The organism is Nitrosospira lacus (assembly GCF_000355765.4).
GTDB classification, from domain to species: domain Bacteria; phylum Pseudomonadota; class Gammaproteobacteria; order Burkholderiales; family Nitrosomonadaceae; genus Nitrosospira; species Nitrosospira lacus.
Map to the genome: position 1 here is coordinate 2,476,210 of NZ_CP021106.3, position 57,671 is coordinate 2,533,880.

Consider the following 57,671-nt stretch of genomic DNA (forward strand, 5'->3'; position numbering starts at 1 on the left):
GGCGGCAAAACATGGTTATTTCAGGCTTGCTGCTCAGCGGCTATGGTGCACCTGATAAAGACGAATCGGTAGAGGATGTAATGACACGACTTGTCCTGATTGCATTTTTGTTTTTCGCCGGACCCGCTATCACCGCCGATATTCCCCCGGTTGACGTGCCCGACACGATGGGGGAACGGGTAAAAGCCTGTATTGCCTGTCACGGTCCGGAGGACAAAGAGGGCCGGGATGCGTATTATCCCCGTATCGCGGGCAAGCCTGAGGGCTATCTGTTCAATCAGTTGCGCAATTTCCGGGACGGCCGGCGTCATTACCGGCCCATGGGGTTGCTGCTGGAAAATTTGCCCGATCAATACTTGCGGGAGATGGCTGCCTATTTCGCTTCGCTGAAGCAGGCTTTTCCCCCACCCGAGCCGCTGACCTCCTCGCCCGCCGAAATAAAGCTGGCTCGAAGCCTTGTGACCCTGGGAGATCCCGCACGAAAAATACCCGCCTGCGTTGAATGTCATGGCAAGGATCTAATGGGAACCGCGCCTTTCATCCCTGGCCTGCTGGGTCTGCCACGCGTCTACATTATCGCCCAGTTCGGCAACTGGCAGAATGGCGGCCTGATGCGAGGGCAGACACCCGACTGCATGTCGGAGATTGCAAAACAGCTTACTACCGATGAGGCAAGCGCCATCGCAGCGTGGCTGGCCGCGCAACCGGTCTCCGAAACCGTTTTGAAGCACGAAGGCCCGGTGGCAGCCCTTCCCGGCAAACTCGCCAAGCGCTGCGGCAGCATCGTCCTGCACTCCGGGGGACCGCGATGAAACCTGTTGTCATCGCTGCCGCGCTTGCCGGACTCATAGGTCTTGGCCTGTTCCTGGCGCCGATGAATCGGCCACCAGTGAACGAATCATCGGCGTCAAGGACTGAGGACCCCGCCAAACGACAGGCAAAAGGTGCTTACCTCGCGCAAGCCGGTAATTGCATGGGGTGCCATACCGCCCAGGATGGCAGGCCTTACGCAGGAGGGCATATCCTTGCCACGTCAATCGGAACATTCATCACACCTAACATCACGCCCGATCCGGAAACCGGTATCGGACAATGGACCGAACAGGATTTCTGGCGCGCACTGCATGACGGCAAGGCACGCGACGGCAGCCCCTTATACCCGGCTTTTCCCTACACGGATTACACAAAGGTGACACGCGAGGATGCCGATGCGATCTTCGCCTATCTTCAATCACTTCCCCCCGTCTCTCAACGCAATCCACCGAGCCGGATCAATTTCCCCTTCAACCTGCGTCCCCTCCTGTACGTCTGGCGCGCCCTTTACTTCGAGCAAGGCGTTTATCGGCCCGAGGCCGCAAAGAACGATGAATGGAACCGTGGCGCCTATCTCGTGCAAGGGCTCGGACATTGCAATGCTTGCCACACGGCGCGGAATCCGCTGGGTGCAAGCCAGGGCAATGTACTGGGAGGAGGGCAACTCATGGGTTCGAACTGGTATGCACCCTCCCTGACGTCCCTCCAGGAGGGCAGCGCCTCGGACTGGCCGATGGATGATATCGTTCAACTACTCACGACAGGCTTGTCATCCCGGGCAGCCGCAACAGGGCCGATGGCCGACGTCGTCAGCCAAAGCCTCCAATATCTGACGCCGGATGATGCGCGCGCCATGGCTACCTATCTCAAATCATTACCTGGAAGCGCTCCACATTCCAGGGGAACAGCCCCCGAGCTTACCGATGAGGTGGATAGGCAGTTTCGGCGGGGCGGCGAGATTTACGAGAAATATTGTCAGGATTGCCATGGCAGCTTCGGGCAAGGCGCGCCCGGCGTTTATCCTGCGCTGGCAGGCAACCGTGGCGTCACCCTCGCCTCCCCGATTAACGCGATTCGCAGCATACTCAACGGCGGCTATGCGCCCGTCACGGAAAGCAGCCCACGCCCCTACGGCATGCCGCCGTTTGCGCAAATCCTGCCCGATGAAGATATCGCGCTGGTCTTATCGTATATCCGTAATGCATGGGGCAATCGTGGCAGCCTGGTAACGGCGGTTCAGGTCGACCGGAGCAGGAAAGGTGCGCAGTAAACCGGGGACCGATGATGACCGGGCACAGATGCCGCGCTGACAGCATTTGGACTTATGCTGGATACACCATTGCCCGAGCCTCCGACAAACGCGCCCTCAGAACTAGTATCTCCCATTAACAACACAACCCCGCTTAATCAGCAAGCCAGTGCGGCAAAATGACGCATGTGGCATATTGCCGCACCATGGAATTGACAGACATCAGCCCTGTCTAATTCTCGTCCTGACTCATTCAGCGGACAATGGAAGCCTGTTTTCTGCATCGATCCGCAAAAACCCGCAGGGCTATTCATATGACGATTCATTACCTGCTGCCTTTAGCCGGAATTCTTTTCTCCGTATGCAATTTATACCCCATACAGGTATTGACATATATACCCCCATAAGGTATACAGTAAAACTACTGGGAAATCAGGGAGCGCCCAAAAAACTTAATCAACTTTCGTATAACCCAAGGAGAGCATAAATGAACACATTACAAGTTTCCACGCTTTTAATAGGTGCCGCACTGACGGGGGCATCCTTGTTTGCCGTAGCACATACCGAAGAATATTTCGATTCCGTCGAATCGCCCCACGGCGGGCAAATGCGCATGTCCGGGCCTTATCATCTGGAGCTTGTCGCCAGGGATAAGGAAATCGTGCTTTACGTGATGGATCATGCCAACAGCAAGCTTAATACCAAGGGCGGCTCGGGTAAAGCGTCTATTCAAACCGGCAAGGATAAGGCCAGAATCCCGGTCAAACTGGACCAAGCGGGTGATAATATTCTCAAAGGGACTGGCGATTTTTCTATCAAGCCTGAGACAGTAATCACCGTATTCATTGAGCTTCCGGGGCGGGAAGCGTACTCAGCCAGTTTTACCCCGCTTAAACCCAAGACCAAGCTTGCCATGAAAACCAAAGCTACCAAGCCACAAGCGGATAGCGGCAATGCACATCATCATACGCACCATTGACCAGACCCTGATTGAATTGATAATCCCGCATAAAACCCGTCATCATTCCTGACGGGTTTTATGTTTAGCTATACCGCCTCTCCTTTCACCAGGGAAAGCTGGGTATCAGCCAGCAGATTGCAAAGCAAGCGCTGGTAGGAGGTATCTCCCCTCAGTACAGCGCGGGCATCAATGACGAGACGCAAACGACCGCTTTGCAATCTCAATAGTTTCAGATAATTTGGGAAAGAATGATGTGCGGGTACAGCGATGCCGGCACCCGGGCATTCCGGGGGATAACCGACCCACTCCGGCACCAGTCCGGACTGGCGCAGAGTGGTCTCCGATTCCTCGAACACATATGCGGTAATGCCGATAGCGTCACTCTTCCAGCGATTGATCGGCATTAGAAGCGGTGCCTTCTGAGAAATCGACTTCACGGCTTTCGCGTAAACACGTCTGGGTTCGGGTTCCATCACAAAACTCCTCTGTAAGCAATTCAAGACTCGCCACCCACTCCGGCACTATTCCCGCCACCGGAAACACATCGCCGGCAAGTACCGTATCATTCATCTTACAGATTTTAGTCATATTGAAAATTGTACTGAAGTACATCTATGGAGCCCCTGAATCCGGGCTGTTTCGCAAGTGGAATAATGGGCCAAAAAAATCCGGGAGGAGTTTTAAATGTAACGATATTTGCTATTGCGCAACCGTTGCTTATTGAAGCAAATATATTTGTCATAACGACTCATCGACCTGGAGCCATCATGCAGGACCACACCCTCCCCCCGAAAAAATTTTGCAGACCGGCATGGCTTTCTGGGCATCGAAAATGTTGCTCAGCGCTGTGGAGATGGCGAGCTGTCGCAGGGTCCCGCCAGCCTGGATTCACTCAGCTAGCGGCTCCGTTGGCATCTCCGCGGCGCATGATTTCCTTGATGCGCTGGTGGCGCGCGGCTTCCTCAAACGTGAGAGCGGAAGCTACCGCAACATGCCTGAGACCAGTCTTTTCTTGATCGGAATAAGCCATCCTATTTGAGTGCGGCAATTTGCCGCATTCCTGCGCCGGCCGAAATGAATTATTCTCGCGCTCCAGATTATTGCGAGAGAATATTGTGCGCTGGATTCGACATATTGCGGTTATAAAGCAAAAACCCGGCTTTCTTGTACTGGTAAGTCTGCTTTGCGCATCTTCTGTCTGGGCAACCAGTGAATTTGAGCCGCCGGTTAAAGATACAACCAGATCTGCACCCCCAGCGAAAAAAAAACCGGCTGCCACCGCTCCCTCACCCGGAATCCTCAAGAATACGGAAGTAACGCCTGCTACCGCCGGGAAAGCACCTACTGATGAGTCTGCGATTAAATTGCCGGAAATGACGATAGGAGGGAAAGTCAAACCCATCTCCAAGCAAACCGAAGGGGAAAGATACAGACTGCCCCAGACTACGGAGACCATTACCCGGGAAAAAATGGACGCCACCATCAATATGATGCAGGCGGAGGATGCCATCAAATACATGCCATCCGTACAGGTACGGAATCGCTATATCGGGGATACCAACGCACCGGTAGGAACGCGCACCTCAGGCACATCCGCCAGCGCGCGCAACCTGATTTATGCCGACGGTATCCTGCTGTCTTCCTTGCTCGGCAATAACAATACAAACACGGGTTCGCCTCGCTGGAATACCGTGTCGCCTGGAGAAATCGAACGCATCGATATCATGTACGGCCCATTTTCAGCCGCTTATCCCGGCAATTCCATGGGTGGCGTGATCAACATCACCACGCGTATGCCGGAAAAATTCGAAGCGGGCGTGGATGTGCAACAATCATTCCAGACTTTTAATCTCTATGGCACCAAAGATACCTTTCATAACCAGCGGTACTCCGGATACTTTGGCCACCGCTACAAGGACTTATCGTTTCGCTTCGACTATAGCCATCTCGATGCCCATAGTCAGCCCATAATTTTTACGACTCCCCTCCAGTCCGCCGGCACCACATCACCTGCCGGGACAGAAGTGACCGGCGCTATCCCGGGCCAAAACCCTACACTTGCCCCTAACTACGTGCTGGGTGCCGGAAACTTAAATCATACCGTGCAAGACAACTTCAAGTGGAAACTGGCCTACGATTTCACGCCGACCATAAGATTCGCTTACACCTTCGGGATGTGGCAAAACAACGCAAGCGCCAGCGCTCAAAGTTATCTGAGAGATGCATCAGGCAATATCGTGAACAGCGGCGCGGTCAATATCGATGGTAGACGATTCAATCTCGATACTATCAGCTCCGGCCTGCCCGCCTTTGCCGCGAATCGGACCGATCAAACAACTTGGTCGCACGGTCTGAATCTCCGATCCAACACCGGCGGGAAATTTGACTGGGAACTGGTGGGCAGCGTGATCGATTTGAGCACGGACACCGTTCGACAGCCAACGGTTAACCCCATCCTTGCAGCCGCCAATGGTCCGGGCAGGACCGCCAGCCTGACCGGTTCCGGTTGGCATACGTTCGATGCCAAAGGCATTTGGCGGCCCCGTATTGACTTTCTGGGACTAGGTTATCATGAGATCAGCTTTGGTTTTCACCATGACCTGTATACACTGAAAAACCCGGTATACAACACGAATAATTGGCAGACGGGTGGCGCCACAGGCATCTTTTCAAACTCGATTGGAAAAACCCGGACCGAAGGTTATTGGGTGCAAGACGCTTGGGATTTCCTTCCAAACTGGAACTTCACGGTCGGTGGCCGTCTTGAAAATTGGCACGCTTATGATGGCGTGAACACGACCACTGTAAATACCTCCACGGGTCCTCCTGTACTCAGGACGATCAATCAGGCTGACAAAAGCGCAGTCAATTTTTCACCCAAGGCAAAATTGACCTGGGCTCCCATGGAGCAGGTGAGGATCGGTGCAGCCATCGGTCAAGCTTACCGCTACCCCACGGCGTCGGAATTGTTTCAAACAACGACCGCGGCCGGTATAACATCTAACGCGAATCCCAATCTCAAGCCTGAAGACGCCCTCTCTTCCGAACTCTCCGCCGAATATTTTCCAGAAAAAGGAAGACTGCGTCTCAGCCTGTTCCAGGAACGAGTAAAGAATGCCATTTTTACTCAGGTCGGAACCGTTAATGGAACTCAGACAAGCTTTATTTCCAATGTGGGCGAAGTCGATACTTATGGTGTGGAGTTTTCCGGGGAAAAAACGGATGCCTTGATCAGGGGTTTGGACATCCTGGGGAATTTCACCTGGGCGGACTCAAGAATCCACGAAAACCGCGCTGCGGATGAAGCAGCGGCGCTGCTGGGTCCGACCCCAGCCAATCCAAATGCCGCCGTTCCCTCGACCGGAAAACGTCAACCCCGGGTTCCCGTATGGCGATCCAACGTCGTAGTTTCCTATCGCGCAACCGACAAGTTCAGCGCCTCGGTGATGCTCCGATACAGCAGCCGCCAGTTCGGTCAATTGAATAATACCGACACCAATGGTTTTTCATATACAGGACTTACCAGCTACACTGTCGTTGATTTACGCGCAAATTACAGGCTCAGCAAGCAAGTGATGATCAGCGCTGGTATCGACAACGTTAACAACGAAAAATACTGGGTCTTTCACCCCATGCCGCAACGGACTTACTTCACCCAGATAAGATTTAATTATTAGAAGTAACGGTATTGTCAAATTGACGGGTTTGCCGCCTGCCAGAAAACCGTGCCTATTGATCCGGCTCTAAGTACTGGCACATCAGGTGCGCAGCGTAACCCGATAATTCAAGAATCCAGACGTTGTGCTAATGGGATATATCCTGCATGACGGAGATCAATCCACGAAAAAAGCTCATTTGGAAAGTATGTGAGTTACTCCCACAGGCGGCACACGTATCGTCTACGAGACGATAATTGCTCACAAGATGCCTTCAGGCTAATGACCCGCTGCTGATCGAAACGCCGGGAGGCTTTTACCACCCGAGCGCTGGAGTCTGGTATAGCCGAACGCGGTTATACGGGAACCATATTTCAACGATCTCCATCACTTTTGTCGTTATCCCTAGGAGGACGGGGCTCTACGGATGACTTTTTTTGAGTCCAGAGTGTACTTCAGTCCAATAGGAAATACGCCCGAAATCCGTAAGATGCGGGATAAGTAACTTTTATCCACGTCGACCCCACAGGGAAAAAAATGAGCAAACTATCCGGACCGACCAGCATCTTGGCACTTGTCCTCGCCACCGCATCATCTGCGCAGGCATTACCCATATATTCCACGGCGAATTTCTCGGGCGAGGTCACCAATGTGACCAAGTTTGGCAGTGACTTGGGACTGCAAAAAACAAATACATGCAGCGGTTGTCCTGAAGGCTTTGTTGGCGGCCATTTACTGTTCGACGCGAATCTCACGCCTGGAGCGGGCAGCGGAATCATAAGCGTACCGCTGGCGTCGGTCGCCGGAGCCTCGAACGATCTGATCTTCGATATCATCCTCGGTGGTAATCCACTGGAATTCTATTTCGGTGATGCGAATACCCAGGATGGACCCGCTATCCAGTTTAAAAACGGCGTGTTCAACGGCTTGGATTTTGTGCGAGACTTTTCGCTCAACGGGCATTCCTTTGAGCTCAGCATGCAGGGAAAGAACTGGGACATAAAAACATTGAATAGTAATGGCGTTTATTCGCAGCTCGCCGCCTCTGGCCATTTAAATATCGGCAACGCCGGTCTGACCCATCAGCAAGTGTTCATGCCAACACCCGAGCCATCCGCGGCGTTACCCGCAAGTGTTCCCGAGCCCGCCACGCTGGCGCTTCTCGGTCTCGGATTCCTGGGTCTCGCCGCCGTACATCGGCGTCGGCGGGAGCTTGTCCGATATTGAGACAGCCCGGCCCATAGCGCGGGATATTGTCATTTCCAGAATGCTAAACCCGCTGCGGCGGGTTTTTTCTTGAGGCCCGGCATCGCGAGCTTTCGAAATTCCAACATACTCATAGCGGCACTCTTCCTCAGATGCGTGAGTACCGTAGTGGGTTATCACAAGCTGCAGCACTACCAACGCAGATGACTTGAATTGAAAGCGCTGTTTGGGTTACCCTCCAAAAGGGTAAAAGAAGGTGGAGGGTATCGGATTTAAAGCAAAGATGTCTGGGTTCGACCCCATCCACACCGTTTCGAGCCATAGCTTTTGCGCTTATGACCCCATGAAAAAAATTTCGCGGAACGATCCATGCCCCTGCAACAGTGGCAGGAAATACAAGCACTGCTGCCAGCAATTCGAGGAAACCTCAACCACTCTGACGGTAGCGACGCGCTTGGTCAATAGGCGCGCCAAGGGGTTGCCTGATCCATCTATTCCTGAATATTTCCAGACCGCGATTGGATATCACCAGGCGGGAAATTTGCCCTGGGCGGAGGCTATCTATCGACAGATACTTCAGGCAGCGCCGGACCATCCTGGCGCGCTGCACTTCCTGGGACTTATTGCAAGGCAAATGGGCAAGAATGAGATCGCCATCGAACTTATCGGCAAGGCGCTTGCGTTCAAACCGGACTATGCGGAGGCACATAGCAACCTGGGAAACGCACTCAAGGATCAGGGCAGGCTGGAGGAAGCGGTTGCCAGTTACCGCAAAGCGCTCTCGCTTGCGCCGGGTTTCGCAGAAGTGTACGCCAATTTGGGGAATGCGCTCAAGGGACAGGGCAAGCTGGATGAGGCCATTGCCAGCTATCGCAAAGCGCTTACGCTCAAACCGGATTTTGCCGAAATACATTGCCTCCTGGGGAATGCGCTGAACGAACAGGGCACGCCGGATGAGGCCATTGCCAGCTATCGCAGCGCACTCACGCACAAGACTGATTTTGCCGAGGCATACTGCAACCTGGGGAATGTGTTGAACACACAAGGCAGGCTGAACGAAGCAATCATCAGTTTTAGCAAGGCGCTCCAGCTAAAACCGCATTTTGCCGAGGCGCACAGCAACTTGGGAAATGCGCTCAGGGAGCAAGGCAAGCTGGATGAATCAATCGCCAGTTATCGCAACGCGCTTTCCCACAGGCCGGATTATGCGGAGGCATGCAGCAATTTGGGCAATGCGCTCAGGGAGCAAGGCAAGCTGGACGAAGCGATCACGAGTTACCAGCGCGCGTTACAAATCAGGGAAAGCCCGGAAATCAAGAGCGGATTCGCGCAATGCATAAAAAACATCTACTTTACGCATGAAATTCCCGATATCCGCTTCCTTGTTGCCAGAGCCATATCCGAACCGTGGGAGCGGCCAGCCGACCTTGCGAACCCGGCCATATCGCTGGTCAAGCTGCATCCGGGCATCAAGGAATGCATAACCCGGGCCACTAGCGCATGGCCAGCCGAATTATCGCAGCATGAGCTGCTGGGCCCGCCTGGTGCATTCGCCTTCGCTTCGATTTGCGATGACGTGCTGCTTCATCGTTTGCTGGAAAATACGACGGTCTGCGATATGGAACTGGAACGTTTTCTCACCATGGCAAGAAATGCCCTGCTTGACGAAGCGATCAGCGAAAAAAAATGCCCTGTAGCGGAAGAAAGAATTCTGGCTTTTTATTGCGCATTGGCGCGGCAGTGCTTCATCAATGAATACATATTTGACTGTTCCGGCAAAGAATCCACCTGCGCTCAACTTCTACGGGAACGCGTTGCCGCGGCGCTGGCGGCCGGGTCACGTGTCCCCGTATTATGGCTGGTGGCGGTAGCCGCCTACTTTCCGCTGATTGCCTTGCCATTCATTGAAAGCCTGTTGGATCAATCCTGGCCTGATGCCGTCGCCGGATTGTTGGTCCAACAAGCGCGCGAACCCCTGGAAGAGCGGCAATATCGCGACCTCATCCCGCGCTTGACCCCCATCACGGACGAGACATCCCGTCTGGTGCAGAAGCAATACGAAGAAAATCCTTATCCGAGATGGGTCAAATCGGCACCGGGCGACAGAGCCATCTCGATCGATGCCTATCTGCGCGAACGGCTTCCTTTTTCGCAGTTCAAGCCAATGAACCCGGTTGACAAAATCGGGAACAAGAAGAATGAAACACTCGACATTCTAATAGCTGGATGTGGGACCGGTCAGCATTCGATTGCAACAGCTCAGCGATATCAGAACGCCAAAGTTCTTGCTGTCGACCTGAGCTTGACGAGCCTCTGCTATGCCAAAAGAAAAACCCGGGAAGCCGGCCTGGGAAACATCGAGTATGCACAGGCCGACATCATGGCTCTCGGCTCGACTGAAAGAAGGTTTGACATCATAGAATCGGTGGGTGTACTGCACCATCTTGCAGACCCGATAGCAGGATGGCGTCAATTACTTTCGTTATTACGGCCCGGTGGATTCATGCGTTTGGGCTTCTACAGCGAGTATGCGCGTCAGAATGAAACTGCTGCACAAAATTTCGTTATCGGCCACGGGTATCGGCCGGTCCCGGAAGACATTCGCCGATGCCGTCAGGACTTGATGTCGATGGAGAATGCCGCTCGATTCAAGCAAATTTTGTCGGCCAGAGATTTTTATGGAATGAGCGAATGTCGCGATCTGCTGTTTCATGTTCAGGAGCATCGCTACACGCTACCCCAGCTCAAAAAAAGTCTCAAAGAACTGAATCTGGTCTTCGTCGGATTTTCCCTCGATCCCGGCGTCATCAACCAATATGCGGTACGCTTTCCCGCCGATCAATCGCATACTGATCTCGATAGCTGGCACCTGTTCGAGACTGCGAACCCGGATACCTTTACTGGCATGTACCAGTTCTGGGTACAAAGGCACGGTTAACAAAACCTGACCCGGATACCGCGCCAGGCCGGCGAATATTATCGTGAACAGCGTGGATAACGACATTTAGTCAATAAAGGTTAAATCCAGCGGGTACCGCCAGTCCTCGGGGACGAAATATCCAAGCTAAGGAATCTCTGAATGAGCCTCCGATTTTGTCATCGGATTTTTGGCCGTCACAACCTGACGCAACCGCGCGGCGGCGATACCCGCCATCGCAATCAAACCCATGCCCAGCAGCGCCAACCCGGTGATCGGGTCGTCAAACAGCAGAATGCCATACAACAAGGACCAGCCGATGCCTAGGTATTGCAGGCTGGCATTGACAAGCGTGCCGCCGATCCTATAGGCACGCGTCATCATCAACTGCGCCAGCGTCGCCAATACGCCCACCGCGAACAGTACTCCAAGGCCGTGCAAGGTATGGGCATGCCATCCACTAATAAATGACGTCTCCAGGGCGCCTGCGCAAATGCTGCCCACCGAGAAATAAAATACGATGCGCACCTCCGGCTCACCCGCCCTGCCAAGCGCGGTCACCTGCAAATAGGCCATGGCAGCAAGCAAACCCGATAGCAACCCCATCAGCCCGCCCCATAATTGATGACGCTCCATGGTAGGTTGAAGGATGCAGATCACACCCACAAATCCCACAAGCACGGTGCATACCAGGCGTGTGTCGACGCGGCTGGCGCCGATGAGAACCGAACCGCCAACGAGCAACAGCGCCATCCAAATCGGGGACATGTAATTTAGTGTCACCGCGGTGGCAAGGGGCAGTTCGCCTATCGCGTAAAACCAGAGGCCAAGCGCACTGACGCCGGTCAGGCTCCTCCAGGCATGCATCGCCGGCAGGCGAGTGCGAAGCGTTTCGCCTGACGCACGCGTGATCAGCGCAATCATCGCAGCGCCAACGATACCCCGATAGAACACGATCTCACCCGTACCGTAGTTGGCCGACGCAAACTTGACACACATGCCCATGGTCGCGAAAAACAAGGTTGCGCCGATCATCAGGGCTGGCGCCGATAATTTTTCTTTTGTGTTTGAAATGGCGTTAATCGGCAATCAGGAAACCCTCAAGATAAAAGTACGTATCCCCGCTTTTCACGAAACTCTTGCCCACGCTGCCCAAATCCCCAGGGTCCCGCATACCTGTAAGATATTACAGCTATCCATGCTTCCTAATCCCTAGTTAAATAGCCTTCCAAGTAAAATGATCTGCGTGGAGGTAGAGTGAAGCCTGATAAGGGGGAGGACCATGCGCGCTTTATTGTCGCGGCGAGGAGTGCGCTGCGAGCGGCTGAAGAAGCATTTGGGCCAGACCATCCCAAGGTAGCCACTGGACAAAATAATCTGGCCGTGCGATGTTACGCCGAGGGAAAATATGCCGAAGCCGAAACACTTCTTCAGGAAGCCCTGCGGTTTTGGGAACGGACACATGGCGCACATGATCTCGATTTAGCCGCATGCCTGAACAATCTGGCGGAGGTTCGCCATGCTCAGGGGCACCTGAGGGTGGCAGCCGCCCTTCTGGAACGCGCATTGGCAATTTGCGAAAAAGCGCTGGGGCCGGCTCACCCCGATGTTGCCACGAGCCTCCACAATCTGGCATCGCTTTACTCTGATCAGGCGCGGTATATGCGAGCCGAGCAACTTCTCCAGCGCGCGCTGGAGATTTCTGAGAAGATATCCGGTCCGAATCATCCCGATGTGGCAACCTGTCTGAACAATTTGGCGGAAGTATACCGCGCGCAGGGACAGCATGAGACGGCAGCGGCACTTCTCGCACGTGCATTGGCGATTGACGAGCAGATCCTGGGCCCGGATCATCCCGATGTAGCAACGAATCTGAATAACCTGGCATTGCTGCACCTCGCCCAGAGGCAGTATGCCGAGGCCGAGCCCCTCCTCCAGCGTGCCTTGGCCATTTCAAAAAAGACGCTGGGTCCAAATCATCCCGATATGGCCACCAGCCTGCACAACCTCGCGGCGCTCTATCGCGGTCAAGAGCAGTATGCTCAGGCCGAGCGGCTCTATAAGCGCGCGCTGAAAATAAATGAAAACAATTTTGGTCCGAATCACCCCGCTGTAGCCATAAGCCTGAAAAGCCTGGCGGCTCTATACCGTGATACCCACCAGCCAAGCCAGGCAAAACCGCTGGAAAAACGTGCATCAAGAATATGGGCAATGCGCCGATAAATTCTTAGGTTCGGACCAGTGCAGCGCAACCAGGTAACTCAATCCGGTGATCCTATCTCACTCACTCCCATCCGTAAGACGGACAACACAAATTTGGATTCCAGAAGCGCTCCATATAAAATTGCGCTCATGATCACAATCCCCCAATTTATTGATTTCTCCGCCCCATCCGTTGATGTAGCGCGATCCCTGATAGGCACGATCTTGCTTGTCGATGGAGTCGGAGGCCGGATTGTCGAGACAGAAGCCTATGATCACGAAGATCCCGCCTCGCACAGCTTTGGCGGCCCGACTAAACGCAACAGGGTAATGTTCGGTCCGCCCTGTCGAGCCTATATATATCGCTCATACGGCATCCACTGGTGTCTCAATTTCGTTTGCCGCGCGGATGGACATGGTGCCGGCGTATTAATCCGCGCGATCGAACCGCTTGCAGGGCTGGAGGTCATGCGCGCAAGACGTGGGCTTGACCATCCACGCCTGCTTTGTTCCGGACCGGGGCGCGTCTGCCAGGCACTCGGCATCACCGATGCGCATAGTGGCATGCAGATAGATACGCCACCATTCCAGCTCCTGCCTTTAGCGGAAGAGATTTCCATCATCACAGGTCCGCGCATTGGTATTTCAAAAGCGAAAGATATACCTTGGCGATTCGGACTTTCCGGATCTCGCTTCCTGAGCCGTCCATTTCGTTGAGTGGGATCAAGAAAAAGAATTCCAAGCCGGTTATATCAAAAGCTTCTGATCCCTACCCTCGTTCCATGTCCGGACAGCGCCATAAATCCGCAAAACCTGCATAAGCGGTATCGCCAGCGCTAGCCCGTTCCACGATCATCCGGATTGCCATAACGCCGTATGGCCTCTCTCTCCAGCTCATTGAGGCCACTGAGATAAAGTTTCGCCATGATATTTTGCTTATGAGATTTTACTGTGGCGTCAGCGAGCTTAAGCTCATAGGCAATCTGCTTTGTCGTCTTCCACTTCGCCACAAGCCGCAGGATCTCTTCCTCGCGCGCGGTCAAAGGATCAACCTCGGGATCCGGCCTTACAGGCAGCCCTCCGTCCAGATATATACTGCCATCCATGACTGTATCGATCGCCGATTTGATTTTTTCTATGCCTGAACCCTTCAGCAGATAACCACGAGCACCGGCCCGTAATGCCCGCCGCACGAACTCCACATACTTTTCATCGCTATATATCAGAACGATCAGGTTTTCAAATTGAGTTCTGAACTCGGCGGTCAAATCGATGCCATCGATGTCGGACTGTAGACGAATATCCATTATCACCAAATCAATTCCCAGATTTTGTATATGACGGCGCGCTTCATCTGTGTTTCTGGCCGTGGCAACCACCTTGAACGCGGGCACGATGTCAAGAAACTGACATAACCCGTGAATGACAATGGGTTGATCCTCCACAATCATTATCTTGACAATTGATTCAGTGGACATGGGAGCGGATATCTAACCGAGAGGAATGGTGGCGAGCACCGTTGTGCCGCCGGAAGACGACATGATGCTAAATCTCCCACCAACCGCTTCCAGCCTTAGTTCCATGTTGCGCAGGCCAAAACCGCGATTTGAATCATCATGAATACGATTCACATCAAATCCCCTGCCATCATCGCGGATAGTTAGCCTGACACAGTGCGTGTCGCGCTCCAGACACATCGTCACATTGCGGGCGGAAGCGTGTCGCACGACATTGTGCAAGGCCGTTTGCGCAACCCGGAACAAGACTGTTCTGGCGGCAATGGCCAATTCCCCGGCTTCTTCCGCAGCGGAAAGCTTGATCCGGGTCGAATCGCATCTCATGTTGAGCACAAGCCGGGCTAGCGCCTCCACCAATCCAAGGCGCTCGAGATCGATAGGAATAATATCGTGTATGATCCGGTCAAGCTCTTCCAAGGTATCTTTCGCCAATTCCGTCGCTTCCTTGAAGATGATTTGCGATGCTACCAATTGCCGGGTCATTCCTTGCAGCTTGGCGAGGCCAATTTCAATCTTCATCTTGATGACCACAAGCATGGGTTTAACGCCATCATGCAGCTCCCTGGCTATTCTGGAGCGTTCTTCTTCCTGTGCATTGATGATACCCTGCGCCAACCCGCGAAGCTTCATTTCCGCCACACCAAGCTTGGTATCCGCTTCATCGCGCCGTCTGATATTCAGCATCAAACCCCAGACTATCGCCGTTAAGCTAAGGGTTGCAATAGCGCCGATCCAGAGCATTGTGTTGAAGATGTTGAGAGAAACCTGCGCATCGATTTTGGCCAATACATCATCGACATCATCCAGATATACCCCTGTGCCCAATACCCAGTCCCAGTTTTTCAGCACTACGACATATGCGCGCTTGCGTTCAGAAACGTTGTTGTGACTTGACGGTTTTTTCCACATATAGTCTTCAAAACCGCCACCTTGGCGTGCACGTGTAACCAGCTTCTGGATTGCCGGATTACCGTTGGCATCTTTTAAATCCCACAGATTCCGGCCAATCAGTTCGGGCTGGCGCGGATGCATTAGTACTTCCCCCTGGAGATTGAACAGAAAGAAATAACCATCAGGCCCGTAATTCAGGTTTGCCAGGATACGCTTGGCTTCGTTTATCGTGTCAGCATCGCTCCGGCCTGAATCATAAAGGTGAGCTATGGATTGTTCAGCCAAGGCAATGTAATTCCTTAGTTCGGCGTCTTTACTGTCCTTGTAGGAGCGCTCGATCGATGCGCGCTGCAACTGCCCCAATAGCGTTGCCCGACAATACACGGTGACGGCAATTGCAAAAAGCGCCAGCATGAGCGGCACAATCGCATACAAGATGATTTTATTTCGTAGTCTCATGGTATATCAGTATACGACGCCATTCATTGCGCACCTCATCCAAAGGATTAGTTCGGTTCATCCTTAATGGGATGCATCGCACCCTGAATTGCTCAATACTTTCTCCCAACAGATATTGGAATGCGGCGAGGATATTCTTTAACCGGAATAGAAATGCGGCAAAAGTTTAACGCCGCATACCGATCCGTGGAACATAGGATTGCACAGGATTACCGGTAAATTTTTACTGACATAACCTTGGGAGAAACGGTATGGATGATATTCACGAGGATACAACGATAAAAGCGGCAATTCTCTTGGACCCGCTGGGAGTCAAACCAAAAACAAACTCATTCAGCGAGACGGTCATAAGCTGGTTGATTATTGGCTGTATTACAGGCGTTCCGGTATTTTATGCGATTCAATCCTTAACACGAAGCCCGAACGCCTGGTTTTTTATCAGTATCATGCCTGCCGCTTATCTATTTTGGAGCAATTGGATAGGGATGAGGCGGCAAGAACGGCGCGCCGCCTTCATTGATGTCTATCAGTTTCCTGCTTCAGTCAAAGAACAAGTCGGGAAATGTTATCCGCACCTATCGGATGATCAATTGCTGTTAATCATGCAGGGACTCCGGCAATACTTCCAGTTATGCAATAAGGCCGCTCGTGAAACTGTTTCGATGCCGTCGCGGGTTGTGGATGTCGCGTGGCATGAATTCATATTATTCACGCGAGACTACGAGGAATTTTGCCAACATGGAATAGGCCGCTTCCTGCACCACACGCCGGCTGCTGGAATGACCTCCACGATCGGAATTGGGAATGGCATGAAAAAAGCATGGCTTCTGGCTTGTGAGTGGGAGGGAATAGATCAGAAGGCACCCTCCCGGCTACCATTTCTGTTTGCAATCGACGCTGCACTGAATATTCCGGATGGCTTTATGCACTCGCTGGATAATGACTATGCCGCCAATGGAAACGCCGGTTGCGGCGGAGGAGGCTGCGGCGGGTGCGGGGGCGGTTGCTAAAGCGTTCAGTTCAAGACCGGCGAAGTCAGCATGCCGAAGCGCGGCTGGCAGGCGTATTGAAGGGCGATCAAAAGGTATTCGTGGATGAAAGTTGGAATTCGCCAGTAAAATACTTATTAACGGGATTACCATCGCAATTGCAGCGATAACTCATCAGTCCGCTCGGTCAGCTCGCTATCCGAATCACGAAATAATTCTTGCACAGAAAAAATTTTAAATCCTGGGAGAAGGAATGAGTCATTTAACCACTAAACTTGGCTGGCTCGCATTCGCCGTCCTTGGCGCCTTCGCATTCGCATATATCGCATTGCATCACGGCGAATCCATCGGCGCAATATGGATCGTGATCGCCACGGTCTGCGTTTATACGATTGCTTATCGTTTTTACAGCCAGTTCATTGCCAGGCGAGTGCTGAGGCTGGATGTCACCCGCATGACCCCCGCTTACAAATTCAATGACGGTCTGGATTATGTACCGACCAACAGATATGTATTGTTCGGGCATCATTTTGCCGCCATTGCGGGCGCCGGACCGCTCGTCGGACCGATACTGGCCGCGCAGATGGGCTACATGCCTGGCATGCTTTGGCTGTTGGCCGGCGTCGTGTTCGCCGGCGCGGTACAGGATTTCATTGTGCTGTTTGTTTCCACCCGGCGCGATGGCCGTTCGCTGGGCGATCTGATCAAGTCGGAACTGGGGCAGATACCCGGCATGATCGCCCTGTTCGGCACATTCTTCATCATGCTGATCCTGCTGGCAGTACTGGCGCTGATCGTGGTCAAGGCGCTGGCGGAATCACCCTGGGGCACCTTCACCGTAGCTGCAACCATTCCGATTGCCTTGTTCATGGGGGTTTACGCGCGCTTTATCCGGCCTGGCGCGATTGGTGAGGTTTCGCTGATTGGCTTTGTTTTACTGATGCTGTCGATCGTCGCGGGGCAGTATGTACAGGAGATACCCTCAATGGCCGCCATATTCACCCTGACCGGAGAGCAGCTCACCTGGATGCTGATTGCCTATGGCTTCATTGCGTCCGTGCTGCCGGTCTGGCTGTTGCTGGCGCCACGCGACTACCTGTCCACGTTCCTGAAGATCGGCACTATCGTCGGCTTGGCAATCGGTGTCATCTTCATTTCGCCGGAACTCAAGATGCCGGCATTTACACAGTTTGTGGATGGCTCCGGCCCAGTCTGGTCGGGCAGCCTGTTTCCCTTCCTGTTCATTACCATCGCCTGCGGCGCGGTATCCGGTTTTCACTCGCTCATTTCCTCCGGCACCACGCCCAAGATGATCCGGAACGAAAGCGATGCCCGCTTCATCGGCTACGGGGCCATGCTGATGGAATCATTTGTCGCCATCATGGCCCTGGTTGCCGCCTCCACCATCGAACCCGGGGTGTACTTTGCCATGAACAGCCCGGCCGCGATCATCGGCACCACGGCGGAATCGGCCACACAAGCCATCTCGCAATGGGGTTTTTATGTCACCCCCGAGATGATTACCCAGACCGCGCGGGATGTGGGGGAGCACACCATCATTTCCCGTACCGGCGGTGCGCCGACGCTGGCGGTGGGCATGGCGCAAATCCTGTCGGATGTGATGGGCGGCCGGACAATGATGGCGTTCTGGTATCACTTCGCCATCCTGTTCGAGGCGCTTTTCATCCTGACGGCGGTCGACGCAGGCACACGTGCCGGGCGCTTCATGCTGCAAGACTTGCTGGGTACATTCATTCCATCGATGAAACGTACCGATTCGGTGATTGCCAGCCTGATCGCCACTGCGATTTGTGTCGCGGGCTGGGGCTATTTTCTGTATCAGGGTGTGGTCGATCCGCTGGGGGGAATCAATACCTTGTGGCCGTTGTTTGGCATCTCCAACCAGATGCTGGCCGGTATTGCGCTGATTCTCTGCACATGTGTGCTGTTCAAGATGAAGCATGACCGTTTCGCCTGGGTCACGATCATACCCGCCGCCTGGGTGCTGGTCTGCACCTTGACCGCCGCCTGGCAGAAGATCTTCGATGCCAATCCGCGTATCGGTTTTCTGGCGCATGCGAGAAAATACAAGGAGGCGCTCGCGGATGGCACACTTTTGGCGCCAGCCAAATCCGTGGAACAGATGCAACAGGTGATTGTTAACGATTACGTCAATGCATCACTGGCGGGGCTGTTCATGCTGGTGTTGATCAGCATGCTGGGATTCGGTATCCGCACGGTGGTGCGCGCACGCAGTACCGCCCGGCCCACAGCCAAGGAGGCACCGTTCGAGCTATTGCCGATCGAAGCGGCACCCGGAACTTGAGGTGCCCATCCATGCTAACTAGAAGAATTACCGGCATTACCAGGGCGGCGCGCTATCTCGGGCAGAGCATGCGACTGATGGTGGGCGTGCCCGAATACAGTACTTATGTCAATCACATGAAAACCGCGCATCCGGATCAGCCGGTCATGTCTTATCAGGAGTTCTTCCGGGAGCGTCAGGAAGCGCGGTATGGCGGCAAGGTCAGTAGATGTTGCTAAGAACTCTTAAATAGTCATCCCTAAAAACCCTGTCTTTAGCAAAACAGCCATCATTAATCGAGGACTATTTGCGTCGCGCTTCTGCATAAGAGGTTGCAAACCTCTGCCGTGACCCCATTGGGTGTGAATGCGCGGGCCAGATTCAAACAGCCGCTTGCCTGGCGGAGTCCTGTGCACGTTGCATTGACGCAACCGTCAACTTGTGCTTGGACTCGACGTCACGTATCACTCTGCCAGGATAAGTCTTGAGCCGCTTCGTTCCGTCTCATGAATTCCCCGATCAGGGGAAAATATCCCGATTCTAGTGAATTTCGTCAAACCGTGCATACCCTATGTCTTAATATTTATGCGGGTTAAATAGGGGTATTTCAGGGGCGACGGGGGTAAGGCTCCCATAATGGCGAGCTGCCACTTTATCGTGTTGATTGGCGCACTCGCGTATTGCGTCTTCATACTCCACAAATACATCCCGCTTCCCTGTCTCCTTTCCGGTCTCCCGCATTGCCCCCAGCAATGCATGCGCACCCAGTCGCGCGGATTCTATCGCCAGTTCGATTCCCATGCCGCTGAGGGGATCAGGCGCATAAGCCGCGTCGCCGACGGCAATCCAGCCGCTCCCAGCCGCCTTGCCGAATCCACGTACACCAGCCACGCGCCCGGTTATATGCGGGTTAAGTTCGGCTCCCGGACCACCGAGTAGAGGAGCAAGCAGCCGCGTACCCCGAAGCTCTCCAAAAAAAAATTCCCGCAGGGATGCGCGCCGCCGCTTGATCTCATCCCGGCTGGTGCAAAAGCCGGCAAAATGACCGCCATCCCCGCTGGGTAACGCATACCACCAGCCGTTATCCCTGGCCTCGATGTAGAGCGCATGATCCGGTACATCGCAGAGCGGACTTAATGGCGCCATCAGCGCAATCCGGGATGATTCGCCCCGCGGTGACGTATCGAAAAAGCGTGCCGCCGCACGGCCGGTCGCAAGAACCAGAAAACGGGCACATACCGGAATGCATTCGGCTTCCCCCGAGCGCAGGAAAAGCTGCCATTGGTCGTTGCGGCGTTCGATATTCGTAACTTTGGTGTCCGCAATGACCGACACACCCGCAGCAGCAGCCAGATCGCGCAACGCTTGATCAAAAAGTATGCGCTCCACCGCGACACCGGGACCCCATGGATTAAACATCGCGCTTAATGCAACCGGTTCGGAAGTACCCCACAGCGAGATTGTTTCATGGACTTCCACGCCTCCTGTTCCGGCATTATCCTGCCGGAAAAAGCCGGGGCAATATTGTTCAATCATGCGCCGCGCGCGGCCGGACACGAGCTCGATACCGCCTGTGCTGTAGCCGTCCCAATGCACCAGGCATACGCGCGCGCCTCCATGCGCGAGCGCAAGCGCACATATTCCACCAGCCGGCCCGCCTCCGGCGACAATGGCCTCAATGTTCTGGCTACCTCCGGACATGGATCGGAATAATAAATGAATTATTAAGCAAACAGTAAGCTACCATAATCATAGCCATCATATCTTGGGATAGGGATTGGCACGCTGGCTGAGGCCTATTCTCCCCTAATATGATTTCATACGAAAGAAACCTGATACGGCCGCTTATAGTTTGGTAAATTATCCTGAATTTAAGATAATCAGGCATCCATGACCCAATCAGAGACCGACCCGGATACCGAGCGATGGCAAGCATTGCTTGAATATCATGAACGCAGCAAGCACCGCATCAATCGATATGCACCCGGTCCTGGTACACTCGATTGGGCAAGCCAACCAAATCCATTCCGGGAATTTCGCGATGCGCCGCGGGTCAAGCTTCCTTTGGCGGTGGATACCCTTGGCACCCGATACAACGACATACGCCGCGGTCAATTGCCAGCTCCAGGCAATTTCAATGTCAACAACCTTGCAATTCTCTTCGAACTCTCGCTCGGTCTCTCGGCATGGAAGTCATATGCCGGCAGCAGATGGGCGCTGCGTTGCAATCCTTCGAGCGGAAACCTGCATCCTACGGAGGGCTATATGCTATGCCCGCCCCTGGAAGGCTTACCGGCAGGTGTCTATCACTACTTGAGCCGCGATCATGTGCTTGAACAACGTACCGTAGTCGATAGTCCAGGATGGGCAGAGGCCTTTGCGGGTGGTGGCATCCTGATTGGCCTGACTTCGATCTGCTGGCGGGAAGCATGGAAGTATGGCATGCGTGCCTGGCGGTATTGCCAGCACGACTGCGGTCATGCCATCGCCGCAGTGAGCTACGCGGCGGCGGCCCTTGGATGGCAGACCCGGCTGGTTTTTTCAGCGGGGGACAATGAGATAGCTGCTTTGCTGGGACTGCACCATCCTATGGATACCGGGTCTGCCACCGCATCCGCCGAACCGGAAGCAGCCGATGCCCTGCTCTGGATCGGTGATCCTGATATGCAGCCTGATCTGGGACATCTGCTGCAAGCCTTGCCGAAAAATGGGAATCATGCCGAATGGTATGGATATGCCAATCTATTGAGCAGAGTCCATGTGCCATGGCCGGAAATCGATTCGATTCATCGTGCAACACACAAGGCTCATACTCCACCTGTACATGAATCGCGTTACTCTGCGCAGCCCTGCCCTGCCCATATCCCGCCAAAAGGCGAGCCTGCCGCCGACCTGGGTTTCTCCCGGATTGCGCGGCAACGCCGTAGCGCGACATCCTTCGACGGCACCACGCATATTGCCGCTTCAGCTTTTTTCAACATGCTGGAGTGCCTGGGGCCAAGCTGTTCGGGGCCGCCATGGAATTCGCTGGCGTCATCCCAGGGCATGGTGCACCCAGTCTTTTTGGTACACCGGGTGATTGACCTCAAACCGGGACTTTATATATTCCTGAGAGATCCGGCGATCCAGCAGGACATGAAGCGAGCCATGCGCGCCGACTGGCTGTGGCAGAAAACCGGCCCGGACCATCTGCCCCTCTATAGGCTGCTCGTTCACGATCTGCGCGATGTCGCAAAGTCGATCTGCTGTCACCAGAGCATCGCGGCCGACTCATGTTTTGCACTAGGAATGCTGACACGGTTCTCAATCGCGGCGAATGAACCCTGGCGTTACCGTCACCTTTTCTGGGAGTGCGGCATGCTCGGTCAGGTGCTTTATCTCGAAGCCGAAGCAGCCGGCATACGCGCCACTGGCATCGGCTGTTTTTTCGATGATGAAATGCACGCGCTGCTTGGAATCGAAAACCACTGCTGGCAGAGCCTGTATCACTTCACGGTGGGCGGGCCAATTGAAGACCCCCGCCTGATGACCCTGCCTCCATACGATACCCGAAACTGACTCCCGTCCCGGCCTCGTGTACCGTGCGGAAAAGCAAACCGTGACGCTCCCCCTGACCCAGGCTCATCTCGATGAGACCTGGGATGGCAGTCAATTTATCTTGCCACGAAAGGCGTTGTCAGCGCAAAATCGCGCTCACCCGGGATAAAGACGTTACAACTATGTTCCACCCCCTCATGGTTCACCTGGATGGAGGCGACAACTGCCCTATCCGTCTCCCTCGCGATAGGAATTTGCAATGTCTCCGGATTCAACTTGTAGCCCACCGGCAAAATCCTGCGAATATCGGCACCCTCGAACTTGGAAACGGCACCTCTTGTCAGATAGGAATGCGACACCTGAGGTTGTAAAGAACCGGTCTTTGTCCAATTGACATTCAGCATGATCTCTTTATTCTGTGGCGTGGCCCAGCATGTAAGGCCTTCGCGCTTTTGCATGCATGCGGACCACGCGTTTGCCACAGACCGGGGAACGACTTTCTGCATCAGAAACTCGGCCGCCCTGGATGAGTCTGCCAGCGAATTCTTCGAACAATACGCACTCTTCCACTGATTGAATCGATCTTCACTCAATGAACCATCGGGGGAATGCCTGCCTGGGCTTGGGCCGCTTTCGCTTTGACTAAAAAGTCCATAAGAAAAACCAAATGAGTTATCGGGACCGGATTGCTGTGCGCGATTTATTGCTTGCCGGGCATGTTGAAACTTTGATGAACAAAGTTGCGCATACATCGCCTGATCTCTAAATCGGGCATTACTCCTGGCATAGTCATTGTAAAATCCCTCCGCAAGAATCCTTCGGCAGGAATCCACAACAAATGCGCCGGCAGGTGGAATGTGCAGAAGAGGCAGAGCACATACAACGGCGATAATCGGGCTGATTATATGCCTTGCCCTGTATCCAGGAACCGCATCCTTTCTGTTCTTCATCATCCTCCTCCGCAATAGGCTATAAAGTATAAGATGCGGCCGCATAATAATTCAAACATTTTGCTCGCCCCGTCTTGTGCGGACGTTTTGCGGGCTTAAGGGGGATAATTATCAACTGGACCATAAATCGATCAACACCCTGAAAATACCGGGCTTATCGTGAAACCCGATGCTAAAGTTTTCTCATTCCGCAGCCGTTAAATGAGGAATCGTCCCTCGTGGCTGATCGTTTTGCTCTATACCGCCTTTTCCTTACTTTGGCTGGTAGTCGCCGGCTATCTGATTTCTCTCACCGTTGACGATCCAATCCTGCGGAGTCGTGCCTACATAGCGAAAGAACTGGCTCTTGTTGTAATGAGCAGCGGTCTGTTTTATCTCCTGCTCAAGCGGGAGCGGGTGCGGGTGCGGGCAAACCCCGCCGGCCTGATGGATGCAAACCTGGATTCAGGTCATTTCTGGTCGAATCGATTACTGCTCATGTTTGCCGCTCTGGCGATGGTGGCCCCCTTGATAAGTATCGGCATCATCAAGGTATATGGTCCGGAAATAGAACGCAAAGCCTACGCTGATCTACAAACGATCGTTGACCTCAAGGCGGAACAGGTCGAGCTTTGGTTGACGGAGCGGCACAGTGATGCGGAAGCCATAGCGGTGAGCCAGGCGCTTATTGAGCGGGTCGCGAATATGCGCCACAAAATGGATCCGCACCTGCACCAGCTCATCCGCAACCGGCTGGAGGCTGTTCAGAAAGCCTATAGCTACGAGTCTGTGCTGCTGATGAACACGGAAGGCCGCCCTCTACTGACGCTAGGCGAACAATATGAACTCCCGGCCGTTACCCAGGCGTTGCTGCCCGCCGCGTTGCGGACAAAACAGATACAGAGCAGCGATCTGTTCCTGGACGAAAACGGAATAGCCCGGCTGGATATTGTAGTGCCGCTGGTTCCCGAGGCAATCAGCCAGCAAGCTGTAGCCGTTGTGGTTTTGCGCGCGAATCTCGAGCGATTCCTGCTCCCTCTTGTCGGAAAATGGCCGGTTAACAGCCTCAGCGCGGAAACCCTGCTGGTACGCCGGCAAGGGAAAACCATTACTTATCTTAATAGCAGGCGCCACCAGGAAGGCCTTGGCCAGCGGGCCACCGCTTCCAGCCACTCGGTGATCGCCAGCAAAGACCTGCCGGCGGCCGCTGCCGCGCGCGAGCAGCACGGTGGCACGGCTTATGGAATCGACTACCGCGGGGAAGCGGTCCTGGCCGCGTACCGGCCTATGACAGGCACCGGCTGGCACCTGATATCCAAGATCGACCGCAGCGAAGTGCTGACATATCTCTGGACCCTGGTTTACTGGGTCGGCATAATCATTTTACTGGCCATTGCCGCGGTAAGTGGAGCGGTATGGCTGTTATGGCGCCAGCAGCGGCGCGCTCACCAGCTGGCGTTGCTCGTCCATACCGCGGAGCAGGACAAGCTTCTCAAGTATTTTTATGAGTTGCCATTCATCGGCATGGCAATTATCTCCCCCGATAGCAAGCGCTGGCTGCGGTTCAACGACCGGTTATGCGAGATTCTCGGTTATTCGCGCGAAGAACTTGCCGTCAAGAACTGGGTAGAGATGACGCACCCCGAGGATATCGAAAAAGATCTCATTGAATTCGAGAAAGTCAAACGCGGGGAATCGGAAGGTTACACGAGGAACAAGCGCTACATCCGCGAGGATGGCTCGATTGTCCTTGCGAACATAAATGTCAAATGCGTGCGCAGGAACGATGGCAAGGTGGATTACTTCGTCGCCATGTTCCGCGACATCACCGAGCAAGAGCGCCGGAAATCTGAAGCCCTGGCGGTACAGAACCAGCTGCAAGCCACACTGGACGCCATACCCGACCTGCTGTTCGAGCTCGATCTGAATGGACGCTGTCACGACTATCATTCCGCACGCACCGATTTGCCGGCCGCGCCTGTTGAAGATCTGCTCGGGAAAAAAATTTCTGACATCCTTCCCTCCAGCGCAGTGGATATTATTGTATCGGCATTGCTGGAAGCCCGGGAAAAGGGCCTGTCGTCCGGCAAACAACTGGAACTGGAATTTGCCCAAGGCAAGCTGTGGTTTGAGCTTTCGGTTTCCCGCAAGCATGTTGATCCCGGTCACGACCCGCGTTTCATTGTCCTGGCGCGCGATATCACCGAACGCAAGGCGTCGGAACGGCGTATCCTGAATCTCGCACACTACGACTCGCTCACCGGGCTTCCCAACCGCGCACTACTCGCAGACCGCATGCGGGTTGCGATAAAGCACGCCGAACGGCAATCCACCCGTCTCGCTGTATTGTTCGTCGACCTTGATCGATTCAAGCCGATCAATGATTCGCTGGGACATGATATTGGTGATCAATTGTTGAAGGCGGCTGCGCAACGCATGCAAACGTCAGTGCGCAGCGTTGACACTGTAAGCCGAGTGGGTGGCGACGAGTTTGTTGTTCTCTTGAGCCAAATCGGGGCGACGGAGGATGCCGCGCGTGTGGCCGATAAGCTTATCACAGGTCTATCGCAGCCGTATGGAGTCGAGGGACATGAACTGCAGGTGACTGCGAGTGTCGGGATCTGCATCTATCCGGATAACGGGACGCAGCCGAATGTCCTGCTCCGCAACGCGGACGCCTCGATGTACAGCGCCAAGGAAGCGGGTCGGAACCGGTATCAGTTCTATTCCGACGACATGACAGCGCGGGCAATAGAACGTCTCAGTCTTGAACACGATCTGCGCGGAGCCGCCCAGCGCGGAGAAATTTTTATGGTGTATCAGCCCCAGATCGAACTTGCAACCAACCGCATCATCGGTGCGGAGGTACTGATGCGCTGGCGGCACCCGACGCAGGGATTGATCGCACCGGCGCGCTTTATCCCTATCGCGGAAGACAGCGGACTGATTCTCGTGATCGGGGAATGGATACTGGTTGATGCTTGCCGGCAAGCGCAACAGTGGCGCGACCGTGGCCTCCTTGATGCAAGCATCTCAGTGAATGTTTCGGCGATCCAGTTTCGCCAAAACGACTTCGTGAGAGTCGTGCAGCGCGCAATTAATGTATCTGGCATATCCCCAGACCACTTGGAACTCGAACTCACCGAAAGCGTGGTAATGCAGGGTATCCACTCAACGGAGCAGAAGTTGCAGGAATTGGAGGCCTTGGGGGTAAAGGTGGCAATCGACGATTTTGGTACCGGCTACTCAAGTCTCTCATATTTGCGGCAGTTCACAGTGGACCGTCTCAAGATCGATCAGTCCTTTGTGCGTGACCTGCCGGGAAATATCGATGCTGAAGCCATCGCAGCCGCCATTGTGGCGATGGGACTCAGCCTCGGCTTGCGTATCATCGCCGAAGGTGTGGAGACTGAAGCGCAGGCGGAATTTCTACAGAGGATTCTATGCAAGGAAGGTCAGGGCTATCTGTATGCCCGCCCCATGGAAGCGAAGGAGTTTGAAGCATGGGTTGCGGCATGGAAACAACGCATACAAAACAAATCCTGATCGCCTTGGCCCGGAACATGCCAATCACCGCAAACCACCATCCCATCATGCGGGGGAACTGGTGAAATATTCGGGGCTATTCCTACTTTTCCGTACTACTATTAGTGCCCTCTTTTTTGATGGGACTCTGCACCTTATAGCCCTCCTCCTTCATTTTGTATCCGCCATATGCACCCGCCCCGCCCACAGCGAGCAACCAGCAGCCCGATAGCGCTGGCACCACGAGTAACAATATTCCTATACGAAGCAGTTTCATTATTTTCATTTGTACCTCCTGAACAATTTGGCAAAAAAATGGCACCGGTGACCCTTATATCGAGGCGCGGGTATCACGCCCAGGACAAGCAAGAACATATTCATATCATAGCCCAGCGTAAATTAAAAGTGGATGTGCATTCCAATAGAGGAACCGGAACAGCACGCGTAAGAACCGCCAACTAATATTCTCCATGCATATTGCCATCCCGCTCCCGCTGGCAAATCCAAGAATTTACCCAGTATCCTGACCGGATATCGCCATCATCGTCAATTTATTACAACTTCGGAAACGCGGTATTTGAATGAACCCCGCAATACAAAGCGGCACCGCCCGCTTCGAAGCCACGCTGATCAACGCAAAATTGCTCAAGAGCACGCGTCTGACGGGAGTGGCGGTAATCGAGGGATTCTGCATAGTGGTTTATCTTGCCGCTGATTTTAATTTCGAGCAACTCACCGCAGTCAGAAAAATCATTCTGTGCGGGCTGACCGCTGCTGTCTTATTTCTAATATGGCGGGTGGCAGGCGGAATTCCATTATAATCGGCATCACCACAACGGCGGAGAACTCTGGTTTGTTTACATTACCTGATTTTTTTAACCACCGAAAAAGGAATACCATGTCCCGTATCATATTGGTTTCATCCTTCCTCCTTTTTAGCACTGCCGCATCCGCCGCACCTGAAAGCTATACCCTTAATCCGGAGCACACCTATCCCCACTTCGCTGTCAGCCACATGGGGTTTTCCACCACTCATGGACGTTTCAACAAAACCAGCGGCAAATTCATGCTCGATCAAGCCGCCAAAACCGGGACGCTCGAGCTGACTATCGAGACCGCTTCAATTGACACCGGTTTACCCAAACGGGACGATCATCTACGCTCCGCGGATTTTTTCAACACTGCGGAATTTCCCAAAGCAATCTACAAATCCACCGCCGTGAGATTCAAGGACGACAAACCCGCGTCGGTTGAAGGAAATCTCACGTTACTGGGTGTCACCAAACCCGTGACGCTCACCATCACCGCGTTTAGATGCGGCATAAATCCCATAGACAAAAGGACAATGTGCGGCGCGGATGCCACGGCGAATTTGAAACGATCGGATTTCGGCATGATCTATTCCCTCCCGGGCGTCGGTGACGACATCAAACTTACGATCGAAGCGGAAGCGTACAAAGATTGAGCCTATAAGCGAGCTCTCCGTATCACTCCGTAATGACTTACTCGGAGGTTCGTTGCAGGTTTTTCGGGTTCCTTCAGCGCGGGCTGATCAAAAACTCCAGCTGCTCCGTTCAGTCTGCTTGGTTTAACTGAACCTTTCCAGGGGATTTCAAATTTGCGAACATTCGCTTCGCAGAATTGCTTCCCGTCCTGTTTCACTGCGATAATTCGCCGTGCTCCAAAATATTGCTTTACATACCGGCGCATGTTGCGTCAATATTTTTATTCGGACTCATTGGATACATGAATGGATAAATGTGTGAGCGGATAAGGGGTATATAAGCTTGCGCATCATGCTGAAATAGCTTCTTATCTGTATTCTGTCCATGCCGGTACGCCAATCTTCGTACCTTCGCACCAGCCAGGGAGCGGAATATGAAATGGGAAGACCACCGTCAAAGTGACAACGTCGAGGATCGCCGAGGCTCCGGTATGGGAGGTTTTGGCATGGGTGGGCGTCGCATCGGAATCGGCACCATTGTTGTGGCACTATTGGGCGGTTGGATATTTGGCATTGATCCGCTCACCATGCTTAGCGTCATGTCCGGTGGAGGCGGCATGATTCAGGAACAGGGCCCCGCGCCCGCGCCACCGCCCGGTGATACGCCCGCAGCCTTTGTTTCCACGGTACTGGCCGACACCGAGGACGTCTGGACAAGCGTGATGCAACAGGGTGGCGGCGCCTATCGCGCGCCCAGGCTTGTGCTGTTTCGTGGAGCCGTCATGACTTCCTGCGGGCAGGGGAGCGCAGCGATGGGGCCATTCTATTGTCCGGAGGATCAGAGAATCTATATCGACCTTGATTTCTTTGACATGCTGGCGAACCGGCTGGGAGCGGGCGGCGACTTCGCACAGGCTTATGTAATCGCGCACGAGGTCGGGCACCACGTTCAGAATCTTCTTGGCATTTCGGGGAGAGTGAACTCAATGCGCGGGCGCCTGCCTGGAAAACAGGCCAATGCATTGTCGGTTCGCGTCGAACTGCAAGCCGACTGTTATGCGGGAGTATGGACACATCATTCCCAGAGATCAAAGGGATGGCTGGAACAAGGCGATATCGAGGAGGCCCTGAATGCCGCTGCCCAGATTGGTGACGACACATTGCAGCGGAGGGCACAGGGCACCACAGTGCCCGAAAGTTTTACCCATGGCACAGGTAGCCAGCGTGTCGACTGGTTCAAGCGCGGTCTTCAAAGCGGAGATATCGCGCAATGCAATACGCTGGAAGCGAGTCGGTTGTAGTTCTGTTGGAAAGCACCGCCGTCTGAAAAAGCCGATTCCGCTTCATAATTTCAAGATTTCCATACGGAGCGCAATATGAAGGTATCCGAGCTGAAAGATGAATTGCTCGACTATTGGGTAGCAAAGGCAAACGACCTGGCAGATGTGCACGTGATCGATTCGCATTGCCTCATTCATCACGTCCGCTGGGAACCATCGGTTGACTGGTCTCAAGGCGGGCCGATTATAGAAAGGGAAGGAATAAACCTCAGTCATAGCCTGGAACCGGACTCAGAGCACTGCACCGCTTATATGAGATCGGGCAGACACCGGCAAAAAGGATTAACCCCCCTGATTGCCGCCATGCGCTGCTACGTCGACTCGAAATTTGGTGAGGAAGTCACCGATTAAATCCCTGTGATATTTGGGGAGCGGGAATTCGTGCGTTATGGACCACACGCGCCAGGAGCGATAGGAGATGGTCAAGGCAAAGCTTAAGGAACATCCTCGCGAAGCAATGTCGGCAACGCGAGTTCTGGCCGCGCAAGCCTTCTCGCGCGCGGCCGGAGCCCCGCTCGTTCATGGAAACAGCATCCGCCTTCTGAAGGATGGAGGCGAAAACTATTCCGCATGGCTTGATGCGATTGACTCAGCCGAAGAAGCCGTCTATTTCGAGAACTATATTATCTACGACGATAAAATCGGCCAGCGGTTTGCCGACGCATTTATTGCCAAGGCGAAAGAAGGGGTCAGGGTAAGAGTGCTTTACGACTGGATGGGATCGTTCCCGCAAGCATCCGGCGGCTTCTGGCGGCGCTTGAGCGAGGGAGGAGTGGAGATCCGATGTTTCAATCCACCGCGCCTGGATAGTCCGCTGGGCTGGGTGAGCCGGCTCCACCGGAAATCCCTTTGTGTGGATAATCGTGTCGCATTTATCAGCGGGTTATGCGTGGGCCAAATGTGGGCGGGTTATCCGGAACGCAAGATACCGCCCTGGCGAGACACGGGCGTCGAGGTATGCGGCCCGGTGGTGGCCGACGTGGTACAGGCATTTTTTCGTGCCTGGGCCGAAACCGGACCGGAATTACCAGCGGACGAACTGCCGGACCGGGACTCGATCCCCGCAGCTGGTTTAGTTGATTTAAGGGTGCTGGCCAGCATCACGGCAACAGCGGGACTGTACCGCCTCGAACAATTGATCACGGTTCTGGCACAAAAAACACTCTGGCTTACCGATGCCTATTTCGTCGGCACCACAAGCTACGTGCAAGCGCTGAGAGGCGCGGCAATGGATGACGTGGATGTCCGGCTACTGGTTCCGGGATCGAACGGCGACCTGAGATTCCTGCGGCCGGTCTCGCGTGCCGGTTACCGTCCACTGCTGGAAGCCGGAGTACGCGTATTCGAATGGAATGGATCGATGCTGCATGCCAAAACAGCCGTGGCCGATGGCCGCTGGTCGCGCGTGGGATCAAGCAATCTCAATATCGCCAGTTGGCTCGGCAATTGGGAATTGGATGTGGCGGTGGAAAACCCTGGGTTCGCGCACGAGATGGAGCAAATGTATTTAAGAGATCTGGACAATGCGACAGAGATCGTGCTCGGTAAAAAGAACCGTGTCCGGCCGGTAGCGATACCTCAATCACCTGCGCTTCCTCCTGTCTTGAGCGGTGGCCTGGGTAGACGCAGGAGCGGCAGCGCGAGTCAATTGACAGCAGGCGCCATCCGCGTCAGCAACACTGTCGGGGCCGCCCTCACCAACCGGCTCGTCCTCGGCGCGGCCGAGGCGAAAATCATGATGTCCGGCGGCGTTATACTGTTAGGCATGGCTGCGCTCGCATCGGTGGAGCCGTTGCTGGTGACAGTCCCTTTTGTGCTGTTCGCCAGCTGGATTGGTATTGCGCTGCTGATCCAGGCCTACCATTTGCATAAAAGTACGGACAATGGCACGGCATCCGATAGCGTCGATGACAGAATCGAGCCATTCATATCGCACGACGAACCCTCTGATGAATCGCTACTTGAGCCACCCGGCGGGCAAGCCAGGAACCGGCACTCCCCCAAGGCATTCTTCGGCAAATCCCGCAACTACAAATCGGTTGACTAGCGCAGCATAACCCGGCAATTTGATCGATAATCGACTCAAACGAAATTAATCAATCAGTAAGCACGCCGCTATCTTTAGGAGAAAATCCGATGGGAATATTTCACCGGGACACTGACTCTGCCCGTCAAGCCGCTGCCACCTCTTCCGTCCGGAAAACGGTTCAGAGGCCGCTTACCCTGATCATGACCATCCGCTCACCCGAGGATTTCCAGGCGCTCAATGCGCGTATCCTCGAAATCCAGGCCGCTCCACCGGAAAATAACCCCATCTGGATTGCTCTCGATAAACTCAGGATCGTGCATTTCGCACGTTTTGTATTTCTCGAAAATAACACCAAACTCGCCATCATCACGACGTACGATGGGTCATTCGAAGACTACCTCAATGAATTCATCGACGAGATCGGCGATGTTTTCAATGCACTTCTCCAACACATGGAGGGCGCGCCTCCATTGCCTGTTCAACAGAATCGCGCTGCCTTCGGGAACTACGTCAAGGCCAATGACCTGGGGAGCATTGAACCCTTCTACAGCGCCTATCCCCAGGCAACGGTACTGGACATCCAGGCGGCACTTGACGAGGTGTAACCATTCCCCGCAATAGAATCGTCAGAAATTTGAATTCATCCCATGACTGACTTGCCGCATGCAGACATCCAGGGTTTTATCCTTCGCACGTACGCGATGCCGGTACTGCGCGTATTTGCCTTGAAGGTTGCGCAAGCGGAAGCCGCAAGACAGTTTCTTGGCAAACTGGTGAATGGCGAGAGTGAGCCCCAGCTCGCCACCGCCACCGACTGGACGGTCAAGCCATCATACTGCCTGAATGTCGGGCTCACCTATAACGGCCTGGTTGCGCTTGAGCTTCCAGCTTCGTCACTTGCCTCATTCCCGGATGAATTCGCGGCCGGGGCGGCCGCCCGTGCCGAGCGGGTGGGTGATACCGGAGACAGCAGCCCTGTGCACTGGAAAAGCCAGCTCGCCAGCGCTGACCTCCATATCCTCCTATTCCTCTTCGCCGAAACGGAAGGCGTTCTGGAACGAATTACCGGCCAGCTTCGCACGGGTTATTCCAGCCGCGGGGCAGTGGCCGAACTCTCGGTGCACGAAGGCCGGAGCCTGCCGGGCAACGCGGCACACTTCGGCTACCGGGATGGCTTCGCCCAGCCCACCATAGACGGCGGCCTTCCACCGCTCATGCCGGATGTGCTGCCGAAAGCGCCGGCCGGAGAATTCCTGCTTGGATATCCCAGCCAGTACTCGGACTTCACCTATCCGGTGCCGACGCCCGCGGCATTGGGCCGGAATGGCAGCTTCATGGCATTTCGCATTCTGGCGCAGGACTGTCATGGCTTCGAGCAGTTTCTGACGGAAGCCGCCCATCAAACCGGATTTGACCGGGAATTGATAGCTGCCAAACTCTGCGGCCGCTGGCGTAATGGCGTTCCGCTTTCTCTTTCGCCTGATTCAGCGGACGAACGCATTCTTCTGGAGCAACGCAACAGCTTCGACTATGTGCCCAGCGATAGTATGCCCGATGCCTATGATGATCGCCGCGGCTATCGCTGTCCGCTGGGCTCGCATATCCGCCGCATGAATCCACGCAGCTCGATGGTGGCGGGAAACAGCGGTCTCAAGCACCGAATTATCCGCCGCGGCCTGCCATACGGCCCTCCCTACGACCCCGCCAATCCTGGCGATGGCATCGAACGTGGGCTGCTTGGCCTGTTCATCGGCGTAAGCCTTAAGGATCAGTTCGAGTTTCTGATGTCCGACTGGGGCAACAAGGGAAGCTTCGCACCCGGCCTGCGCGATACCCGGGACCCGCTCATTGGGGATAATTCAATGCCGGACGCAACTTTCCTGATCCCTGTCAAAGGCCGGAAGCGCCCCATCCAGCTTACCGGTCTTTCGAGTTTCGTTACCTGCCATGGCGCGGCCTATTGCTTTCTCCCCAGCGCTACCGCAATTCGCCATATTTCCAACTCATCCGCCACGTCCGCCACATCAGGCGTCACCACCCCTCATATCACAGATCACCGCTCAGGGAATTGATATGGCGCCAAAAATGGATCCGATTCCGTCGCTCCGTCCAACCCAGCCTGCCGCGGGAGGGGGCTCGCAAAGAAATGAAACCAGGCGAGCAAATTCGCGGCAAGGTGTGCCATTTTCCATTTTGTATATTCGGGACGCTGTCTGCCCTTATATTCCATTACGAACCACCCGGTACCCGTATCTTTAGCCGCTCATCCGTTCATCATGGAAAAATAACCGAAAAAGGAGCATCAAATGACGCGAATCCAATCCACGCTCAAGGCAATGGTCACGATATTGTTCTGCGCGCCGCTTTGCACACCGGTGCAAGCGGAACTTGTCGGCGAAGTGGATACCGCCTTCCGGTGGCTGGGCAGGGATGACCGGGTAGTCATCGAGGCATACGACGATCCCAAGGTACGTGGAATAACATGCTATGTGTCCCGCGCAAGGACAGGCGGAGTAAAAGGTACCGTAGGCCTGGCAGAAGACAGGGCGGAAGCTTCCATCGCCTGCCGCCAGGTGACTGAAATGCTCCATTTTACCGAAAAACTCCCCCGGCAGGAGGACGTGTTCACTGAACGCATGTCCATTTTGTTCAAACGCCTGCATATCGTCCGCGTGGTCGACTCCAAGCGCAATACCCTCATCTATCTGACCTATTCCGACAAACTGATAGATGGAAATCCGCAAAACAGCGTTACCGCTGTTCCCGTGGCGCATGCGACACCCATCCCGATTAAATAAATCCGGAAAACAAGCTGCCCAACCTGTCACATAGCAGGTGGCGATATCGCTGCGCTTGCGTCGCACGATCACTCCTTTTTGCCTTTTTTTGCCCTCTTTTCAGGAATAAACCGCAAACAGCTAGGTCCATGGCATTTGAATTTCGAGTAAATACTTTAAGAAATGAGAATCGTTAACTTACGTACGCTACCGTACGGACTCATCCTTAAGAAGGAAATAAAATTGTTTGTCAATGCGAACAAGCACGGAAGCAGGAATGAGCACACCCGTTGACAGCTCATTGTCATTTACAATTTATCAACCCGAGGAGGTACACAAATGCACAAAATTCTTCGCAAATCGCGATTCGCTCTGGCTGCTGTCGCGTTAATCGCCGGCATCTTCGCAGGAAGTGCGGGAATAGCGACAGCGGGTGAAATCAAGGTCAATCTGAGCGGTGACCAGGAAGTACCCCCAGTAAAAACTGGTGCAAGCGGCAGCGGCACGATAACGGTTGACGATGACAAGTCTGTCAAGGGCAAGATCACCACTTCCGATATCAAGGCTACCGGCGTGCATATTCATGAAGGTGCATCCGGCAAGACCGGTTCGGATATCATTACGCTCAAGAAGACTGGCGACAATGAGTGGTCCGTCCCGCCCGGTGCAAAATTGACGGATGCACAATACGACGCCTTCAAGGCTGGGGGTCTTTACATTAACGTTCACAGCGACATCAATAAAGCCGGCGAAATACGCGGTCAATTGAAACGCTAACCGGACCTTGTCAATGCGGTACCCCGTCAAGCGACGGGGTACCGGTTTTGGCTCCAATTGCTCCCCCAACAGCGCCCGCCCATGAGGAAATATTTTCGAACTTGGCCAGACCTTCTGGCCCAGCATCCACCTGAAAAACCTGCGGAAGATCCCCCTCGCCCGGTTGATCCGGATAAACCTGTTGATCCACGACCTTTCGATCCGGATCCGTCTCCCGGTGCTCCGATCGTTGACCCTGCGGACGAACCCCTGCTCCAATATTAATACTACCTGCGGCATCCGCTTCAAGCGGATGCCTCGTGCTGGTGACGCCCTATCAGTGCATTCCCTCCCGGCTCCTGTCGACCTGAGCCTTTGTTACCAGACTCGCGCCGTTACCCCATGCGTTCCGTATATACGACAAGACCAGCGCGACCTCATCGTCGCGCAACACCTGTGCAAACGGCGGCATGCCATAGGGGCGCGGATTACCCGTGGTGGATGGCGGATAACCTCCGTTGAGGACGCTGCGAATCGCATTAATGGGAGGTGTCATGGTAACGCCCCGATTGCCGGCCAGGGGCGGATAAATGCCCGGAGCACCCTGGCCGGAAGTTCCGTGGCAATCCTGGCAATGCTTTTCGTAGATTTTGGCGCCCTGCCGAAACCATTGCCGCACCTGCTCGGTTAGCGGGGGAGAACCAGCTTGGGCACGCGGAGCGCTCTCGGGCAATGATTTCAGATAGACGGCCATCGCACGCGCATCCTCCCTGGTCAGGTACTGAAGGCCATGCCTGACGACATCGGCCATGGGGCCGGACGTAGTCGCCCGCAGGGAAGTACCCGTCGTAAGCAACTGCGCAATCTCCTCGATCGGCCAGTCAGCGGAGCCCGCTTCCATGCGCGCGGTTAAGGATGGCGCATACCAGTTCGAACCCATGATCTGCCCGCCTCCCAAAGCATCCTCTCCAGTCGTGGCCCCCAGCGGATTACGTTCCGCGTGGCAAGCGTTGCAATGGCCGAGTCCCTGTACCAGGTAAGCGCCACGGTTCCACTCCCTGCTTTTTGAGGATTCCGGCTGATAAACCCCCGGCTTGAAGTAGACGGCACGCCATAGGCTCAACAGCGGCTGGAAGTTGTAGGGGAAATCGATCTTGCCCGGCGGGTTATTTTGCGCAACAGGTACGAGCGCTTTAAGATGGGCGAAAATGGCATCCGAGTCCTCGCGCGTGATTTTCGTATACTCGGTATAGGGGAAGGCGGGATATAAAGGCCGGCCATCGCGCGATTTGCCGGCATGCAACGCTTTCCAGAAATCCTCTTCATTCCAGTGTCCGATTCCTGTTGCCTTGTCCGGCGTAATATTAGGCGAGACAAAGGTGCCAAAGGGTGTAGACAGCCGGCGCCCCCCCGCATAAGGGCGGCCGCCCCGGTCCGTGTGGCAGCCCATGCAATTGGCCGCCTGTGCGAGGTAAGCTCCTCGCGCCTGGCGCTGTCCGGAAGGTGCTGCCGCTGTGTTCGGGATCAACGTTTCCACTTCTCCTTGTTGCATGGTGCTGCCGCAGCGCCGGAACATCTCAGCGGAAAGGGCGGCAGCAGGGCCCGTATTCTCGGGAACAGGCCGGGCAGCCAGCCATGCTGCCAAGGCGTTGGTTTCATGGGTGGTAAGTTGCTTTGCGATGTCGGACATACAGTCCGCCGCCTGTCCACGCAACATGCCGCCGCTTTGCCAGGCACCGAACTGGGCAATCATGTAGACACGCGGCAAACCCAGTAAACCGGGAATAAATGGCGCCGTACCCATCAGTTCCTTCCCATGGCATTCGACGCACGCGGGGATTTTCCGCGCAGGGTCTCCCTGGTTGACAAGTCTCAGGGCCAGCTTGACTTCATCAGCTGAGGAGACCGTGCGCTCCGGCGGCGGGAAAGGTTGTTTGAGCGCTGAAAAATAGGCTGCCATATCCAGCAAATACTGATCCGAAACATTGGCAAGCAGCAAGGCCATGGGCCGGTAATAACGCTTGCCATCCCTGAAATTGCGCAGCTGATTGAAGAGATAGCCCTTGGGCTTGCCTGCGATACGAGGGTAATACCCATCCCTTCCCGCCTTGTTTTCCGCACCGTGGCAGGCGACACACGCCTTTACCCGTTCCTCCATTGTATCGGGCACGTCCAGCGGAGCAGCAGCGATGGAAAATCCGGTAGCGCATATCAGTATTACCAAAACGAGTGATCTCATCAGTTCGCCATTTATTCTTGTACGGAGTGATTTGATGAGACTATGCAAGCCCCCTGAAGTTGCAGCAAAGACCCGTGATAGCATGCGCCTCGACAGAACTCCTGACGGTGCGTGCAATCGAATGGCCGCGCCGCGTAACACCTTCCATATTATCCTGAATCCCGCAATTAGCCGGGGCGGGGTATGCGGTTTTCGATGATGGACGTAGCGGGCACGGCAAATCATTTTAAAAAGATGTTAATGACGGGAATTTTTACAGTTGTCTCATGAAGAGTAACCAAGGATCAAGAAAGAGTTCGTGTAAATGACTGTTATCCAATAATGTTTAATTTAACAACAATTTTCTGGCACGAGTTATGCATGCAACCAAAACAGGGGACAGTACTCCCCTGCAAGAGGGTCAACCCGGGGCGGTGATCCCGCACCGGGTTTTTTCGTGACTTGTAAAGATAAAACCATAACCCAACCGAAATTTTGAAATGCGTAAAATTATTGGTTTTACCGGATCGCATGTGCTCTACTTTCTGGCTGACTGTCTGGACCTTGTAATGGATAAAACGTGTTCCCGGCGGTTTTTTCCTCTCTACAGGAAATTGCTGGTACGCTCGGCGGATGTGGAAAATTGGGGAGGTGGCGGCGGCGCCTGGGGCATGCTTTGGGCAAAACTGAGATAACCAATACCGTTTTGCAGATCGACGAGAAAGCGTGCAGCATACCTTTGTCTTCTCATGAGATCGGATTGGAACCCTGCAATCCATCGCGTCCGTGAGGCTGGCTGAAATCGAGAATTGGGCCCACGGGCACAATGCCATTAGGATTTATAGTGGGGTGGCTGCGGTAGTAGTGCTCCTTGATGTGCCGCATATTCACCGTCGCGGCGATGCCAGGCCATTGATACAGCTCACGGGTCAAACCCCAGAGGTTCGGGTAGTCCACCAGCCGCCGGAGATTGCACTTGAAGTGACCATGGTAAACCGCGTCAAAACGAAGCAAGGTTGTGAATAACCGCCAGTCGGCTTCGGTAATACGGTCACCCAGCAGATAGCGCTGCCGTGAAAGACGCTGCTCAAGCTCATCCAGGAACTCGAACAACGCCGCCGCAGCATTCTCATAGACTTGCTGCTGGGTGGCAAAGCCCGCCCTGTACACCCCATTGTTGATGGTGTCATAGATACGCGCGTTGATTTCATCGATCTGCGGCAACAGGGCCGCGGGCGCATAATCCCCTTCCGCCGCGCCTATGCCATCAAAGGCCTGATTCAGCATGCGGATAATCTCGCTCGATTCATTGCTGACAATCGTATCGCGCTGCAAATCCCACAGCACCGGAACGGTCACCCTGCCCGTATAATCGGCAGCGGCGCGCAGATAGATTTCATAGAGATATTGAGCCTGTTGTACGGGGTCTGCCACCACGTCCGGCGCCTGTTCAAACGTCCAGCCATGATCACCCATATAGGGATTGACCACTGATACTCCAATCGTGTCCTTCAGCCCTTTCAGCACACGAAAAATCAACGTGCGGTGCGCCCAGGGGCAGGCCAGTGATACATACAGGTGATAGCGCCCCGCTTCAGCGGTAAATCCCCCCATGCCGCTCGTTCCGGCGTGCCCGTCGGAAGTGATCCAGTTGCGGAATTGTGCAGTGGTGCGGACAAAACTGCCACCCGTCGTCGCGGTATCGTACCACTCATCGACCCACTTGCCATTGACCAGTAATCCCATTTTGCACCTCCTCTTTTTGACTGTCATGCCTGCCATTTAAACGCAGCGTACTATATGCCTGCGGACAAGTCGACAGACTGATATAATTAGCAGGTTGGGTAGCGCAGCGTAACCCCGCAAAAGACTTTCGCCCGGACAGAACGCTGCTCGTGTTCGCATTTAAAATGCGATGTATGATGAGTATCAGGGACATGGGGAACAAATCGATATGGCGCTGATTATACGAACCGCAACTGAAAGGGATGCGGAAACGGTGGGTGAATTGACCGAAAGAGCATACCGGGCGGACGGGTTCCCGATCAGCGATGAATACGCTGCACGGCTTCGCGATGCAACCACGAGAATAAATAAGGCCACCGTACTGGTTGCGGAAATGGATGACCGCATCGTTGCCACGGTAACCCTCGCAACCCATGAAAACCCATTGACGGAGATCGCCAAACCCGACGAGCTTGAAGTACGGATGCTGGCGGTCGCCCCCGAAGAACGGCGGCAAGGCGTGGCCGAAACGCTTATGTCCGCTGCCATGAAGCACGCACAAAATCTGGGATTGAAAGCCCTCGTTCTGTCAACCGAGCCACCCATGTCCAGTGCCCGCAGACTCTACGAAAAGCTGGGCTTTACCCGACAACCGGATCGTGACTGGCCGGTGGGAGATTATGACCTGCTCGTGTATCGTCGCGATGTAAAGCCATCATGATTACCAGCAGTGAGTAGAAGCGGTCTGGTTAGCCCGGCGTAATCCGCGCTACCCGACAGCCTCTCAGGGCCCCGGTTCGACGGAATACCCCTGTCCCCGCTTGTTTCATGGAAACATCTCAAGTCTTTATTCTAAAACTACCGGATATCAATTTCGATCCTCTGTCGATGAATCCGCTAGTTCTGCAACATGAATGTTTCATACTCCAGCCGATTGAATTTGCGTGACAGGATAAACAGGCTGAGAAAGGCGGACAGCGTTACCGAGGCGGCAAAGCCATACCCGAACGTTTCCGCACCCAGATGCAATGTAGTGAAGGTGAATATCAGGTTCGTGATGAAAAAGCATGCCGTAATGAGCAGCACTTCCCTGCGCGCGTCGAGATAGAAAAGTACGTTGAGTATCGCCATCAGCAATACCTGCACGCTGACTGCGACGACGTCGATATAGAACAAATGTATATAGAGCGGCGAGATGCCCACCGCGTGCAACAGCTCCCTGCCCCATAACAGGCACAGCACCACCGTTAATCCCTGCACCTTGAAAATCTCGTAGATGCCCTGCCGCGCGGCATACACCATCTGATCGCGCCGGTACTCGATATGCATAAGCGTGTCCCCCTCCCGGACGGCACGGTAAAAACGCTCATGCTGCTCCGCAAAATCGGCTTCCATGGTGACCAGAAATACCGCCATGCCCGGCAGAATGAACAGATAGGCCAGGAAAATGGGAAGATCGTAAATAATGGATGCCCGCAGTGGTCCGATAATCGCCTCGGAGGTAACCGGCACAAACCAGAAGATGAATTTATCGACCCAAACCGCCAGATAATAAAGTGTGCCGACGGCAAACAGGATATAGAAATTGCGGCGATTACGGAGAAAATCAAACTTGAGCAGGCAGTGACCCGGGTATTCACGCACGATATGGTGCAAAAACGAAAACAACAGGTAGCCATGGCCGATCAGCACGCCCAGTAATAAGCCGCTAAGCCCCCATGAAGAGGCCGCAAGCGCCACGACAATGCCAAGGGAATAACCTTTTATCAAGGTCCAGACAATACGCCGATAGGCCTTCATTCCCGATAAAAAGATCAGCGTGATCCACAGCCCGCTCAGTACCACAAAATTGCTTAGCAGCAATAACTCCCGAATAAACGGCTCTTCGAAAGACCAGAAAATAAAGGGTGCGGCCCACGCGAAACCACCGGCCATCGTGACCAGCAGTACCCCAAACAGGTTCGGCAATACCTCGGCCGTGTTACTTGCATAAGCCTGATCCGCGACAAAGCGCGTGAACATCAATTGCATGCCGCCGGTCCAGATTAACGAACCTGCCATGAGATAAGTCACGCAGATCTGGAAGGCGTTGACTTCACCCTGCGCCACATCCAGGATGACGGCAAAAATACCGATCATCATGATGCTCAGGATGGAAAGCACCCAGGGGCCTCCGCTGACGAGACCCGCATAGCCATAGGCACGCAATACCGACCAGTAGCTGTTGCGCTCCAGGATTTTGCGAATTTCGGAACCTATGCTCGTCATGTTCAGGCCGACACGGTGATGGGTAAAGACGGCTCAGCGGCATCAAGTGCCTGCACATACAGGTTTCGATAGGAGGAAAACATCAGCTTGTCGTCATAGTAACGCTTCACGCGCTCAAGTCCTGCCTGTTGCGCCGCGCGCCAACGCGCAGTATTATTGAGCAACTCGAGCGCGGCTTTTGCCGCCCCTTCCGGATCCGCGATGAAAACCACGCTCCCCGCCGTGCCGAGCGCGCGGTCTTCCTCGCCGCTGCCCTCGATAAGCTCGCGGCACGAGCCCACATCCGTCGCCAGGCAAGGCACGCCGCTGGCAAATGCCTCCAGCAACACCAAAGGCAGTGCTTCGCTGATCGAAGTCAATACCATCAAACCCAGTTGCGGAAGAATTTCCGCCACGTTCTGGAAACCCAGGAATTTGACATGTTCCTTCAAACCGAGGCTGGTAACCAGTTCCTTGCACTCATTCACATACGACGGATCCTCATCTTCCGGACCAACAATCCAGCCGAGCGCGTCGGATCGCTCATTAACCAGCATCCGCATGGTTCGGATAAATGTTTTGATGTCCTTGATGGGCACCACGCGCCCGATCAATCCCAGGACCGGCGGAATACCGTCCGGACGTTTCTCGAGCGCAGCCTGATATCTTCGCAGATTGATGCCGTTGGTGATGACGCGCGTTCTTTCCGGCGCCGCGCCATCCGCAATCTGTCTCAAGCGGTTGCCTTCATACAAACTCACGATGGGCGATGCCTGCGCATAGGCCATGCGACCGATCTGCTCGTAGAATTTGATCCAGAGGCCACGGATATACCCCATTTCATCATGCAGGGTGTTGCATACATCATCGCTGTGATCATGAATCCATGTTGCCTGGGCCAGATCGATTTTTCGCTCTTTGGTATAGATGCCATGCTCGGTCAGCACAAACGGAATACCGCGCCGCAGACGAATCATCGCGCCCAGCAACCCGGCATAGCCGGTCGAAATGGCGTGTACAACCCGGACAGGCGGCAATTTGGCCGCGATACCCGCCAGGATGAACAGGGGCGCGTGCATGGCGCGTATGGCCCAGAAATAGTCGACGAATGAAGGTTCCGTGCAACGCTCCCGGTACTGTTGTGTAATGTAGTCCCACGAAGCCTCGCTATATAGAAAATCTTCCTCGCTGACACCTTCCGCGGAACCCAGCCCTGCGAATGCCTTTGCCATTGTCACGTTTGACAATTGAGTGGATTGCCGCATGTGCGCATGCAATTCCCCCATTTCCGAAAATGCCCGGCGATTGCCCTTGCGCGCGCGTGCTTTAAGAGATTTGTCAGGGTGCAGCAAATAGTGCGTTTCGACATGTGTTACGTTTGGCGGAAATTGATACTGCGGCGGGCCATACATTTTCTGGTCGCCGCCGATAAAGATGACGGCAAAACGGATTTCCGGCAAGCCGCTGATAATCTGGTGCACCCAGGCGGATACGCCCCCCCGGACATAGGGATAAGTGCCTTCGAGCAACAAGGCGATATCGGCCACCGTCTCGCCCGTCCGCGCTGTCCGCCCCTGTTGTTCAGTCCCTGTGCCGCCGCCATTATTCATGTGCCCCACCATACTTTTACCTGGGCCAGCTTGCTCCCCTTCTCGCCGGGCCGCTTGAGCGCCGCCAGATGACGCTTCACTTGCGGAAATTTCCGTTCACTGAAGGCTATTTCCGCCAGCCATGGCAGGATTTTTTGCTCATTGATGCCGCTGGCTTTTGCATGGGCAAAAGCGTTCTCCGCCCCCACGAGATCACCGGAATCCAGCAGGATCCGCCCGTATAACAGCCAACTGCTCCCATCAGGCCTGCCGGGAATGGAAGAAGCGGCAGGCCCGGCATCCGGCAGATCGAGCACCCGTTCCATATGGTGCCGCGCGGTCTGCAACCAATGCGCCCTGACCGCCCCTTGCGCCAGGCGGTGATACACCAGTTCCCAGCATAGCGCTGCAATCGTTTCATGATAGCTATTCTGCATACGAAGCGGAATATCCGGCAGCGCGTCGGTCAACGCCAGGATTCGTTCCGCCAGTTTTTTCTCGCTATCATCCTTCATGGCGTAAGCCAGCAATCGTACGTCATCCACCGGGTCGCGAGTTGCTTTCAACCACACCGTCATGGCCTCTCGTGGCGGCATATGCCGCGTCGCCATTACCGCCTTAAGCCGTTTCAAGGGTCGCACGGCGAAATGCACGATCTGGCGCAAGGCGCCCTGGCTATAGGGCGGAACCGGAAAAATGACAGGGGGTGAAAAGGGCAGCTCAGGCAATATGACAAGCTTCACATTGTGGGAGGAACGGTTGCGAGGACGCCTCAAGGCGCCGATGACGCTCCACGCCAAGCCCAGCGCACCAAGCACCGGCAGAATCCATAAAAAGATGAATAATAAACCCTGGCTTCTCCGCGCGGGCAGCTTGTAGCGGCGTGGCAGCAACCACCAGAAACCCTGCGCCAGATAATAGGATGAACCGGTATGTAATACGGCGGCGGCCGGCCAATAATTTGCATCCCACCAAAGCAGCAAGCCAGCCAGCAACTCCGCCACAACTCCCAACGGCATGGACAGGGGAGCCATCAGCGCGACTCCAGGGACCGAATCCGTTCTGGATCAATTTCATTGATGGACAGCAGCTCGCTCGTCACCTTCGCAAGGACGCCATCCGCCCGTTGCATCCATGCCTGCGTCTCCTCGGCACTGGTCAACGGCAGCATGATCCAGATGACTGGCTGTTCTTTATCCTGGGTCATGCAAATCACGTCGATAGCGCGGATCGATGACCTGAGTTTTTCGTAGGCCGCCATGACATCGGCACGCGCCCCCGACAATCGCAGGAGTGTTGCGTCGAGCTCGAATTCATCATGATCCCGGCGCACTCGCTCAAACGAAGCCATAAAACGCGCGACGGACGAAGTGGCCGCACCGAAACGAAGATGGTCAACGCCATGCGCGACAAGCACTGCGATAAGTTTCAGGTTATTTTCCTGAAACGCAAAAAATGGCATGGATCTCACCAGCAGCATGGCATGAATCTCCCCTGTTGAATCAGTCACCGGAACGGCAGCTAATAACTGGTTATGGTTCGCCGCGTTTTCCGTGACGTGGTTGACTGCCACCAGCTCGCCACTTTCGAGCGCGGTTTTCAATACAGGATCGTTGTCATCAAACGTAAAATCTTCCCCGATTCGGGCCAGAATCCTGGTTGTATCGATGCGATCGGCAGTTATGCCCACAATACCAGCCTGCGTCAGTGCGCCGTATTCCGCTACGAATTCGATGAGCTTTTGCAGTGAGGCTTGCGTAAGCCCATCGATCGCGCCAAGGGTGGATTGCAAGTGCATAATGCCTTCGCGCAATGAAAGTCCGCTATTCGCTACGGTTTGCTCAAGGCGGTCATGCGACAGGCGCAACAATTGATAATTGCGCGTAAATTCCTCAAGACGTTCCGCACGGTATTGATAGGCGCCTTCGAGCCGATGCAAACGGCGCCCCCACATGTCACGGAACTCTCCCGCCACCATCGCCACGACAACAACGCCAATCGCCCATGCCAGTGGAAACCCGGGCGCGGCTTGCCATTGCAGGTTAATGGCCACACCCAGTACCGCCAATATCAGCAATGCGCTCACAAAACCATAGACGAATCCATAACGCAGTCCGGCCAGCAGGGGCCCCAATACCGGCCAGGGGAAACCACCGCCCAACCGGAACGGATCCTCCTGCTGCTGTGTGATAAACGATGCCACGATCACGATCACGGTCAGCGCGATGGTTTCAAACCACCCGCCCCATGCCGACTCTGGATTGTTGACGTTAACGACTTCGATCCCTTCCAGCCAGGGTTTTTTCATGGCTTTGTCCGCTCCTGAGCCGGTATGGATGCAGCCTGTAACTCGCGAATTCTCGTCAAGGTTTGGCGGCAAATATCCAACTCATCATTTAAAACACTTTGATTCGGGGCCGCTTCTCCCGCCAGCCATCGGTTAGCCCGGTCAATATCATCCATGGACAACGGCAACGTGTTCTCGTCTCCGGGCTCGCCCGGCTTGCGCTGCAAGCGATTGGAAACCTCCGCCAATTGTGCTGATACAACTTGTTGGTTATTGCTTCTTACCGCATCAGCAAACGCTGTCCAGGCGGGCAGCCCAAGACGCTCGCGTTGACGCGTCAGCGCAAAGTGGCGGGCGTTATCCATGGGTTTTGTCAAACCCCAGCGCTCCTTTGTCGATTGCCATCTCTTTAATTCATCTGGATTGCCGGGCTGGGCCCGTTGATCTCTCAATCCCAGGAAATAGTCCGCCAGACGTGCGGGGTACCGCACTTCAGTTTCATTGGAATGCCGTAAAGCAAACATTTTCAGCGTGTTGAGCCGGACATGGTTGGCATTTGCGGGGCACCCTGCCCACTCCATATTATCGGCCAGTGTCAGTGTCCATAAGAAATCCCTGGGGCGGGTTGTCAGCGATCGCAGATACCACTCCGCCGCCTGCGTGGACTTGCCAAGCGTATGCTCCGCCGCCGCCAGCGCTTCCGCCAGAGGCGGATTTACGGCTGATTGACCACCCGATTGATTACGATAGGGTTGAACGAGTGCGTCAAGCGATGGATTGTCGACCGTTTTGTCCGACAGCAACAGCCAGATCATTGCCTCGGCAACTTCCGGATCGGGACCTCGCAGACGCAGGAGCTGGCGTAATGCATCGCGAGCCGCGTCCCGTTCCCCATTACCCATTTTGCGCATCGACTGGAAATACCAGTAGTCGGGTGCCTGCGCTGTCGCTGCCGCAGGCATCGCTTCCGCCAGCGATAGCCAATGCTCGAGTTCTTTCCAATTGCTTCGTTTCCACGAAAAATGCATGAGGCGTTGCAAATCTTCGATGCGCTGCAAGCGATCCCAGCCATAATGTGCAAGACGCTCGCTTTTTTTATCATCGCGGTGACGTATCGCCAACCGTTGCAGATTTTCGAGTATCTCCGCATCTTTGGGACGAAGAATCAGCGCCTTCTCATAGGCTTTTTCCGCATAGGCATCCTGACCCAGTTGCGTGGAAACGCTGGCCAGCAATAACCAGTATGCTTCCGCATAAGCGGGGTCGGGTGAATTGAAATCGCGAAGTAATTCAAAGCTTCTCTGCGCGTCGCCTGCTTCTTCATATAGCCGGGCCAGCTCCATTCTCTGCTGCCCCACTTGCTCAGTCGGCATTTCCTGATACACGGCGAGTGCCGCGCGGGTTTTACCTTGAAGGCGCAGCACCTGCGCGAGCGCTTTCAGCGTTTCCACGGGATTATTGAAACGTTCGGCGTGGCCGCGCAATTGCTGCTCCACATGAGCGGGTTGCTCAGTGGCAAGACCGGCGGTGACATAAGCCTCGGCTTCGGTGCCGGTCAACTTGCGGCGCACCATGACGGCCTCAAGCAGTTGCACCAGGGCTTTATGATCCGGTTTCGCCTGGGCCAGCGCAAAAGCACGTGTCTCCGCTTCATTGTCGGCGCGCGCGCGCGCAAAAGACAACCATAATGGCAGGGCCTCATCGGGCTGGGCATTCCAGTCATAGATACGCGCAATCAACCGCTGACGCTCACTCCCCGCGACCAGGGAGATTTTCAATTGTTCCATGCGTGCAAGACTTTCTTTCAACAGACCCAGTGACACCTGTAACCGCACGATACGCTCGGTGATCGTCCACTCACCAGGCGATAAATAACTCGCTTCTTCCAGCCACGCCAATGCCTGTTCGCGATCGGCAAGCGGCTCGGCGATATCGGCGGCAAGCAGAAAAAGCCCGGCATCCCCCTCGCCTTTCTCCTTAAGGCTGCCCAGCATCTGCCTCGCTGCCTTCAAAGCCTCCTTATCGATGCCTGCCTGAAGATAAGCGCGCAAACTGGATTTCGCGATAGCCATCTTCTTCTTCGCCGTTCGTTCAAGCGAAAAGGCCTTGAACAGATCTTGTGCAGCCAATCGGGGCTGATTTGCCGCGATACGCTGTTTCGCCGCGGAGGCCAGCCAGGCTGATTTTCTATCATCACTCTCATTCAATATGACAAGCAGCTGTTCGAAGGTTTCGGCGAGCACCGAAGGCTCGGCAAACTGCTCTGCCAATGTGATCACCTGATCCAGTTCCTTGTCATTGCGGGCAATGTGCAGCAGTGCGGGAATAAGCGCGGCAATGCGGGCACGCAGCGCTTCTTCGACATCTTTCGGAGGCTGTCTGTAGAGCTGCTGCAAGGCCAGCTTGAGCTCTGCCAGACGGATTTCGTAGCTCAGGCCGGATGCGGGGGCGCGCGTCAGCGGATCAATGGCGTGCGCCGCCTCATCCGTCATGCCGGCCTCCGTCAATACCTGTACCAATGACAGGCGCAACGGAGCATTGTCCGGATCGGACTGGACCAGAACGCGAAGATAGGCTACCGACAAGGCGTCCTTTGCCGACAAATTGGATGGATCCCTGAATGCCGGCTGGCGGGGGAATAATACCCAGAAAACGATTAAAAGCACCGCACTCATGAACATCAATGCGGGCGCATTCAGTAGGGATTCCCGCTGGGCTTCAACACGCAAGACTGAATTCCCCTGAAGCGTTTTTCTCAGGTATGACATAAATGGAATGAGAATTCCGTTGCCGGGAGGTCAATACCTCGCCATCCACCTTCAGCGCGCAGGACGTGGGAATTCCGAGCATCAAATCCCCCCGTGGCTCGAATAAAAATGTGGCGGAACCATCTGGATTGAGGTGCCATGATTTTAACGGCGCGCTGGCGTCGATCAGCCGCAAGGCCGAAGTGCCATCGCTCGCGGGTTGGAGGACGGCATGATTACGCGCGAGATGAATATAGCGGCTGGTTTCCCGGTCGGAATAGCCGACCACATCGGTGGAGATTTGAGGTGTCATTTCCGCGACGGGTAATCGCACCGTTCTGAGCGCATCTCCGAAAAGCAGCCAGTCGCCATTGAGATCGCGTGCAATACTCGCCGTCTGAAAGGCCCGCCCACGCTGGGCGTATTCATCGAGCCACACACTCAGCACATTTTCCGTGCGCTGCTCATCCGCGAGCCGATCGAGAAGTTCGGATCCGTTGGCGTGCAACATCGCATCGGCATGAAACGAAATGGACGAGGCACGCAAGCGGCGGGCGAGATTGAGTTGCCGGTTCCAATCGCTGATTTTTCCAAAATTCAGTGCCTCGCCATACCAGAGTTGAGCAAACAGCGGCTCGCCAATTAACGGTGTCAGCACTTGCGTGCCCCACTGAGTGGGCCGTAACGCCGGGGAAAGATCCGCAAAAGATAGCGGCCCGCTCTGCCAGTACAAGCCGCCTCCACCATAATGAGGTAATGCGCCTTTCTCGGCTGCCGCCAGCGCGGCGGGACCAGGCTTGCCGTCGCCGGGCCAGATAAGCAACAGAGGAGAATCGGGCGCAACTGATTGCATGAATTCAATGGTTCCCGCTGTCTCGCGTATCATCTCCGCTGCGTAACCTTCCATAAATACGCCATAACGATAAGGTTGCTGGTCCGCGTCGGTTTTTCCCTCGAATATTCCCCAGTAAAAGGGATGGCTATATGTATGGCTCGCCAATCGAACCTGCGGCATGGCGGCCAATTGCCTGATCTTGCCGCGCTGCTCATCATTGTTGACCTCAGCCTCGATCACGCCCAATGTTACCGGTGCCGTGTTCTTTTCGATCCATGCCTTCAGCCGATCAATGGCTTCAACACCCTGCTCGTCCCTGGCGAACAGACGGTCTCCACGCACCTCGATAATTCCCAGCCGACGGCCATTCTCCGTCGTCAGATCAAATACTGGCTGCTGTGCCGGCAAGCGCAGCGCAGCCGTGAAAAAAGAGAAAGGATCGAGCAGCCATTCATGCCGGCCCGACACCGTCTCGCTCATGATATGAGGATGCAATGCGTATCCTCCCCACGCGCCAACGGCAACCGGATGAAATACGTCGGCTCCGTCGTTCAACGTCAACCACGCTTCATGGTTATCGCGAACCCGGATATCCGGTGTACCGCTGCCCACGACGGGTGCTGTGCCTGGCCGGTTCAGGCGTTCATCGACGGCAGCCACCTTGAGCTTGTTTGTCGTGGGCTGCAGTTCTCCCAGATAATTGACCACGTTCCGGCACGCGGCGCCCGCTGGCAAATAACCCATGAACACCACCGGCAAACCCGCATCAACTTCAGATTTCAAGCGCGCGCAGATGCTGTCATAGCGGCCACGGCTATCTTCTGGCAGCCATGTGATAACACCGGCATAACGTCCGACCAGCGGTTCGATGGGCAACGGGAGCTGATCAATATACCAGTAGTCAAGCGCCAGCCCCAGATATTCCAGCGGCATCGCAGCATGCTTGAACAGCTCATGATCCATTTGCTGCGAAGGTGTGCCGTTTATGATGGCCAGCAGTTTGCGCGGAGCCAGACGGATGCGCCCCTGCCCAAGCCAGGTGAGATCACCGTTGGCGACCCATGGCATGAACCCGAGCTCGACGATTTGACGTGCCGTTTTTTCAGCTTCGGTCCAATTACCCGGCTCGACATAATCCAGCACGGTAACGGGCACATTAAATTCATCTTGCGCGCGCTTCAATTGCTTGAGAAGCCATTCCCTGTTTTCTTTCTTGGTCGGCGCATGCTTGCCGGTAACCGGATCGAAGCCGTGAAAAAGCGATTCCGCGACCATGCCATCAGCATATTGGGCGGCGCGGTCCAACACTTCGAAACCGCGATTGAGAATGAGCTTGCAACCGGGAAAGCGGCGTTTCACCTCCGCAAGCAGCGCAACCAGGCCTTTCTCTTGCTCCTCGCGCTGTTTGCCTTCACTCGTCACGATCAGATAGCTATCGACCGTATCGAGGAAAAACGCGCGGTAGCCGTCACGCCACAGGCGGCCGAAATGATGCTCCAGCAGATACTCGTGCCAGGCGGGATCATTCATGTTCATCACCAGGCTATTCCATGCGGGATTCACGCCAATCGACCATTTCGTTTTGATGCGCGGCATATCCTCGCTATTACGCGCAACTTCGCCGTATGATATATAGGCAAATATCAGCGAATCCAGGTTTAACAACGCTGCTTTCTCGTGGGGCAGGATCTGGCTCGGTTGAATGACAATCTGATCGAAATGGCGCAAGTCTTCCACCGGTGGACGGCTTCCGTAGTAGAACACAATGTCGCGGTGTTCCAGGGTATCGGCCAACACGGCGGAGGTCATGAATATGAACGGCAGCAATAGGAAACGGATGAGCAGCATTTCGCTTTTAAGCATTTTCAGTTTATTTCAAACACGCATCGGATGGATGACGAGTACACTCCTGGCATATCCTTGACAGGAATGGTCTGACGACACCCGCGCTGGGAGATAATCAACCGGCCAGCCACTTGTAGTCTTCTTGCCGGGCGATGTTACCCGCGTAGCATGATATCGGGTCTTAGCGGTTCCCGCTCATGCGTAAAGACAGCCGGTCGCCGGACATTAATTACCCGGGCAGAGAGTTTGTTATCAATTCGCCCCCATTTTCAGGGTTGCCCCCGAGGGTCCGCTGCATGGGATGAACAAAGCATTCATAAAACGTGGTTCCAGCAGCTAATGATGTACTGAATAGGGTAGCGGCATCATCTCCAGCATGGGACCATCCAAGGACATCCAATAAATTTTACCGGTCTCGATACTCCTTGTCTGTACCACCGCTAACACATCAAACCCTCCGTCAGGTGCAGGAGCGGCATTGACTATCATGCCGCTTGACTGTTCCCCCATATCGGCGCTGAACAATTCATCTCCCGCTTCAATGGACGTTTCCGACGGTGGCTGGATATTGGCAAGGACCATGCGGCGTTTGATTTTTCCCAGATACTGGGTACGGGCGACAATCTCCTGACCGGGATAACAGCCCTTCTGGAAGCTTATCCCGCCGATGGCATCCAGATTCGCCATTTGCGGTACGAATTGTTCTTGTGTCGGCGTGGTGATCATGGGAATACCGGCTTTGATTTCCAGCCAATCCCAACAGGATGATCCCACCGGCCGGGCATCTTTCCTCCAGCGCTCCCACACGGTTTGTGCCTGCTCGGCGGGCATGATGAGCTCAAAACGGTCTTGTGCAAGACGGATGATGCTTCCCGCCTGAACATGAGTCACTTCGAGTGGAGATCCTGGAATCTCACCCGGAATTTCCCGCATTAGCGTCTCGGCATGTGCTCCCGCCACGCCGATGCGCACCAGCACGTCACTACTGTCGGTCAGCCTGGCTCTGGCGCGCAGGACATACATGGACAGACGCTTCTGAATGGCTGCCCGCAACGCCGACGGCAATTGCATGGCATAGCCCCCGTTGTCGTGCCACATCAGGAAACTTGCTAGCATCCTGCCCTTTGGGTTGCAATAACTTCCATAGAGCGCGGTGGAGCGGATGGCGGAGGGGCTGATCGCCCTGATATCGCAACTCACCTGCCCCTGAAGAAAAGATTGCGCGTCCTCACCCGAAAAATGAATCAGGCCAAAATGCGACAGATCAGCAAGCACCGTGTCCGACCTGACACTTGCCAGCTCCGCGGCGGCATCACCAAAGCTGACAATGCGGCCATCCTGGATGATGGCGTTGCAGTTTTGCAGATAAAATTGCCATGCGGGGTTCATGCGAATCAAGGCCGGCTGGTAAATGAGAATCAATGGGGGGATTATACGGCCAACGTGCATCCCGAATAAACCGCTAATTGCCTGAAATGAGATAATCGGATCATGGCTGCCTCCTCATCACCCACTCCCCCTTTGCTGATTATCCAGCTGCAGCCTTCCATGCGCCTTGCCGTGATACTGGGTCTTGCCCATTTTTCCGCTATCGGGCTATTGTGGCCGCTGATGCTGCCTGCGGCAGCCAAGCTGATGGGCAGCGCTATTCTGATACTCAGCCTTTTTTTCCATTTAAGGCGTTACGCATTGCTACGCTCACCGGCATCGGTGACAGGGCTCGAACTATCGGACGAAATGATCTGTACGCTCGAACTGCGGCGCGGGGAACGAATTGCCTGCAGCGTGCTCGGCAGCAGTTTTGTCGCGCCTTATCTCACGGTCATCGAACTGAGGGCGCTGAAAATCCTGGCGTCCGGGGAATCCATGTCATCCCTGACTCCTTCCGGTCTCCTGACTCCCCGCCCGCCAGCGCGAATATTCTCCGGGCGCAGCGTAGCGATTCTGCCGGACGGAATAGACGCGGAGACATTCAGGCAGTTGCGAGTAATGCTGCGGTGGAAATGGAAAGATCCGGAATGAGACAGCAACCCGTCTCATTCCGGAATTATGAGTCTGCTATCCCAGCTTGATGCAGGTTAATTCCTTTGAATGTGCTCAAAAATTCCACCCTTGGCAAAATGTGTTTTCTGGGCTTGCTGCCAGCCGCCGGCAACCTCTTCCAGGGTGAACAGTTCCAGCGCAGGGAATTGACTTGCATACTTGGCCTCCGCCTGCGCATCACGCGGGCGGTAATAGTGCTTGCCCGCAATCTCCTGGGCCTGGGGAGTGTAGAGATAATCGATATAAGCGGTGGTCACTTCACGCGCGCCGTTCCCGTCAGCCACCGCGCTCACAACGCTGACCGCGGGTTCGGCCACTATAGACATGGATGGCGTGACAATTTCAAATTTTTCCGCACCTTCTGCGCTGGCTTGGCGGATCAGCAGATGAGCTTCATTCTCCCACACCAGCAGTACGTCCCCGATCCCTCGCTCGATGAAGTCAGTGGGTGCGGGCGATCTGATATGAGCGAACAATTTCCTGACGAATTCAAGCGCAGCCGCTTCGCCGCCGTCCGGCTGCCTGAACGCATACTCCCATGCCGCCAGGTAATTCCAGCGGCCGTTGTCAGAAATCTTCGGATTGGGCGTAACCACTTCTATATCCGGACGCAGGAGATCGTTCCAGTCGATCAGTTTCTTTGGATTTCCCTTGCGCACCAGAAACACAATGGTCGAAGTATAGGGCGAGGCATGCACTGAGAAGTTGGGCATGTTTTGCGGTAGGGTTTGATTCCAGGCAGGAGCAATGAACCGGTTTTTTTCGCGCAGCTTACCCACATCGTAAGACAGGGCAAGAGTTGGAATATTGAGTCCATCCAGCACAGCGCGTATCGGTTTCCCCGATTTGCTCCGGGCGAGGCCAATGCTGATATCCACACCGGAGCGGGCTTTCCAGTGGGTGGCGAATGCCTCATTCAAATCCGCATACAGCTCGCGGGCGGGATCGTGAGCGGAAACAGGAGAGAATGTCTGCAATGCAGCATACGCGGCACCCAGGCTGACCAAGGATATCAATACGATAACAGCGATATGGGATTTGTGGGATTTAATGAAAGCCATTTTGATTTCCTCCAATGCTGATAATCAGAAAAGAAATCTAACACTCATCTTCCCCGCATCAAACCAAGAAAATGTGCATAGCTTATCAGGCGGACTCCGAATAAATCCCGCACCACATATCGGTTCCACATTCCCTGTTTTGGACGGCCAAATTGTAAGCCTTACCTTACTTATCCATAAAAGAGATAAGTAAATGAAATGTTATTGGTTCCCTGCAAAACGCGTAGCTGGTAACTTTAACGCGTGGTTATCTTCTCCTTTGTTTCGATTCGTGGCGCCGGCCATTGGCTGGCGCCCTTTTTTTCCTGAGACCACCAAAACCCGTGGAAACCTACGCGCGAGTCCATCGCCAGATACATCGAATTGCGCTTTCAAGGTAAGGAAAACCGCAAATTCAATGAATTTCCGCATAAAAAATTCAAAATAAAAGAAATTTATATACTTATTTAATATAACCTAATAATAATCTGCTATATATAGTAGCTTGCATTGCTTCATTCGGGCATCAACATTATCTACACACTCAACAAAGGAGAATGAAATGGCGGATATTCATCAAGGACACACAGCGCTGGGAGACGTGGCGGCACGCACGCTTGCCAATGCCACTAAAACCGTTCCTCAACTGCGGCTTATTACGCCACGCTGGCTTGTTCACGTGCTCCACTGGGTGCCGGTCGAGGCCGGTATCTACCGTGTAAACAAGGTAAAGGACCCAGATAGGATTGAAGTGGATTGCTCCAACAAGGACGAACGCGAACTGCCCACTACTTTTGTGGATTACGAGGAATGGGGACGGGAATATGTGTTGAGCGCGGTCAATACCGTAGTAGACGTGCATACTCGAGTTTCCGATCTGTATAGCAGTCCGCACAACCAGATTCACGAGCAGGTTCGCCTGACTATTGAAATTGTGAAGGAGCGCCAAGAAAGAGAGTTGTTGAATAACAAGGAATATGGCCTGCTCAATAATGTAAATGACTTCATGAGAATAAAAACGCGGTCGGGTCCACCCACTCCGGATGATCTGGACGATCTGATTGCACGCGTCTGGAAAGAGCCTGGTTTCTTTCTGGCACACCCGCAGGCAATCGCCGCGTTTGGACGCGAATGTACGCTCCGTGGCGTACCGCCTCCAACCGTGACCATGTTTGGCTCGCAGTTTCTCACCTGGCGCGGTCTCCCCCTCATTCCTTGCGACAAGATTGATGTGGTCAAGGGCAAGACTTCCATCCTGTTGCTGCGCACCGGGGAAAGCCGTCAGGGCGTTGTCGGACTCTATCAACCGGGACTGGCGGGCGAACAAGGCATGGGGCTCTCGGTGCGTTTCATGGGCATCAATCATCAAGCCATCGCTTCCTACCTGATTTCCTTGTATTGCTCGCTGGCAGTATTGACCGAAGACGCCGTCGGCATGCTCGAAAATGTCGATGTGGGCAAATATCATGAGTACAAGTAATCGACCAGAGCTGGGAGAAACTTCGGGTGGTACGCCGGGCTATCTTCCCGATATCGGGGAACTTACGCGCATGGTGAATGAGATGTTTTCCACTCCGCCAGGCATGGAACGCGTTTCCGCATACCCTTCCAGCGTTCCTTCCGGTATTTCTTCCGGAATGAGGGCCGGAATTCCTGCCTGGTCCTCTTCCGAAGTTCCCTACGAGGTTCCACATTCGGCAGCTGCGGCGCCAAATCCGAGATCCATGGCGCCATCCGAGGCTCCTTCGACGGTTCCCTACGGAGCCTTACATCCGGCAGCAACCGCGCCAGATCCGAAATCCGTGATGCCTTCGGCGGCGCCTCTGGGATCTTACTATACCGCTCCCTATTCAGCGGGAACAGCCCAGGCCCTGAAAATTCCGGCGCTCGGCGTGGATCTTCCCTACGCCGATACGTTTGCGGCATTCTCGCTGCCGCTTCCCCCGGAACTGAATGATCCGCCCACCTTTTTGCCATCTGGCATACCCAGCATAAGCGCCGCTTCATCCGCTGGTACAGGCGCATTGCCCGTCAATTCGGCTGGCGCGCCGCCGTTCTATTTCCTGGACGAGGCTATGCCGTTTGGCGGTGGTGCCCGCACGGGGCAAATGTCGGCGATTGTCTCGGCACACCCCGCGTTTGACGCCAACGCCGTGCGGCGCGACTTTCCAATCCTTAGGGAACGGGTGCATGGCCGCCCTCTGATCTGGCTGGATAATGCCGCCACCACGCAGAAACCCCAATCTGTCATCGATCGCCTCACCTACTTCTACCAGCACGAAAACTCCAATATCCACCGCGCGGCGCATGAACTGGCAGCACGCGCCACCGATGCTTACGAGGAGTCGCGGGAGAAGGTACGCCGCTTCCTCAACGCCCCGTCCGCCGATGAGATTATTTTCCTCAGAGGGACGACCGAGGCGATCAATCTTGTTGCGCAGAGCTGGGGCCGGCAAAATGTCAACGAAGGGGACGAAGTCGTCATCACCTGGCTGGAACACCATGCCAATATCGTGCCGTGGCAGCAACTATGCAACGAAAAAGGTGCGAAACTGCGTGTGGCGCCGGTGGATGACGATGGCCAGATATTGCTCGATGAATATCAGAAACTGCTCGGCTCGCGCACCAAGCTGGTATCGCTCTCGCACGTTTCCAATGCGCTGGGCACCATAACACCGGCGCGCCAGATGATTGAAATGGCGCACCGCGTGGGTGCCCGCGTGCTGGTGGATGGCGCGCAGTCGGTCTCGCACATGCGGGTAGACGTGCAGCAACTCGATTGCGACTGGTTTGCTTTCTCGGGCCACAAGGTGTTCGGTCCGACCGGCATCGGCGCCCTGTTCGGCAAACTGGAGTTGCTCAATACCTCTCCACCTTGGCAAGGCGGCGGCAACATGATCCAGGATGTTACCTTTGAGAAGACGTCATACAATGCCGCACCCGCGCGTTTTGAAGCTGGAACCGGCAATATCGCCGACGCGGTGGGGCTGGGCGCCGCGATCGACTATGTGGAACGCGTGGGTATCGACAACATAAGCCGTTACGAGCACGACCTGATGGCCTATGCAACACGGGGTCTCAATAGCGTCCCGGGTCTGCGGCTTATCGGAACCGCACCGGACAAGGCGGGAGTATTGTCGTTTGCGCTGAAGGGATTCGCCACTGAAGAGGTCGGTGAAGCCCTGAATCGGGAAGGCATTGCGGTGCGCGCCGGTCATCACTGCGCGCAGCCTATCCTGCGGCGTTTTGGCTATGAAAGTACGGTGCGTCCGTCATTGGCGCTGTATAATACTTATGCGGACGTTGATACGCTGGTCGCTGCGCTGAAGCGGCTGCAAGGCGGCCGCTACAATTATTGAAATAGCGGGTATTCAGAAAGTGGATGAAGCCTGCCCATAGGATGGTTTGGGGCAGGCTTCCTTTATTCATGCATTCGAGCCCAGGCATAAAATAATCCCGGATAATAGAGTTTATTAGCCCCATGAACTTTCAGCAGCTACGCATCATCCACGAAACAGTCCGGCAGAACTACAATCTTACCGAAGCGGCAAATGCCTTGTTTACGTCGCAATCGGGTGTCAGCAAGCACATAA

Annotated in this window: 45 protein-coding genes and 1 pseudogene (1 of these 46 running past the window's edge); 27 read left to right on the top strand and 19 right to left on the bottom strand. The window is 54.7% G+C overall.

The genetic code is table 11. The annotated features are described in order from the left end of the window. Positions 1-11: 11 nt before the first annotated feature. The 3 genes from EBAPG3_RS11250 (at position 12) to EBAPG3_RS11260 (ending at position 3,041) form a co-directional block, all read left to right on the top strand. On the top strand, positions 12-812 hold the full coding sequence (locus tag EBAPG3_RS11250; RefSeq protein ID WP_004174709.1) for a c-type cytochrome: 801 nt from the start codon (positions 12-14) through the stop codon (positions 810-812). Then, positions 809-2,083: a c-type cytochrome gene (locus EBAPG3_RS11255; protein WP_004174710.1), complete on the top strand. Its 1,275-nt coding sequence runs from the start codon at positions 809-811 to the stop codon at positions 2,081-2,083. The genes EBAPG3_RS11250 and EBAPG3_RS11255 overlap by 4 nt, the downstream gene beginning before the upstream one ends. Before the next feature lie 466 nt (positions 2,084-2,549). After that, complete coding sequence (locus EBAPG3_RS11260) at positions 2,550-3,041, top strand: hypothetical protein (protein ID WP_004174711.1); 492 nt, start codon at positions 2,550-2,552, stop codon at positions 3,039-3,041. Between the two features lie 68 nt (positions 3,042-3,109). On the opposite strand, the gene EBAPG3_RS11265 is transcribed toward EBAPG3_RS11260, so the two are convergent. Both EBAPG3_RS11265 and EBAPG3_RS15035 read right to left on the bottom strand, forming a co-directional pair. Further along, entirely contained in the window at positions 3,110-3,427 is a 318-nt protein-coding gene (locus EBAPG3_RS11265; protein ID WP_151898936.1) for a hypothetical protein, read from the bottom strand. Beyond that, positions 3,402-3,611 (bottom strand): hypothetical protein, encoded by a 210-nt coding sequence (locus EBAPG3_RS15035; protein ID WP_151898937.1) that lies wholly within the window; start codon positions 3,609-3,611, stop codon positions 3,402-3,404. Before EBAPG3_RS15035 ends, EBAPG3_RS11265 begins: the two co-directional genes overlap by 26 nt. 527 nt (positions 3,612-4,138) lie before the next feature. Between EBAPG3_RS15035 and EBAPG3_RS11275 the strand changes: the two genes are divergently transcribed. From EBAPG3_RS11275 to EBAPG3_RS11285, 3 genes are all read left to right on the top strand, one after another. Next, complete coding sequence (locus tag EBAPG3_RS11275; protein ID WP_227869204.1) at positions 4,139-6,700, top strand: TonB-dependent receptor; 2,562 nt, start codon at positions 4,139-4,141, stop codon at positions 6,698-6,700. A 516-nt stretch (positions 6,701-7,216) separates the two neighbouring features. Beyond that, positions 7,217-7,906, top strand: coding sequence for a PEP-CTERM sorting domain-containing protein (locus EBAPG3_RS11280; RefSeq protein ID WP_004174717.1), 690 nt, complete (start codon positions 7,217-7,219; stop codon positions 7,904-7,906). 322 nt (positions 7,907-8,228) lie between these two features. After that, complete coding sequence (locus EBAPG3_RS11285; RefSeq protein ID WP_081607221.1) at positions 8,229-10,823, top strand: tetratricopeptide repeat protein; 2,595 nt, start codon at positions 8,229-8,231, stop codon at positions 10,821-10,823. A 126-nt stretch (positions 10,824-10,949) separates the two neighbouring features. On the opposite strand, the gene EBAPG3_RS11290 is transcribed toward EBAPG3_RS11285, so the two are convergent. After that, positions 10,950-11,837, bottom strand: a complete 888-nt coding sequence (locus EBAPG3_RS11290; RefSeq protein WP_004174719.1) for a DMT family transporter — start codon at positions 11,835-11,837, stop codon at positions 10,950-10,952. A gap of 222 nt (positions 11,838-12,059) precedes the next feature. On the opposite strand from EBAPG3_RS11290, the gene EBAPG3_RS11295 reads away from it, so the two are divergent. Both EBAPG3_RS11295 and EBAPG3_RS11300 read left to right on the top strand, forming a co-directional pair. Beyond that, positions 12,060-13,025 carry a tetratricopeptide repeat protein gene (locus EBAPG3_RS11295; protein ID WP_004174721.1) on the top strand — a complete coding sequence of 322 codons (966 nt, stop codon included), beginning with the start codon at positions 12,060-12,062 and terminating at the stop codon, positions 13,023-13,025. A gap of 129 nt (positions 13,026-13,154) precedes the next feature. Then, positions 13,155-13,721, top strand: a complete 567-nt coding sequence (locus EBAPG3_RS11300) for a DNA-3-methyladenine glycosylase (RefSeq protein WP_040851174.1) — start codon at positions 13,155-13,157, stop codon at positions 13,719-13,721. 119 nt (positions 13,722-13,840) lie between these two features. Here EBAPG3_RS11300 and EBAPG3_RS11305 read toward each other — a convergent pair whose 3' ends face one another. Together EBAPG3_RS11305 and EBAPG3_RS11310 are read right to left on the bottom strand one after the other, a co-directional pair. Next, the gene (locus EBAPG3_RS11305) at positions 13,841-14,482 is read right to left on the bottom strand and encodes a response regulator (RefSeq protein ID WP_004174724.1); all 642 of its coding nucleotides are present in this window, start codon (positions 14,480-14,482) and stop codon (positions 13,841-13,843) included. A gap of 12 nt (positions 14,483-14,494) precedes the next feature. Next, complete coding sequence (locus EBAPG3_RS11310) at positions 14,495-15,871, bottom strand: cache domain-containing protein (protein ID WP_040851161.1); 1,377 nt, start codon at positions 15,869-15,871, stop codon at positions 14,495-14,497. A gap of 485 nt (positions 15,872-16,356) precedes the next feature. On the opposite strand from EBAPG3_RS11310, the gene EBAPG3_RS11315 reads away from it, so the two are divergent. The 3 genes from EBAPG3_RS11315 to EBAPG3_RS11325 all read left to right on the top strand — a co-directional run bounded on the left by EBAPG3_RS11315 (position 16,357) and on the right by EBAPG3_RS11325 (position 19,404). After that, complete coding sequence (locus tag EBAPG3_RS11315) at positions 16,357-16,881, top strand: glycine-rich domain-containing protein (protein WP_227869205.1); 525 nt, start codon at positions 16,357-16,359, stop codon at positions 16,879-16,881. 232 nt (positions 16,882-17,113) lie between these two features. Then, positions 17,114-19,186 carry a carbon starvation CstA family protein gene (locus EBAPG3_RS11320; RefSeq protein WP_004174733.1) on the top strand — a complete coding sequence of 691 codons (2,073 nt, stop codon included), beginning with the start codon at positions 17,114-17,116 and terminating at the stop codon, positions 19,184-19,186. 11 nt (positions 19,187-19,197) lie between these two features. Beyond that, entirely contained in the window at positions 19,198-19,404 is a 207-nt protein-coding gene (locus tag EBAPG3_RS11325; protein WP_004174735.1) for a YbdD/YjiX family protein, read from the top strand. Between the two features lie 337 nt (positions 19,405-19,741). Here the strand turns inward: EBAPG3_RS11325 and EBAPG3_RS11330 are convergent, their stop codons facing one another. Then, the gene (locus tag EBAPG3_RS11330) at positions 19,742-20,866 is read right to left on the bottom strand and encodes an NAD(P)/FAD-dependent oxidoreductase (RefSeq protein WP_040851163.1); all 1,125 of its coding nucleotides are present in this window, start codon (positions 20,864-20,866) and stop codon (positions 19,742-19,744) included. Positions 20,867-21,055: 189 nt separating this feature from the next. On the opposite strand from EBAPG3_RS11330, the gene EBAPG3_RS11335 reads away from it, so the two are divergent. Beyond that, complete coding sequence (locus tag EBAPG3_RS11335; protein ID WP_004174739.1) at positions 21,056-22,723, top strand: SagB/ThcOx family dehydrogenase; 1,668 nt, start codon at positions 21,056-21,058, stop codon at positions 22,721-22,723. A 95-nt stretch (positions 22,724-22,818) separates the two neighbouring features. Here the strand turns inward: EBAPG3_RS11335 and EBAPG3_RS15040 are convergent, their stop codons facing one another. Then, positions 22,819-23,160: a hypothetical protein gene (locus tag EBAPG3_RS15040; protein ID WP_161493798.1), complete on the bottom strand. Its 342-nt coding sequence runs from the start codon at positions 23,158-23,160 to the stop codon at positions 22,819-22,821. Between the two features lie 693 nt (positions 23,161-23,853). Here EBAPG3_RS15040 and EBAPG3_RS11345 point away from each other — a divergent pair. Further along, positions 23,854-27,177 carry a bifunctional diguanylate cyclase/phosphodiesterase gene (locus EBAPG3_RS11345; protein ID WP_004174744.1) on the top strand — a complete coding sequence of 1,108 codons (3,324 nt, stop codon included), beginning with the start codon at positions 23,854-23,856 and terminating at the stop codon, positions 27,175-27,177. A gap of 82 nt (positions 27,178-27,259) precedes the next feature. Here the strand turns inward: EBAPG3_RS11345 and EBAPG3_RS11350 are convergent, their stop codons facing one another. Beyond that, positions 27,260-27,442 (bottom strand): hypothetical protein, encoded by a 183-nt coding sequence (locus EBAPG3_RS11350; RefSeq protein ID WP_004174746.1) that lies wholly within the window; start codon positions 27,440-27,442, stop codon positions 27,260-27,262. A gap of 295 nt (positions 27,443-27,737) precedes the next feature. Between EBAPG3_RS11350 and EBAPG3_RS11355 the strand changes: the two genes are divergently transcribed. The 9 genes from EBAPG3_RS11355 (at position 27,738) to EBAPG3_RS11395 (ending at position 35,523) form a co-directional block, all read left to right on the top strand. Then, complete coding sequence (locus EBAPG3_RS11355) at positions 27,738-27,977, top strand: hypothetical protein (protein ID WP_004174750.1); 240 nt, start codon at positions 27,738-27,740, stop codon at positions 27,975-27,977. Positions 27,978-28,054: 77 nt separating this feature from the next. Beyond that, a complete protein-coding gene (locus EBAPG3_RS11360) occupies positions 28,055-28,621 on the top strand; it encodes a YceI family protein (RefSeq protein ID WP_004174752.1) in 567 nt (188 codons plus the stop codon). A 413-nt stretch (positions 28,622-29,034) separates the two neighbouring features. After that, positions 29,035-29,901, top strand: coding sequence for a KPN_02809 family neutral zinc metallopeptidase (gene ypfJ, locus EBAPG3_RS11365; protein ID WP_040851166.1), 867 nt, complete (start codon positions 29,035-29,037; stop codon positions 29,899-29,901). A 75-nt stretch (positions 29,902-29,976) separates the two neighbouring features. Next, positions 29,977-30,291, top strand: coding sequence for a phage protein NinX family protein (locus EBAPG3_RS11370; protein ID WP_004174755.1), 315 nt, complete (start codon positions 29,977-29,979; stop codon positions 30,289-30,291). Positions 30,292-30,358: 67 nt separating this feature from the next. Beyond that, entirely contained in the window at positions 30,359-31,987 is a 1,629-nt protein-coding gene (locus tag EBAPG3_RS11375; RefSeq protein WP_004174758.1) for a phospholipase D-like domain-containing protein, read from the top strand. Between the two features lie 89 nt (positions 31,988-32,076). Further along, entirely contained in the window at positions 32,077-32,574 is a 498-nt protein-coding gene (locus EBAPG3_RS11380) for a hypothetical protein (protein ID WP_004174760.1), read from the top strand. A 42-nt stretch (positions 32,575-32,616) separates the two neighbouring features. Next, positions 32,617-34,041: a Dyp-type peroxidase gene (locus EBAPG3_RS11385; protein WP_004174761.1), complete on the top strand. Its 1,425-nt coding sequence runs from the start codon at positions 32,617-32,619 to the stop codon at positions 34,039-34,041. Positions 34,042-34,275: 234 nt separating this feature from the next. After that, entirely contained in the window at positions 34,276-34,767 is a 492-nt protein-coding gene (locus EBAPG3_RS11390; protein WP_004174763.1) for a CreA family protein, read from the top strand. Between the two features lie 318 nt (positions 34,768-35,085). Next, positions 35,086-35,523 carry a CHRD domain-containing protein gene (locus EBAPG3_RS11395; protein ID WP_004174764.1) on the top strand — a complete coding sequence of 146 codons (438 nt, stop codon included), beginning with the start codon at positions 35,086-35,088 and terminating at the stop codon, positions 35,521-35,523. Positions 35,524-35,839: 316 nt separating this feature from the next. On the opposite strand, the pseudogene EBAPG3_RS15655 reads toward EBAPG3_RS11395, so the two are convergent. From EBAPG3_RS15655 to EBAPG3_RS11415, 3 genes and pseudogenes are all read right to left on the bottom strand, one after another. Then, positions 35,840-36,997: pseudogene (locus EBAPG3_RS15655) on the bottom strand (c-type cytochrome); the annotation flags it as partial. A gap of 1,327 nt (positions 36,998-38,324) precedes the next feature. After that, positions 38,325-38,471: a hypothetical protein gene (locus EBAPG3_RS15225; protein WP_161493799.1), complete on the bottom strand. Its 147-nt coding sequence runs from the start codon at positions 38,469-38,471 to the stop codon at positions 38,325-38,327. Then, a complete protein-coding gene (locus EBAPG3_RS11415) occupies positions 38,468-39,466 on the bottom strand; it encodes a glutathione S-transferase family protein (RefSeq protein ID WP_004174770.1) in 999 nt (332 codons plus the stop codon). Before EBAPG3_RS11415 ends, EBAPG3_RS15225 begins: the two co-directional genes overlap by 4 nt. Before the next feature lie 208 nt (positions 39,467-39,674). On the opposite strand from EBAPG3_RS11415, the gene EBAPG3_RS11420 reads away from it, so the two are divergent. Beyond that, on the top strand, positions 39,675-40,166 hold the full coding sequence (locus EBAPG3_RS11420; protein ID WP_040851186.1) for a GNAT family N-acetyltransferase: 492 nt from the start codon (positions 39,675-39,677) through the stop codon (positions 40,164-40,166). A gap of 176 nt (positions 40,167-40,342) precedes the next feature. Here the strand turns inward: EBAPG3_RS11420 and pelG are convergent, their stop codons facing one another. The 7 genes from pelG to ygfZ all read right to left on the bottom strand — a co-directional run bounded on the left by pelG (position 40,343) and on the right by ygfZ (position 52,384). Continuing rightward, positions 40,343-41,713, bottom strand: a complete 1,371-nt coding sequence (gene pelG, locus EBAPG3_RS11425) for an exopolysaccharide Pel transporter PelG (protein WP_004174774.1) — start codon at positions 41,711-41,713, stop codon at positions 40,343-40,345. A gap of 2 nt (positions 41,714-41,715) precedes the next feature. Then, positions 41,716-43,314: a GT4 family glycosyltransferase PelF gene (gene pelF, locus EBAPG3_RS11430; RefSeq protein WP_004174776.1), complete on the bottom strand. Its 1,599-nt coding sequence runs from the start codon at positions 43,312-43,314 to the stop codon at positions 41,716-41,718. After that, complete coding sequence (locus EBAPG3_RS11435; protein WP_004174778.1) at positions 43,299-44,315, bottom strand: hypothetical protein; 1,017 nt, start codon at positions 44,313-44,315, stop codon at positions 43,299-43,301. Before EBAPG3_RS11435 ends, pelF begins: the two co-directional genes overlap by 16 nt. Continuing rightward, positions 44,315-45,589 carry a PelD GGDEF domain-containing protein gene (locus EBAPG3_RS11440; RefSeq protein ID WP_004174779.1) on the bottom strand — a complete coding sequence of 425 codons (1,275 nt, stop codon included), beginning with the start codon at positions 45,587-45,589 and terminating at the stop codon, positions 44,315-44,317. The genes EBAPG3_RS11435 and EBAPG3_RS11440 overlap by 1 nt, the downstream gene beginning before the upstream one ends. Next, entirely contained in the window at positions 45,586-48,336 is a 2,751-nt protein-coding gene (locus tag EBAPG3_RS11445; protein ID WP_227869206.1) for a tetratricopeptide repeat protein, read from the bottom strand. Before EBAPG3_RS11445 ends, EBAPG3_RS11440 begins: the two co-directional genes overlap by 4 nt. Then, positions 48,287-51,013 (bottom strand): endo alpha-1,4 polygalactosaminidase, encoded by a 2,727-nt coding sequence (locus EBAPG3_RS11450; RefSeq protein ID WP_151898940.1) that lies wholly within the window; start codon positions 51,011-51,013, stop codon positions 48,287-48,289. Before EBAPG3_RS11450 ends, EBAPG3_RS11445 begins: the two co-directional genes overlap by 50 nt. Positions 51,014-51,331: 318 nt before the next feature. Further along, positions 51,332-52,384, bottom strand: a complete 1,053-nt coding sequence (ygfZ, locus tag EBAPG3_RS11455; RefSeq protein ID WP_004174782.1) for a CAF17-like 4Fe-4S cluster assembly/insertion protein YgfZ — start codon at positions 52,382-52,384, stop codon at positions 51,332-51,334. 102 nt (positions 52,385-52,486) lie between these two features. Between ygfZ and EBAPG3_RS11460 the strand changes: the two genes are divergently transcribed. Then, positions 52,487-53,017 (top strand): protein YgfX, encoded by a 531-nt coding sequence (locus EBAPG3_RS11460; protein WP_151898941.1) that lies wholly within the window; start codon positions 52,487-52,489, stop codon positions 53,015-53,017. A gap of 56 nt (positions 53,018-53,073) precedes the next feature. Here the strand turns inward: EBAPG3_RS11460 and EBAPG3_RS11465 are convergent, their stop codons facing one another. Then, positions 53,074-54,099 carry a sulfate ABC transporter substrate-binding protein gene (locus tag EBAPG3_RS11465; RefSeq protein ID WP_004174788.1) on the bottom strand — a complete coding sequence of 342 codons (1,026 nt, stop codon included), beginning with the start codon at positions 54,097-54,099 and terminating at the stop codon, positions 53,074-53,076. Between the two features lie 541 nt (positions 54,100-54,640). On the opposite strand from EBAPG3_RS11465, the gene EBAPG3_RS11470 reads away from it, so the two are divergent. The 3 genes from EBAPG3_RS11470 to EBAPG3_RS11480 form a co-directional block, all read left to right on the top strand. Continuing rightward, on the top strand, positions 54,641-55,558 hold the full coding sequence (locus tag EBAPG3_RS11470; protein ID WP_004177434.1) for a family 2A encapsulin nanocompartment shell protein: 918 nt from the start codon (positions 54,641-54,643) through the stop codon (positions 55,556-55,558). Further along, positions 55,545-57,437, top strand: a complete 1,893-nt coding sequence (locus EBAPG3_RS11475; RefSeq protein WP_040852088.1) for a family 2A encapsulin nanocompartment cargo protein cysteine desulfurase — start codon at positions 55,545-55,547, stop codon at positions 57,435-57,437. The genes EBAPG3_RS11470 and EBAPG3_RS11475 overlap by 14 nt, the downstream gene beginning before the upstream one ends. A gap of 122 nt (positions 57,438-57,559) precedes the next feature. Further along, on the top strand, positions 57,560-57,671 hold the 5' portion of the coding sequence (locus EBAPG3_RS11480) for a CysB family HTH-type transcriptional regulator (RefSeq protein WP_004177436.1). It continues 833 nt past the right edge of the window; only the first 112 of its 945 coding nucleotides appear in the window; its start codon is at positions 57,560-57,562; the stop codon falls past the right edge of the window.

What these genes read in the sequence shown, in the direction of transcription:
- EBAPG3_RS11250 (WP_004174709.1), top strand. Translation starts at nt 12, where the DNA reads ATGGTTATTTCAGGCTTGCTGCTCAGCGGCTATGGTGCACCTGATAAA.
- EBAPG3_RS11255 (WP_004174710.1), top strand. Translation starts at nt 809, where the DNA reads ATGAAACCTGTTGTCATCGCTGCCGCGCTTGCCGGACTCATAGGTCTT.
- EBAPG3_RS11260 (WP_004174711.1), top strand. Translation starts at nt 2,550, where the DNA reads ATGAACACATTACAAGTTTCCACGCTTTTAATAGGTGCCGCACTGACG.
- EBAPG3_RS11265 (WP_151898936.1), bottom strand. Translation starts at nt 3,427, where the DNA reads ATGCCGATCAATCGCTGGAAGAGTGACGCTATCGGCATTACCGCATAT.
- EBAPG3_RS15035 (WP_151898937.1), bottom strand. Translation starts at nt 3,611, where the DNA reads ATGACTAAAATCTGTAAGATGAATGATACGGTACTTGCCGGCGATGTG.
- EBAPG3_RS11280 (WP_004174717.1), top strand. Translation starts at nt 7,217, where the DNA reads ATGAGCAAACTATCCGGACCGACCAGCATCTTGGCACTTGTCCTCGCC.
- EBAPG3_RS11285 (WP_081607221.1), top strand. Translation starts at nt 8,229, where the DNA reads ATGAAAAAAATTTCGCGGAACGATCCATGCCCCTGCAACAGTGGCAGG.
- EBAPG3_RS11290 (WP_004174719.1), bottom strand. Translation starts at nt 11,837, where the DNA reads ATGATCGGCGCAACCTTGTTTTTCGCGACCATGGGCATGTGTGTCAAG.
- EBAPG3_RS11300 (WP_040851174.1), top strand. Translation starts at nt 13,155, where the DNA reads ATGATCACAATCCCCCAATTTATTGATTTCTCCGCCCCATCCGTTGAT.
- EBAPG3_RS11305 (WP_004174724.1), bottom strand. Translation starts at nt 14,482, where the DNA reads ATGTCCACTGAATCAATTGTCAAGATAATGATTGTGGAGGATCAACCC.
- EBAPG3_RS11310 (WP_040851161.1), bottom strand. Translation starts at nt 15,871, where the DNA reads ATGAGACTACGAAATAAAATCATCTTGTATGCGATTGTGCCGCTCATG.
- EBAPG3_RS11315 (WP_227869205.1), top strand. Translation starts at nt 16,357, where the DNA reads ATGAGGCGGCAAGAACGGCGCGCCGCCTTCATTGATGTCTATCAGTTT.
- EBAPG3_RS11320 (WP_004174733.1), top strand. Translation starts at nt 17,114, where the DNA reads ATGAGTCATTTAACCACTAAACTTGGCTGGCTCGCATTCGCCGTCCTT.
- EBAPG3_RS11325 (WP_004174735.1), top strand. Translation starts at nt 19,198, where the DNA reads ATGCTAACTAGAAGAATTACCGGCATTACCAGGGCGGCGCGCTATCTC.
- EBAPG3_RS11330 (WP_040851163.1), bottom strand. Translation starts at nt 20,866, where the DNA reads ATGTCCGGAGGTAGCCAGAACATTGAGGCCATTGTCGCCGGAGGCGGG.
- EBAPG3_RS11335 (WP_004174739.1), top strand. Translation starts at nt 21,056, where the DNA reads ATGACCCAATCAGAGACCGACCCGGATACCGAGCGATGGCAAGCATTG.
- EBAPG3_RS15040 (WP_161493798.1), bottom strand. Translation starts at nt 23,160, where the DNA reads ATGCAAAAGCGCGAAGGCCTTACATGCTGGGCCACGCCACAGAATAAA.
- EBAPG3_RS11345 (WP_004174744.1), top strand. Translation starts at nt 23,854, where the DNA reads ATGAGGAATCGTCCCTCGTGGCTGATCGTTTTGCTCTATACCGCCTTT.
- EBAPG3_RS11350 (WP_004174746.1), bottom strand. Translation starts at nt 27,442, where the DNA reads ATGAAAATAATGAAACTGCTTCGTATAGGAATATTGTTACTCGTGGTG.
- EBAPG3_RS11355 (WP_004174750.1), top strand. Translation starts at nt 27,738, where the DNA reads ATGAACCCCGCAATACAAAGCGGCACCGCCCGCTTCGAAGCCACGCTG.
- EBAPG3_RS11360 (WP_004174752.1), top strand. Translation starts at nt 28,055, where the DNA reads ATGTCCCGTATCATATTGGTTTCATCCTTCCTCCTTTTTAGCACTGCC.
- ypfJ (WP_040851166.1), top strand. Translation starts at nt 29,035, where the DNA reads ATGAAATGGGAAGACCACCGTCAAAGTGACAACGTCGAGGATCGCCGA.
- EBAPG3_RS11370 (WP_004174755.1), top strand. Translation starts at nt 29,977, where the DNA reads ATGAAGGTATCCGAGCTGAAAGATGAATTGCTCGACTATTGGGTAGCA.
- EBAPG3_RS11375 (WP_004174758.1), top strand. Translation starts at nt 30,359, where the DNA reads ATGGTCAAGGCAAAGCTTAAGGAACATCCTCGCGAAGCAATGTCGGCA.
- EBAPG3_RS11380 (WP_004174760.1), top strand. Translation starts at nt 32,077, where the DNA reads ATGGGAATATTTCACCGGGACACTGACTCTGCCCGTCAAGCCGCTGCC.
- EBAPG3_RS11385 (WP_004174761.1), top strand. Translation starts at nt 32,617, where the DNA reads ATGACTGACTTGCCGCATGCAGACATCCAGGGTTTTATCCTTCGCACG.
- EBAPG3_RS11390 (WP_004174763.1), top strand. Translation starts at nt 34,276, where the DNA reads ATGACGCGAATCCAATCCACGCTCAAGGCAATGGTCACGATATTGTTC.
- EBAPG3_RS11395 (WP_004174764.1), top strand. Translation starts at nt 35,086, where the DNA reads ATGCACAAAATTCTTCGCAAATCGCGATTCGCTCTGGCTGCTGTCGCG.
- EBAPG3_RS15225 (WP_161493799.1), bottom strand. Translation starts at nt 38,471, where the DNA reads ATGAGAAGACAAAGGTATGCTGCACGCTTTCTCGTCGATCTGCAAAAC.
- EBAPG3_RS11415 (WP_004174770.1), bottom strand. Translation starts at nt 39,466, where the DNA reads ATGGGATTACTGGTCAATGGCAAGTGGGTCGATGAGTGGTACGATACC.
- EBAPG3_RS11420 (WP_040851186.1), top strand. Translation starts at nt 39,675, where the DNA reads ATGGCGCTGATTATACGAACCGCAACTGAAAGGGATGCGGAAACGGTG.
- pelG (WP_004174774.1), bottom strand. Translation starts at nt 41,713, where the DNA reads ATGACGAGCATAGGTTCCGAAATTCGCAAAATCCTGGAGCGCAACAGC.
- pelF (WP_004174776.1), bottom strand. Translation starts at nt 43,314, where the DNA reads ATGGTGGGGCACATGAATAATGGCGGCGGCACAGGGACTGAACAACAG.
- EBAPG3_RS11435 (WP_004174778.1), bottom strand. Translation starts at nt 44,315, where the DNA reads ATGGCTCCCCTGTCCATGCCGTTGGGAGTTGTGGCGGAGTTGCTGGCT.
- EBAPG3_RS11440 (WP_004174779.1), bottom strand. Translation starts at nt 45,589, where the DNA reads ATGAAAAAACCCTGGCTGGAAGGGATCGAAGTCGTTAACGTCAACAAT.
- EBAPG3_RS11445 (WP_227869206.1), bottom strand. Translation starts at nt 48,336, where the DNA reads ATGTCATACCTGAGAAAAACGCTTCAGGGGAATTCAGTCTTGCGTGTT.
- EBAPG3_RS11450 (WP_151898940.1), bottom strand. Translation starts at nt 51,013, where the DNA reads ATGCTTAAAAGCGAAATGCTGCTCATCCGTTTCCTATTGCTGCCGTTC.
- ygfZ (WP_004174782.1), bottom strand. Translation starts at nt 52,384, where the DNA reads ATGAACCCCGCATGGCAATTTTATCTGCAAAACTGCAACGCCATCATC.
- EBAPG3_RS11460 (WP_151898941.1), top strand. Translation starts at nt 52,487, where the DNA reads ATGGCTGCCTCCTCATCACCCACTCCCCCTTTGCTGATTATCCAGCTG.
- EBAPG3_RS11465 (WP_004174788.1), bottom strand. Translation starts at nt 54,099, where the DNA reads ATGGCTTTCATTAAATCCCACAAATCCCATATCGCTGTTATCGTATTG.
- EBAPG3_RS11470 (WP_004177434.1), top strand. Translation starts at nt 54,641, where the DNA reads ATGGCGGATATTCATCAAGGACACACAGCGCTGGGAGACGTGGCGGCA.
- EBAPG3_RS11475 (WP_040852088.1), top strand. Translation starts at nt 55,545, where the DNA reads ATGAGTACAAGTAATCGACCAGAGCTGGGAGAAACTTCGGGTGGTACG.